This window comes from Ruegeria sp. CH11 (assembly GCF_056537105.1).
Genome location: NZ_JBQFQX010000012.1, coordinates 1 through 57,671, shown reverse-complemented (window position 1 = coordinate 57,671; position 57,671 = coordinate 1). Strand labels below are relative to the sequence as shown.

The window sequence follows — 57,671 nt, the reverse complement described above, 5'->3', positions numbered from 1 at the left end:
AATCCGGGCTTGGGCGGAATGGTGCCTTCGGGGATCTTCCATGCGGTTTCGCAGATCTGGCGATGCTCATCATTGTTGACCACCATGTCAGCAGGCAATCGGTGCGAGAACGTGCCAACTTCGCGCGCGGTGCCACAGGCCGAGGGCTGGCCGGTCAGAGAGAAAGGCGAGTTGCCGGGTTCGGATATCTTACCTACCAGCAAATGCACATTGTACATCAGCGAATTCACCCAGGACCCGCGTGTGTGTTGGTTGAACCCCATGGTCCAAAGGCTCATGACCTTGCGGGTCGGGTCGGCGTATTGCTGAGCGAGCCGCTCAAGCTGTTCTTCTGGGACGCCTGACAATTCCGAGGTGTATTCCAGCGTATAAGGCGCAACCGCTTCGGCGTATTCATCAAAACTGATCGCTTCCAACTCGCCGGAATCCGGGTTCGCCGCCTCTTGCTGCAGCGGATTGGTTTCCCGCAACCCATAGCCGATATCGGTCGCGGTTTTGGTGATGTTGACGTGGTTGCGAACGAAGAACTCATTCACCGCGTTGTTCTGGATGATGTAGTTGGCGATGTAGTTCAGGATCGCCAGATCGGTTTGCGGCGCAAAAACAATGCCGTTGTCCGCCAGTTCGAACGAGCGGTGTTCGAACGTGGACAGCACGTGGACCTCGCAGCCCGGCTTGGTCAGGCGGGTATCCGTCAGGCGAGACCACAGGATCGGGTGCATCTCGGCCATGTTCGAGCCCCACAGCACGAATGTATCGGCGGCTTCCAAATCGTCATAGCAGCCCATCGGCTCATCAATGCCGAAGGTGCGCATGAAACCGACAACGGCTGAGGCCATGCAATGCCTTGCGTTAGGGTCTATGTTGTTGGACCGGAACCCCGCCTTCATCAGTTTCGATGCGGCATAGCCTTCCCAGACCGTCCACTGACCAGACCCGAACATGCCAACGCTGGTCGGCCCTTTGTTGGCCAGCGCCTCTTTCCACTTGGTGGCCATGATATCAAAGGCTTCGTCCCAGCTGACCGGTTCGAACTCGCCATTCTTGTCGTATTCGCCGTTGGTCTTGCGCAGCAACGGCGTGGTCAGGCGGTCCTTGCCGTACATGATCTTGGACAGGAAATAACCTTTGATGCAGTTCAGCCCGCGGTTCACCGACGCGTCAGGGTCGCCCTGTGTTGCGACCACGCGCCCGTTCTTGGTGCCCACAAGAACCGAGCATCCGGTGCCGCAAAACCGGCAAGCGGCCTTGTCCCATCGGATGTCGGGGGTCCCGATCTGCGCGTCGGCCGGTCCGGTCGCAAGCGGCAGGCCAGCCGCCGAAGCCGTCGCGGCGGCGGCGGTTGATTTCAAAAAGGTCCGGCGGGATTCAGAGATGGTCATGATAGGGTCTCCGGCGTTACATCTGGCGAGAAGCGTTGAGGTGCGGACGTGTCTCCGCAGGGTCTTCGAAATGGTGATAGGTCAGCGACAGGGTGATCACACCCGGGATCTGGTGCAGATCCATGATCGTCTCCGAGGCGAGACGGTTGGGCGTGTCTTCGACGACGACGACAAGGCGGCCGTCATCAGTGGCGGCGTGAACTTCGGCTCCGTTCACGTTGTTGATTGCGTCCTGCGTGCTTTGCACCAAGGCGGGCGTGACATGGACAAGACAGCCGCAAATATTCATTGCGCACCCTCCGGGCTGGTGTGTTCATGACGCTCGAAACTGACGGCGTCGACGGGGCAGGCGCTGGCGCAGGCGCCGCAACCAGTACAGGCATCGAGGTCCAGAACCGGTTCGGCCCTTCCGCCGAGTTGCGGGCGAAAGCGCAATGCGCGCGCGTCGCAGGCGTCCTGACACACGCGACAGCTTACGCCGTTCATCGACAGGCACGTCGCGCCGATGCTCGCCCGCCACGGCCAGTTGGCCATCTGCTCAGGGTCCAAGGCGCCGGTCGGGCATGAGGTCGCGCACTCTCCGCAAAAGGTGCAGGGGTTGGTATCCAGACGAACCTCGGGCCAGCCTTGCGAGTCCAGGGCGATGATGTCCTGCGGGCACGCCTCAATACAGGCGTCGCAGTCTACGCACAGGTCGAAAAATCCGTCAGCCACGGCACCGGGTGGCCGGATAGCGGACGGGTCCGGACGCAGCACTTTGCCACGTAAAAAAGCGCGCCGGCTTGCTAGCTTGTTCATTCGCTTGCTACCTCTGGGTCGACGGACGCCGTTCCTGACATCCATGCGCAATCATTAGTCTAGCACGACGAATTCGAATTTGACTCAGATCATTTCGATAAAGCTATAAATTTAATCATATATTGGAATTTAAGGTCTGATCTTTATCAATAAGTGGCCTGCTGCGAGCCCAAGCCATACCGCGCAGCGCGTCCGAAAGGCAGTCACGCCCGTTTTTCACCGATCGACGCCACGCCAAGCACTGCCAACACCTTGGCCTCGATCTGTTCGGCGTTCATTCCGGCAGTTGCGTACATGTCGTCCGGGCTGGATTGATCAATGAACGTATCGGGCAGGACCATCGACCGGTACTTCAAACCCTGATCAAAGACACCTTCATCCGCCAGCAACTGGGCCACGTGACTGCCGAACCCGCCGATTGCACCTTCCTCGATGGTGATCAACGCCTCGTGCCCGGCGGCAAGGTCAAGGATCAACTCTCGGTCCAGAGGTTTGGCAAATCGCGCATCCGCAACCGTTGGCGTGATCCCGCGCGCCGACAGCGCCTCGGCAGCTTTCTGGACCTCGGACAAACGTGTCCCAAAGGACAGCAGAGCAACGCGCGCGCCCTTCTGGATCAGGCGACCCTTGCCGATTTCAAGAACTTCGCCGCGTTCCGGCAAGTCGACGCCGACACCCTCGCCACGCGGATAGCGAAATGCGATCGGCCCATCTTCATGAGCAGCGGCGGTGGCGACCATATGCATCAGTTCCGCCTCATCCGCCGCGGCCATCACCACAATTCCGGGCAGGTTCGACAGATAGGCGATGTCGAACGACCCAGCATGCGTCGCACCATCGGCGCCCACCAGACCCGCGCGGTCGATGGCAAAGCGTACCGGCAGGCGCTGGATAGCCACATCGTGTACGACCTGGTCATACCCGCGCTGCAGAAAGGTTGAATACATCGCGCAGAACGGCTTCATCCCGCCTGCGGCCAGCGCCGCCGAGAAGGTCACGCCGTGTTGCTCGGCAATCGCCACATCGAAACAGCGCGAGGGGTAGCGTTCCGCAAACAGGTTCAGCCCGGTGCCGTCGGGCATGGCGGCCGTCACCGCAACAATCTTGTCATCGCGTCCGGCCTCATCCACCAGCGCCTTGCCAAACACCGAAGTATAAGAGGGCGCATTGGAGGGGGACTTCTTCTGCTCACCCGTCACCACATCAAACTTGGCAGTGGCATGGCCTTTGTCGCGGGCCTGCTCGGCGGGGCCATAGCCCTTGCCCTTTTTGGTCAGCACATGGATCAGGATAGGACCGGTCGCCTTGGCCTTGACCGTGCGCAGGACCGGTAGCAACTGGTCCATATCGTGTCCGTCGATGGGACCGAGATAGGAAAAGCCTAGCTCTTCAAACAGCGTGCCGCCGACGGCCATGCCTTTCAGCATCTCCTTGGCGCGCTTGGCGCCTTCGCGGAACGGTTCGGGCAGCAGCGACACCGCGCCTTTGGCCGCAGCTTTCAGATCGTGGAACGGTTCCTCGGCATAGATGCGCGATAGATAGCTGGACAACGCGCCGACGGGCGGTGCGATGCTCATCTCGTTGTCGTTCAGGATCACGATCAGGCGCTTTTTCAAGTGGCCTGCATTGTTCATCGCCTCAAAGGCCATTCCTGCGGACATCGAGCCATCACCGATCACCGCAATCGCATCGCCCATACCTTCGGGGGTGACGCCGCCCAGATCGCGCGCCACGGCAAAGCCCAAAGCGGCACTGATCGAAGTGCTGGAATGCGCCGCGCCAAACGGGTCGTAGGGGCTTTCGCTGCGTTTGGTGAAACCGCTCAATCCGTCCTTCATCCGCAGGGTGCGGATACGGTCGCGGCGCTCGGTCAAGATCTTGTGCGGATAGCATTGGTGCCCCACATCCCAGATGATCTTGTCGCGCGGTGTGTCGAACACCGCGTGCAACGCGGTCGTCAGTTCCACCACGCCCAGTCCCGCCCCCAGATGGCCGCCGGTGACGGACACGGCCGAGATCGTCTCGGCCCGCAATTCCTGCGCAACCTGGTGCAGCTGCGCGTCCGAGAACTGCTTGAGGTCCGCAGGGCGGTTCACAAGGTCCAACAGAGGCGTTTTCGGGCGGTCAGACATTTGGCGCGTTCCTGGCTTAGCTGTCCCGGGCAATAACGAAGCGGGCAGCCTGCTTCAAGGTTTCAGCCGATGCGCCGTACCCGTCCAGGGCAGCACAGGCCTGGTCCACAAGGTCCGCAGCACGGGTCTTGGCCGCATCCAGACCCAGCAGCGAGACAAAAGTCGCCTTGCCCGCATCCGCGTCTTTTTGCAGGCGCTTGCCAGCCTTGTCGGCGTCACCTTCGACATCCAGAATGTCATCGGTGATTTGAAAAGCAAGACCAAGGGCTTGGGCATATCGGCGCAGGGGCTCAGGATCAGCCTGCGCCAATCGCGCCCCGACGCAGGCCGACCAGGTGATCAGCGCACCGGTTTTTCCGGCTTGCAGACGCGTTATTTCCTCCAGCGTCAGCGGGTCTGTGGCTGTTTCGGCGGCGATATCCAGCGCCTGGCCCAGCACCATCCCCTGCGCGCCGCTTGCTTTGGCCAGTGTTAGAGCCAATTCCGCCCGGATTTCGGCCGCGCCAACTTCGGGCCGGGTACAGAGCTCAAACGCCAGAGTCTGCAGCGCATCCCCTGCCAGCACCGCGGTCCCTTCATCCCATTTAACATGCACCGTCGGACGTCCGCGCCGCAGGTCGTCATCATCCATGCAGGGCAAATCATCATGGACCAACGAATAGGCATGGAGCGCCTCGATCCCGGTCGCTGGCCAGATCGCGCGGTCGGCATCGATGCCGTGAAGCCGCGCCGTTTCCAGCACCAGAAACCCGCGCAGTCGCTTGCCACCTTGCGTAGCATTTGCCATCGCCCGGGTCACATCCAGATCGTCCAGAGCACCCAGAACCAGGTCGAACTGCGCCTGAATGCGGGCCGCATCCTGCGCGAGACTTTTGTCAAACATCTACTGGCCTTCGACGGGCGTCGTTCCGGTTGGCTGACCGTCCGCATCCAGCGTGATGGCGGCGACCTTTTCTTCAGCGCGCTTCAGCTCATCCTCGCAGCGCTTTTTCAACGCGGCCCCGCGTTCATACAAAGCAATAGACTGATCCAGCGCCACGTCGCCGCGCTCCAGCTGGCCGACTACGGCCTCAAGCTCTTTCATCGCCTGTTCGAATGTCATCTGCTCAACTGGGGTATCGGTCATCGGACTGCCTTCATCAGTTCTTCCACATGGGCGCGTGTCGCCTCGGCCAGTGCGTTCAGATCATACCCGCCTTCCAGAGTCGAGACGATACGACCATCACAAACCTCATCCGCGATCCTGCACAGCTGGGCGGTGATCCAGGCGAAATCGCCGGTGGACCAGTTCAGATTGGCCAGCGGATCGTCCTGATGCGCGTCAAAACCGGCCGAGATGATGATCAGTTCCGGGTTGAACGCCCGCAAGCGTGGAAAGGCTTGCGCCTCATAGGCGGCGCGCATTTCGGCGCCGCCCGACCCCGGTGACAGGGGAATGTTCAGAACCGTCTCGAACGCGCCGGTCTCATCAGGTCGCCCCGAGCCCGGCCAAAGCGGCATCTGCTGGCTGGTGATGACCAGCGCGCGGCGCTCATCCCACAACAGGTCCTGCGTGCCGTTGCCGTGATGCACGTCGAAATCCACCACCGCGACCCGGTTCAAACCATGGTGATCCAACGCGTGTTTTGCCGCCAACGCCGCGTTGCCGAACAGGCAGAACCCCATCGCTGTTTCTTTCTCGGCGTGATGCCCGGGTGGGCGAATGGCGCAGAACGCATTCGGGGACTCACCGCCCAGAACCAGATCGACCGCTCGCACCACGGCCCCGGCTGCGCGATAGGCGGCATCGACAGAACCCGGGGACATGAACGTGTCCCCGTCAATCTGAGCAAACCCGTCGGTGGGGCGGGTATCGAGAATATCGCTGATATGGCTTTGCGGATGAACCCGCAGCAGGTCGTCATCCGCCGCCATGGGTGCGGTGACGCGGTTCAGTTCCAGCCCCTCAAGTGCGTGCAGTACATGCTCTAGCCTCGCGACCCGTTCGGGGTGGCCTTGCGGCGTCACATGGCCGAGACAGTCGGCATGGGTCAAAAGGGCAGTCTTCATCGGGATCCCATCTTCATCTGGCAAAAAACATCCTCACCGAAGGCTAAAAATCGCCGCGCAGCGGCGGTCTCAGTCCGGTGCCAGCATATAACCGGCCCCGCGCACAGTCTGCAAATACCGGGGCTGCTTGGGGTCCTGTTCGATCTTGCGACGTAGCCGAGTGATCTGCACGTCCACTGCGCGTTCCTGCGCCTGACCCTTGTCGCGGCCCAGATCCTCGACCAGCTTGGCCCGGCTAATCGGTTCGCCCGGCTGGGTTGAGAATATCTTCATCAACTGGCTTTCCGTGGCGGTCAGCCGCACCGGGTCCTCGCCTTGCCACATCTCGCCCCGCTCGACGTCATAGCGGATCGGGCCCAGATGCAGGATCTTTGCCGCCGCATCCTGCGCCGGGGTCTCGGGCATACGCCGCAGAATGGCATTGATCCGCAGCAGCAATTCCTTGGGCTCGAACGGCTTGGCCAGATAATCATCCGCCCCGGCCTCAAGACCGGCAATCCGATGCTCGGTTTCACCCTTTGCCGTCAGCAGCAGGATCGGAGTGGTGTGCGTTTCGCGCAGCGCGCGTGTCAGGCTGACGCCATCCTCGCCGGGCATCATCACATCCATCACGATCAGATCGAAATCCAGCCCGGACAGAACCCGCCGCGCATGGGCCGCATCGCGGGCCGCAGTGACCAGAAACCCGCTGCGCATCAGGAATTTCTTGAGCAGATCCCGAATGCGCTCGTCATCGTCGACAATCAGAAGATGGGCGTCCATGTCACTCATGAAGTGGTATCCCGCAATTTGGTATAGGCATGACGCATATCAGCATCCATCATCGCTTCAAGCACTTTGCGAAACCCGGCAACGGCCTCGGGCCCTGCATCCTTGAAGGCCGCCCGCATCCGCGCTCGCTGAGCGTCAGACAACCGGGTTTCCAGCGCTTTACCCTGTTCCGTCAAAAATAGGTGTCTTTCACGCTTGTCCAACGTGCCCACGCGGCTTTCAACCAGGCCATCTTCGACCAGAGTGCGCAAAACACGATTCAGAGACTGTTTTGTGACCCCAAGGATCGCCAGCAGGTTGTTGACGGTTGTCCCGGGCGCGCGGTTGATGAAGTGAATTGCCCGGTGATGCGCGCGGCCATAGGCCATCTGGGCCAGAATACGATCGGGATCGGCGGTAAAGCCGCGATAGGCAAAGAACATTGCCTCGATACCTTGCCGTAGCTGCTCATCCGTCAGAAACAGCAGGCTTTCCCCACCAAAGACCGGAGCGGGCCGGATTTCGGACATGTCGCGCCTCATTGCTTGTGCGGGCCAAGCTTATGTCAGCGTTGTTGACATTCCAAGGCCGCAGGAGTATCGATCCCCGGATTTTGCGCAACATTTACGTGAAATTCCAACGGATTTGCGCAACATCTGAAGCTTCATCCCGGTTCAGGAGGGTTCGCATGGCGGGGTACGACGATCGTGACGGTGTCATTTGGATGGACGGCAAACTGGTGCCGTGGCGCGACGCCAACGTCCACATCCTGACGCATGCAATGCACTATGCGTCCTCGGTTTTTGAGGGTGAGCGCGCCTATAACGGCAAGATTTTCAAAAGCCGTGAACATTCCGAGCGTCTGATTGCCTCGGCCGAGGCGCTGGACATTCCGATGCCCTACTCGGTCGATGACATTGAAAAGGCCAAGGAAGAGGCACTGGAAGCCAGCGGATTGCAGGACGCCTATGTGCGCGCTCTGGTTTGGCGCGGGTCCGGCGACGACATGGGTGTTGCATCGGCCAAGAACCCGGTCCGCATGGCCGTCGCGGTCTGGCCCTGGGGTGCCTATTATGGTGATGCCAAGATGCAGGGCGCCAAGCTGGACATCGCCGAGTGGAAACGCCCCAGCCCCGACACCATTCCGGTGCATGCAAAGGCGGCGGGCCTTTACATGATCTGCACCATCTCCAAGCACAAGGCCGAAGCCAAAGGCTGTTCCGATGCGCTGTTCATGGATTGGCGCGGTTACGTGGCCGAAGCCACGGGTGCCAACGTGTTCTTCGTCAAGGATGGCGAGGTCCACACCCCGCTGGCCGATTGCTTCCTGAACGGTATCACCCGCCAGACAGTCATTCAGATGCTGAAAGACAAGGGCATCACCGTGCACGAACGGCGCATCAAGCCCGAGGAAATGGCCGAATTCGAACAGTGCTGGCTGACCGGCACCGCCGCCGAGGTCACTCCGGTTGGTCAGATCGGTGACTACACGTTCGAGGTCGGCGACCTGACGCGCGAAATCGCCGAGGATTACGAGCAACTCGTACGCACCTGACGCATAGATCCCAAACCAGCCCTAAACCCTCGCTCTCGGCGGGGGTTCTCTTTTTGTAGGCTCTTGAAATTCAAGATAAAAACAGTCAGATAGATGCTGCCCATCAGGAACGATTAACCGGCCAACCGAAATACACCAACTTCGGGCGCGCAGTCGCCGGCGCTTGGGATTTGCTGGGTGTGGTTCGGCATTTGCGCCGTGACAGATCCGTCTCGTCAAAAGAAGTTGCGCGTCCGCGATCAAAGATATGCTTGAGTTTCTGCAATTTCGTACGACGACTGAAGCCGTGTGGAATTGCATCGGCTTGATCGAACAATTGATGTTCACTGCACGCTTCTTCAGGCCGAGCTGAGAAACAACGCTTCGGGGCAGACTGAGGGCGTTCCTGCTAAGAAGTCAACCTGCCGTCTTGTTCCAATAAACAGTCCTTCAACCGGTGTCGACGTTAACTTGTTCCTGGGTAGCGTGTCCTGTGGATTGTCGGCATATAGACAATCTTGTCTAAGGAACTAGGCATCCCAGAAGATAGCGCGTGCACGGTTGAACTGCCAGCGCCGTGCGTCCGCATCGGCACCGGGGATTGAGATTGCCTACATGACCCGCAATGGGCAATCCTCATCCAAACCCTGCTCACTAAAGCAGTTCACTGAACTGGCTGCTTATAGCGCGGGCCCGGGAGGTTTTCTTCGGTCAGCAAGCGACTTCTCACGATAAACCTCCAAATCTGCGGCTGTCGTATTGCGACATTCAGAGCAAGAGAAATGGGATTGCAGGCATCAAAAACATAATCTATAGTAAATTAAATTTATAATAGGAAACAATAACGCAATAGGTCACCCTTTGACTAAAGGCGCGTGGGGTCGATCGAAATCCAAACTCTGCAGAACAGGTGGCTCCGCCACAAAACGTACTGTGCAAAGACAAGTACGCGCGTCTGCACACCTAAAAAACCGGAGGAACAACTATATGACCGAAGATATCAAGAAGAACTCACGAAATACGGACAAAGCACCGAAAGACCTGAGTTCGCAAACAGTTGCCTTCTCCCATTACAACAACTTGTCGGCCCAGCTTCCGATTGACCCTGAAACCGGGAAAATCGTATCGGGAGACGTCATAGCGCAAGCGAAGCAATGCTTTGACAACATCAAAGCAATTGTTGAGAGCATCGGACACGTCATGGATGACGTCGTAAAACTCAACATATTTCTCAGGAATATGTCTGATTTAGACGCTGTCGACGAAGTGTATACAACGTTCTTCCATCATGAGCTTCCAACACGGGTGACCGTCGAAGTTGCAGACCTTCCTTTGGGAGATGCGCTGCTTCAGATCGATGCTCTGATCTCAAACGGTGAAGGTACGACCCCGCAAGACCCGGTGGATCTAATCAAAGTATCTCGAAACACTGACAACGCGCCGAAAGGCCTGAGTTCGCAGTCGGTCGCCTTTTCTCACTACAACAATCTGACAGCCCAGCTTCCCCTTGACCCAAAGACCGGAGAAGTCGTCTCCGGTGGTGCAAAAGAGCAAGCAATACAGTGCCTTAACAACATTAAGGCAATTCTCGAGAGCATCGGCCATGTCATGGACGACGTGGTCAAAACAACGATCTATCTCACGAATATTTCGGATATCGACGAAGTCAGCGAAGCATGCGAGGCGTTCTTTCCAGACTATGTTCCTGCGCGAACAATAGTAAACGCGTCCGCACTGCCCAAGGGCGCGTTGGTGCAAATTGATACAGCTGTCTCACATGGCGATGGCACTCCGCCGCAACTTGCCGAAGACAGCCGTCTAATTGCCAAAGAAGCAAGTAATACCGAGAACGCGCCAAGTGTTCCCTACGCTCACACGGTTGCTTTTTCACACTATAACCATATCTCCGGTCAGCTTCCGTTGCATCCAGCATCTGGAGAAGTCGTCGCTGGTGGTATCGCAAAGCAGGCCGAACAATGCCTGAACAATATCAAAGCAATCATCGAAAGTGTCGATCATGTCATGGACGATACTGTCAAACTCAATATCCAGCTGAGGAATATTGCGGACATTGAAGCGGTAAACAGCGTCTACACGACGTTTTTCACAGGGGACCTTCCTGCCAGAACGATTATTGGCGTTTCAGATATCAACATGGGCGCCCTGGTGCAGATCGATGCCGTCGTTTCCAATTGTGAAGGCACGCCTCCGCCGCAAGTGTAGCCAATCGCCGCTCGCAAAGAATGTGCTGGATGGATTTTTGCCAAGTAAAATGTCTCCTTTGATCGACTCGACAACTGAATTTTCTCGCGCTGGCCTGGCAGCGCGAGAATTCGCTGTAGATGCGAAACCTCCATGTTGTGGCCCAGAGAATTAATGTTCAGCCTTCGTAGCAGTTAATCCATCGAGCGCTCTGAAAAATACGCCTATGTTTGCCACGCGAGCGCAATCGAAGAAGTGTCCCATGCAGAAGCCCCGCCGCATGAACGAGAGCTATTTACATGTGTGCCGCAAGTTCGTGTACAGCTATCGAGCTGTCGGCAATATTGGAAGCAGCCTTGATTTCACGCTGCCCAAGCGAAGGTGGTGTCGCAGCGAAAAGGTTCTTTGCCAAAACACCAACGTCAAACGGAATTCCAAGTGGTTTGTGCTCGACAAGTGAGGCGCAACAGTGTCTTACATGATCGCTCTGGTGCCCCACGTTTTCCAGATAAAATTCGAACGGGTTTCCAAGATTAGTGCGGCTTTTATCATATAACCCAAACACGATCAGGAACATGGCATCAAAACGCCCTAACAAACTAATCCTTAACTAGCGGGTTAGCCAGAACGCCGCCATTAACCTGTAAGTAATCTGGGCCGCCGTGAAATTCCACGCGGCCTCTCCATTTGGCGCCAACTCAACAACGTCAAAACCAACAAAGCGCCGACCTTTCAACGCGTTCTCCACCAAATGCAGTGCCTGATAAAATGATAGCCCGCCAGGAACCGGCGTCCCGGTTGCCGGCATCTGGCTAGGATCAAGCCCATCAACGTCAAAGCTCACATAGACCAGTTCGGGGAAGTCTTCGGGCAGCTCAACCGAGAGCACATTGCCGGTCACCAGTTCTTCTGCATCGACGTGAAAGACTTTGTTAATGAGACGACTTTCCGCCTCTTGCGGACAAAGCGCGCGCACGCCGAATTGCGCAAGACGAACACCATCTTCGGACAGCAGATGCATGACCGAGGCATGGGAGTGCTTTTCGCCCTGATAGGCAACACGTAAATCCGCATGGGCGTCGATCTGAATAATGCCGATGGGTTGACGCAAAGCTCGTGAAACTCCGGTAACAGCACCGTAACTCAGAGAATGTTCGCCCCCGAGGACAACGGGAATTTTCCCGGCTTTCACGGTCGCTTCGGTTTGGGTCGAAATACGTTCCATCACCTCGGGCAACGGGCCGGTGCAATCAATCGGAGCATGGGTGTATATCCCCTCTGAGCAAGGCTCAACACCTTTGCAAAGACGCTCAAGTTCGTTTGATGCCTCAAGAATCGCCGCGGGCCCGGCCTTTGTGCCCGAACCATAGGAAACAGTCCTCTCCAGTGGTACTGGAATGACATGAAACCGGGCATCCTCATCGCGCTCGTCTTGAGTAAGTTCACTGTCCAGAAAAACGCTCATGAGAGCCTCTCTTTGAAGTCGCCGTAGCTAAACTGTTTTATTATTTTCAGTTCGTCGGTCTCGCTGTTCCACAAAGCAATCGTGGGCAGTGGAACGCCGTTGAAGGTGTTGGTTTTGACCATCGAGTAATGGCCCTGATCGAGAAAGGCAAAGCGTTGGCCGATCTCAAGCGGCGTACCCCAAGTGAAGTCCCCGATCACATCGCCAGCCAGACAGGACGGGCCGCCAAGCCGATAGGTGTGCCCCGCCTCAGCCTCGTCCATCAGGGCCGGGCGGTAGGGGGCTTCGATTACGTCTGGCATGTGACAGGTTGCCGAGATATCGGTGATGGCAAGGGGCATGCCATTTACCGGCAGGTCGAGGATTTCTCCGACCAGAATTCCCGCGTCCAGTGCCACGGCTTCGCCGGGTTCCAGATAGACTTCAACGCCATGCTTGAGGCGCACCTCCTGAAGGAATGCGATCAGCGCCGCGCGATCATAATCGGCACGGGTGATGTGATGTCCGCCACCAAAATTCACCCATTTCAGATTGGGCAGGTAGGGCGTTAGTTTTGCTTCGACCGAAGCCCAGGTCCGAGCCAAAGGCTCAAAACCCTGTTCACAAAGCGTGTGCATGTGAATGCCGTCCACGCCTGTCAAGGTATCCGCTGTCAGCATGCTGACCGGAGTCCCCAATCGAGAACAAGGCGCGCAAGGGTCGTATTTTGGGATTTCGCCCTCGGAATGTTCCGGGTTGATGCGCAATCCGACCTGAACCTTAGCCGCCTGCGCCTGAGCAAGAAACCGGTCTTTCTGGGCGGGGCTGTTGAAGATTACATGATCCGAGAGGTCGAGGATATCTGCCATCTCCGGCTCTTTGTAGCCTGCGCAGAAGGTTGCGACTTCGCCGCCATATTCCTCGCGACCCAGACGCGCCTCAAACACTCCGCTGGCACAGGTGCCGCCGAGATACTGCCGGACCAATGGCGCCAGAGAGAACATGGAAAACGCCTTGAGCGCGCTCAGCACATGGGCGCCAGAGCGATCGGACACGTCCTTGAGAATTGCAAGGTTCCGCTCCACCGCCTTTTGGTCGACGACGAAACAGGGGCTGGGCACGCGGTTCAGGTCAAAGTCGCGAAATGCCCCGGCATCACCGGCTTGGGTGGTCATCAGCTCGGACATGGCACCCTCCTTGGATTGGAAAGAAACCGGCCCCGGACACGGTCAGGGGCCTCTGGATATTTGACTTGGCCTGGGGCGCACAGGTCTTAGAACTCGACTGGGCCGTCCAACTCATGCACTTGCCACGGCAGACCATGGTCGTTGAGCATATCCATGAAGTTGTCCGGGTCGAGCTGTTCCATGTTCCACACGCCAGGTTCAACCCAGTTCCCCTTGAGGACCTGAGCCGCGCCGATCATCGCCGGAACGCCGGTGGTATAGGACACGGCCTGCGAGCCGACCTCGGCATAACATTCCTCATGGTCGCAAATGTTATAAATGTAATAGGTTTTCTCACCCGAGCCGTCCTTGGCCTGACCAGTGGCAATATCGCCAATGCAGGCTTTGCCCTTGGTCTGTTCGCCCAGATCTCCGGGATCGGGCAGCAGGGTTTTCAGGAACTGGATCGGAATGATCTCTTTGCCATCATGCATCACGGGATCAATCCGGGTCATGCCGACGTTCTCAAGAACCTTGGCATGCATGATGTAGGCGTCGCCAAAGGTCATCCAGAAACGTGCGCGTTCGATCTCGGGGAAGTGGGTAGACAGGCTCTCCAACTCTTCATGGTACATCAGGTACATGTTTTTTGGACCGATACCCGGGAAATCGAATTCGACCTTGTGGGTCATGGCTGGTGTGGTCCGCCAGTCGCCTTGTTCCCAGTGACGTGCCTCCTGCAGCACTTCGCGCAGGTTGATCTCCGGATTGAAATTTGTGGCAAAGGCCTGGTCGTTCGAGCCGCCATTGGCATCAAGCACGTCGATCTGTCGGATCGTGTCGAGCTTGTGCTTTTTCAACCAGGTCGCAAAGACCGAGGTCACACCTGGGTCAAAGCCGGACCCAAGGATCGCCACAAGACCCGCTTCCTTGAATTTGTCCCGATAAGCCCATTGCCAGTGATATTCGAATTTGGCTTCGTCTTCCGGCTCGTAGTTGGCTGTGTCGAGGTAATGACACCCTGCCTCAAGGCAGGCATCCATCAATTTCAGATCCTGGTAAGGTAGCGCCAGGTTCACCAGAATTTCAGCCCCGGTCTCGCGGATCAAAGCCACGGTGGCGTCCACGTCCATCGCATCCAGTTGCGCTGTCTCGATGTCCACGCCAACACGTTCCTTGACGCTTGCGGCTATGGCGTCGCACTTGGATCTGGTCCGGCTGGCCAGCGTGATATCCGTGAAGATATCGGCATTCATAGCCATCTTGTGAACAGCGGCATGGCTAACGCCGCCAGCGCCTACGACAAGTGTCTTTCCCATAGCTTCCTCCTGAGCGTGTTTATTCAAAGTAAGTGTATCCGTTCATCGAGTCACGATAGGCCCCGATCAGAGTTTTGCGTTCGTTGGCCTTGATTTCGCCAGCCGAAATCGCTTCGTCCACCATCTTGCGGAAAGCGGCGATGCAATCGGCCGGATCATACTCGACATAAGAAAGCACCTGAGCGATCGTGTCCCCCTCTTGCTCGTGCAACAGGTCGAAATTGCCGTCCGCCCGAAGGTCGATCGTCACAACATTAGTGTCCCCGAAGAGGTTGTGCAGGTCGCCAAGGGTTTCCTGATAGGCGCCGACGAAGAACACGCCCAGGTAATAAGGCTGGTCTTCTGGCAGCGAATGAACGGGCAACGAAGGTGCGATTTCGCCGTTCAGGATGAACTGGTCCAATTTCCCATCACTATCGCAGGTGATATCCGAAAGAACCGCACGGCGATCAGGGGCCTGGTTCAGCATCTGCAAAGGTACGATGGGATGCAGTTGATCGATCGCCCAGACATCCGGAAGGGACTGAAATACAGAGAAATTGCAGTGATACACGTCCGCTATCTTTTGCAGCTCTCTATCCAGTTCGCTGTTTTGTTCAGCTTCATGCGCGATGTCCTTGATCCGCGCCATGAGATTCAGATAAACGCGTTCGGCCCGCGCCATCTGGCGCAGACCCACGTATCCACGCCGAAACAGGGCGCGCAGTTCGTCCCTGTAGAAACGTGCGTCATTCCAGCACTCCTGCACCCGTGCCGGAACAAGATAGCCAGAAATTGCGGCCAGATCAGCCAGGAGGTGGTGATCGTCGGGACTTGCCGACGGTGCGTCGGGGGCATCGTAAAGGGTGGTTTCCAACACATCGAAAATCAGCATTGACGAAGTTGCGGAAACCGCTCGCCCGCTTTCGGTTACAAGAACCGGATGATCAACACCTGCTTCATCCATGGCATAGGCTACGGTTTCCACCACATTGGCACAGTACTCTTCCATCGAGTAGTTGATCGAGTTTTCAGAAGCCCGCTTTTCGCCGGTGTAGTCCACCCCGAGACCACCGCCCAGGTCCAAATGCGTGAGCGGCACGCCTTCACGGGTAAGTTCGGTAAAATACCGGCAGGCCTCGGTAACGGCCCGGCGCACATCGTTGACGTCAGGCACCTGGCTTCCGAGATGGGAATGTTGCAATTTCAGGCATTGCAGCAGCCCTTCGCTTCGCAAACGGTCCAGAACTCGCGTAAGCTGGTCAGTGTTCATGCCAAATGCCGAGCGATCACCCGAACTGCTTTGCCACTTTCCGCTGATCTGATTGGTTAGTTTCACCCGAACCCCAAGCAGCGGTTCGATCTGCAATTCCCGGGCGACTTCGATGACAATCTCGACCTCTTTCGGACTTTCCAACACAATGACTGTGTTGAACCCCAAACGCCGGGATAGAATTGCAAGCCGGACAAATTCAGCGTCTTTCACCCCATTGCAGATGATGAGCGCGTTTTTTGACAAGCGATGCGCCAGCGCGATCACCAGTTCCGGTTTTGACCCTGCTTCAAGCCCGTAGTCGTGCTGACGGCCATACTCGACAATGCGATCCACCACTTGGGCCTGCTGATTCACCTTGATCGGGAACACTCCGCGATAGGGTGCCTGATACCCGGTCTTGCGAATTGCATCAGCAAAGCTGTTGTTGAGGCGACGGATTTCCGCCTCCAGAAAGCTTTTGACCCGCAGCACCAGTGGGCTTGCGATGCCGCGCTGCTGCAGGTCATGCAATATTTGCGGCAAGCTGATAGCAGCGGCCTCCGGGTGTGCCGGATCACACAAGGCAACATCGCCGTTGGGTAATACGGTGATCAGGCCTTTGCCCCAATGGTCGATGCCGTAAATGGAGTCGGAAGGAGGTTGTTCTTCGGTCATTAGAACAAACCCTTTTCAAAGATGTATTGAAGATAAGTGAGCAAGCGCGGCGTCAGCCCCTAGAAGGACTACGCGGGTTCGATCTGTCCCGAATTACTACGATGAAGCAATTTCATCCAAGTGAACTCCTCGTCAAGCCCTCTTCAAAAAGCTGGGCGGAAACTAAATTTGCGCGATCTGTGAGTCAATCGAAGAATTCCACAGTTTCCATTGCTCCTCATGAGGGGTTGGTGGATTCCACGCTAAATTCCCTGGCTCTTAGAAAGCAATGCTATTGCCGATATTGAAGCCTTAGAAGATGCTGGAAAATCCGAGCAGCCTGATCTGACCGATCCAATTTGATAGTTGGTGCATCATAGCCGTCATCAACTATACCAATGCCGCCTGTGATGAAATCAAGCAAAGACTCGAGTTTGACCCTTGTATCGACGTTTCCACAATTCATAGCCTCGCTTGGTCTCTGATTTTCGGATTTGACGAAGACGTTCGATCATGGCTCGACTCAAAGCTTGTGCGTGACGTCGCAGAACTTGAGGAAAAGCAGAGAAAGGGTCGTGCGGGTATGGTATCTGGCGCGCACCTTGATAGCGGCACTCATATGGCGATCACTGAAACGTCCCGCGTTGAGGTCGATGATTTGGTGGTAATTTTTGTTTCCGGGGATGGCTCCATTGATCGTGTGATTGGACCGTTTGATTTGAATTGGACGAACCCACGCCCGCACAATCAAGCCCCCGCTACGTCGTAAGCAACATGTTGAAAGCCATAGAACGCGGAGGGCGTGCCGATGCCTAGCATACCTAGGTATCGTCGTGGGCAAGTTACACAGCGAGAAATCGACGGGCTGGTGCTGCCAGACGGTAAGATCCAAGAAGACTTTTGGCACCCAGACATGGGCGGTTTCGGCGTCCGGGTTGGTAAGAAGGGCTCGGTGTAGGTCGCCAAGGGGTCCGTCAAAGTTGGGAGCCGAAAGCGCCCCAGACAGATTACTATTGGTCGGACTGATCTTATTGGGCTGGCTGATGCCATGGCCAAGGGTCGGGAAATCCTCGGCATGATGGCTCAAGGCGTCGATCCCAAAGAAGTTGCCGCTGGCGAAGAAGGGCGGCTTACAACATTGCGGGATATGATCACACGGGCCGAGGCTGGTATGCGTATGCAGCGAACTACGTCGATGACCTGCCGTGCTATGAGGGTCTTCGGGTGCATTTTGTGGATGAAGGCGCAGACGATGCACGCCGAACGTTCTTGTGCATGCCAGGAGAGCCAACTTGGGCCTATCTGTATCGTCGCATGAAACCCATTTTTTCGAACTCTGGTGCGCGGGTGGTTGTGCCCGACTGGTTGGGTTATGGAAGATCAGACAAACCTACCAATGACGCGGTCTATACCTTTGATTTTCACCGAAGGATGATGCTTGCCTTCGTAGAGAAGCTGGATCTTCAGAACATCACCTTGGTTGTGCAAGACTGGGGCGGCATTCTGGGACTGACATTGCCAGTGGATCAACGCGACCGGTTTTCCCGATTGATCGTCATGAACGCGGCAAACCCCGTCGGAGACGATCTCGGAGAAGGTTTCAAAGTCTGGAATGGCTATGTGGTAAGCCGGCCCGACTTGGGTTGCGGCGCATTGATGAGACGGGCCTGTCCACACTTAACTGAGGCAGAAGCGCAAGCCTATGAAGCGCCGTTCCCGGACCAACGCTACAAGGCTGGCGTTCGTCGCTTTCCGCAATTGGTGATGATTGAACCAGGGATGGACGGCATCGACACAGCAAAACGAGCCAGAAAGTTCTGGTAATCTGAATGGGCGGGGGAGAGCTTTATAGCCATCGGAGCGAAAGATCCGGTTCTGGGCGTCTCAGTGATGAACCAACTGCGCCAGATTGTCAGAGATTGTCCGGAACCGATGGTTTTGGAGGAGGACGGACATTTTGTGCAAGAGTGGGGCGAACCGATTGCGCAGATGGCACTTACATACTTCGGTGGCTGCAACTGAGCAGAAACCGACTAGTTCTGCCCTGTCAGTTCGCCTTGGGGCTCCTTCGGGCTCTCTCCAGACCTTAGTTGAATGACGTCTCGAAGCCAGCAACGCGGACGAAATTACTATTGGTACTTTGCGTGTGAACGGCCGCATTGTGCGATTTGCACCTGTGGAGCAAAATACCTCGGGCGGAGATCCGAAATTCGCGGCTGTTGCTGACCAATGTCGGAACTAAAGATACCGCAGGCAATCATTGCGCGACAAAGTCATTGAAACCAAACAGTAGATTTCCACTGACTGAAAAGAGCGAGCTTTTGAGCGCGCTGAAGATCGCTGGATAAATCGAAGTATCGCAGACGGAAATTGGTGGTCAAATATGCAAGGCGGCAGAATTCTGCCGCATTGCGCTCGTCAATGATCTCAGTCCACCGCGAGTTCTGTTATTTCACGGCGGAAGGGTAGTGCATCGCCGATGTCTTGGCCGTCCAACTCTCGTGCATAGCGGTGACCTGCATAGGTGGCCCAGGCAATCGGACCTGGAGCGTTGGCGTCACCGATCAGTTTGACTGACTTGATACCGGCATCTACCCATTTGGCCTCACGTGCCTTGAGATCGTTGAAGACGCTGTTGTTTTCCAGCCGCGAGGCGACCATGACAACCGCATCCGCTTCGATCTTCCAGGTGCGGTCTGTGTAGACGCAGTTCGAGACCACATGATCCGGGTGAATTTCCGTGACGCCCTGGTTCAGCACAATCTCGACGCCCGCATCCACCAGCCGCGGATGGATGGCGATCTGTTCCAGCGTGTTGTTCGTCCAGTCGCTGACATAGGCCGACGGGGTGACCAGCGTCACCTGCGCGCCGTTCTTGGCCAGCAGTTCGGCCAGCACGCCTCCCATGTAATAGTGGTCGTCGTCATAGACCACCACGCGGCCGGACGGGATCGTGCCGTCCATCAGCTCGTCAGGGGTATAAACCTTGGCCCCATCGGCAATGGCCATGGGTACCACGTGTTGGCGAGAAACGCCGTCGCGACGCCAGGTTGCGCCGGTGGCGAGACAGACATTTTCAAATCCAAACTCAAGGATGCTCTCGGCGTCCAGTTCGCTTTCGCGGTACATTTCCACGTTTGGGCGCTGGCTCAGTTGATAGTCGCGGTAGTCCACCACGCGCCCCCAGGCTGACAGGCCGGGCAACAGGCGTTCGCGGGCCACACGGCCGCCGATCACGTCACGAGCCTCGGCCACGGCGACGTCATAGCCCCGGCGGCACAGGGCCCATGCGGCCTCAAGCCCCGCTGGCCCCGAGCCCACGATCAGAACGTTGTTGCTGTTGCCCTTTTCGTTCATCTTCTCGGGATGCCAGCCCTTGCGCCATTCCTCCATGAAGGTTGGGTTCTGGGTGCAGCGGCTGATCGACATGGTCATATCGCCGGTAATGCAGATGTTGCAGCCGATACATTCGCGAATGTCTTCGATCCGGCCCTCTTCAATCTTTTTCGGCAGGAATGGATCAGCAATGGACGGGCGCGCGCATCCAATGAAATCCAAAGTGCCTGATTTGACCATCTTGGCCATCACATCGGGCGAAGTGAACCGTCCGACCCCAACGATGGGTTTGTCGGTCAGCTCATGAATGCCGCGCACCAGCTCTTCCTGCGCGGCCTCTTCCTTGAAACGTGAGGGACCTGAACAGTCTTCCCATGTGCCCTGTGCCAGATCCCAGAGATCTGGCAAGTCTTTGTTCATCTCTATGTAGTCACGCACCTCGGCGTTAGAGAACCCCAGCTCGCCTATGGTCTCGTCGAGCGATACCCGCAACGTAATCGCCATCGTGTCACCTACGGCATCGCGCATATCGGCGATGACTTCCTGACTGAATCGGGCGCGGTTTTCCAGCGATCCACCGTATTCGTCGCTGCGCTGGTTGGTGGCACGGCTGAGGAAATGCTGGAAAATGCCGAACCCGTGCGCGCCATACAGACAGATCAGGTCAAAGCCCGCATCCTTCGACCGTTTCGCGGCATTCACGAACCAGCGGCGCAGGTCCTTGATGTCCTGCTTGTCCAGTGCGCGCGCCTGCACCGGGTCATTGGTGAAGGTGCGGATCGGCAGGGCCGAGGGTGCCAGCGGCACCTCTTTGGTATAAAGGTTCGGCCCGTTAATGCCGGAATAGGCCAGCTGAATCCCCGCCAGAGCACCGTGGGTTTTCATCCGCTCGGACATCTTGCGTAGTTGCGGGATATCCTTGTCTTCCCACAGGCGCAGCTCGATGAAGGGGGTGATTTCCGAGGTGTGGTGCATTTCGCACTGTTCGGTAAAGATCACGCCCCAGCCGCCTTCGGCCTTGATCCCGCGCATCGCCGCAGCCGCCGAGGGGTCGCGGTATCCGCCGCCATTGCAATGGGGCACCTGATAAAACCGGTTCTTCGCGGTCAGAGGGCCGATCTGCATCGGTTCGAACAAAATGTCGTATCGTGGGTCGCGCATGGCTGGCTCCTTCTGGCTCGCTGATAGGAATAGCGGGGGCCTTTGGCCCCCTGAACGGCTGTGTTTAAAGGCCTGCGGCGACCTCGGTGATGGCATCGCGTAGGATGTCTTCGATGCGGTCGATCATGGGTTCGTCCATGATTAGGGTCGGGGATAGGATCAGCACATTGCCCAAGGGCCGTGCGATCAGGCCGCGCTTCTGACAGGCACGGGCCACTTTCAGCCCAACCTGCGCATCATCGGGATAGCTTTCCTTGGTGTCGCGGTCTTTGACAAACTCGATCCCCATCATGAAATGGCTGCCGCGCACTTCGCCCACCAATTCAATGTCGGTCAGGCCGCGTAGGTTGTTTTCAAACCGCTTGCCAGTTGTGCGGACACGCTGGGGGATGCCCTCACGCTCCATGATGGCGATGTTGGTCAGACCCGCAGCCGCCGCTGCCGGGTGGCCCGAATAGGTCATGCCATGCAGAAACATACCGTCCGGCCCCGAGATCACATCGTGAATATCGTCCGAGACAATCGTGGCAGACAGCGGCTGATAGCCCGAGGTCAGACCCTTGGCAGTCGTTATGATGTCGGGCACCATGCCGAACACATCCTCGGACGCAAAGAAATGCCCGAGACGGCCAAAGGCAGTGACGACCTCATCCGCAACGTACTTGATATCGTTGGACTTGCAGACCTCCCACGCTCGGCGGTGATAGTCTGCGGGTGCGGTCACAACACCGCCCGCGCCTTGGACCGGTTCGGCGATGAAGGCGCAGATGTTCTCAGCGCCAATGCGCTCGATGCTTTGTTTCAGATCGTCAATCAGGGTGTCGAGGAACTCGGCCTCGGTCATATCACCGCCTTCGCGCCAGTAATGGGGCGAGCGCAGGTGATGCACCAGATCATTGGCCGTGTGCCAACCCTCGGAATAACCGGGCGTGGTCATCGCCATCGCCAGATGGGTCGAACCGTGATAGGCCCCGTGCCGCGACAGCACCATCTTCTTTTCCGGCTTGCCCCTGCGGATATTATAATGGTGCAGCGTCCGAATGGCGCTGTCATTGGCGACCGAACCGGAATTGCCGAAATAGACCGAATTCAGATGCCCGGGCGCAAGCTGCGCGACCTTCTCGGCCAGCGCTGCAGCAGCGGGGTGGGTAAAGTTGTAGAAGGTCGAGTAATAGTCCAGCGTTTTTAGCTGATCGGTGATCGCGTCGATCATCTCGGTGTTGCCGTGGCCGATATTGACGCACCATAGGCCCCCGATCCCATCGATCAGTTCGGTGCCGTCGCTGTCATAGACATAAGCCCCTTTGGCCCGAGTGATCACGGTGCGCGCGCCTTGCTGCTTCAGTGCGTTCAGGTCGGCGAAGGACTGAATCAGGTGATCGTCCTGCGCAAGAATTTCAAGCGTATCTTTGGCCATGATCAACCCCCTTGGTCCCCGATGCAAATGCGTGGTGGTGGTAAGACCCGTCGCGATTTGATCGCAGAATATACCACCCATTTTCACAAAAAAGGTTACTTTGCCCTATTTAAGGGGTATATACCCCCAGAGGGGTACTCGCACATGTCGCTACTTCCAGCCGCAGATGCTTTGTCGGATGCCATTCTGGCCACCGGGTCCGAGCGTTTCAGCAATGCGCTGCGCCAATGGCTGAATGTGACATGTTCGTTCGACAATTTCGCGATCATCGCCTTTTTTCAAACCAGCAGCCCGCAGGTTCTGGCGACCCATGCCCGTGATAAACGCGTGTTTGAACGTATCGACAGCCACTATGTCAAAGGGGCCTATCTGCTGGACCCTTTTTTTCGCCTGCACCAGAAAGGCGCGGCGGATGGGCTGTATCGTCTGACGGACGTGGCCCCCGACCAGTTTCAGCGCAACGAGTATTTCAAATCCTATTACGCCAACACGACGCTGACGGATGAGCTTGCTTTCTTTGCCGGCCTTTCGCCGGGCTCATCGATCACGGTCTGTATCGGCAGGGATGCCACTACGGCGTCGCGATTCTCGAACCGGGATCACACTGCAGCCAAACAGGCCGCCCCGGTGGTCAATGCGCTGGTCAGAAAGAACTGGTCCGGCCTCAGACCGCCGCACGGGGACGAACCGGGCGATATCGTCGATCAGCTACGCCACCGCTTGTCTGCTGAACAGGGCATCAACCTCAGCCCCAGACAGGCCGAAGTGGCGCTGTTGATCCTGCAGGGCCATTCGTCGATTTCCATTGGTCTGACGCTTGGCATCAGCCCACAGACCGTCAAGGTCCTGCGCAAGCAGTTATACCGGAAATGCCGCATCTCATCACAAGGCGAACTGTATTACCTGATTGCCCCTTACCTTTCGGAACGTGGGCAAGTGGCGCGGAAAACAACGTAGTACCCGGCGGGTTAGCCAAAGCCTAATTAAGAGATAGCCAGACAATAATTTCGCCACTGCCGAACTTGTGAAACCTTATTGGGGAAACGTGCGATACTTGCTGGCGCGGCACAAAACGCGCGGCTTTGGTCAATTCAACCGGGCCGCTCGGACAGACATGGCGACCTGTCGCCTGCCCGTCCCGACACCAGCAGACAACGCACGATTGCAACGACCTTTCGGGGTCAGTTCTGAATGCGAAATATAGGGAACCGACACATGTCCATCGAAAAAACGGATACGCTGGTTGTTGGCGCAGGACAGGCAGGCATCGCACTCAGCGAGCATCTGGGCAACAACAATGTCCCCCACATCATCCTGGAAAAGAACCGCACCGCCGAGGCGTGGCGCACCGGTCGCTGGGACGCGCTGGTTGCCAACGGCCCGTGCTGGCATGACCGGTTTCCCAGCCTCCAGTTCAGCGGGGATGACCCGGATGCGTTTGTGCCCAAGGACCGTGTCGCCGAATATCTGGTTGAATACGCCGAAATGGTCAAAGCGCCGATCCGCGAAGGTGTTGAGGTGCTCAGTGCGGAACGTCTGCCGGGTGAAGGTGGGTTCAGGGTTGAAACCTCGGCCGGAGAGATTCACGCCAAGCGTATCGTGGCCGCCACAGGCGCGTTCCAGCATCCGGTGATCCCGCCGATCGTGCCGGAAACGGCTGATGTGAAACAGCTGCATTCCTTCTATTACAAGAACCCCGAACAACTGCCTGAAGGGGCCGTGATGGTTGTGGGCGCGGGCTCGTCCGGCGCACAGATCGCGGATGAGCTGAACCGCGCGGGCCGCAAGGTGTTCCTGTCGGTCGGTCCCCATGACCGCCCGCCGCGCCGCTATCGTACCCGTGACAATGTCTGGTGGCTGGGCGTTCTGGGCCTGTGGGACATGGCCGCGCAAAAGCCGGGCACCGAACACGTTACCATCTCGGTCAGCGGGGCGCATGGCGGCCATACGATGGATTTCCGCCGTCTGGGCAATGAGGGCGTGACACTGACTGGCTTGACCAAAAGCTTTGAGAACGGCGTGCTAAGTTTCGCCGACGACCTGCAGGCCAACTTGGCTGCAGGCGACGCCAATTACCTCGAGATGCTGGATATGGCCGACGCCTATATCGAACGCACCGGCATCGATCTGCCGGAAGACCCCAAGGCGCGTGAACCCTTTGCAGACCCCGACAGCCTGACCAACCCGCTGACCTCGGTTGATTTTGCCAAAGAAGGCATCACCACGATCATCTGGGCCACGGGTTTCCGTCAGGATTTCAGCTGGATCAAAGCCGATGCCTTTGACGCCAAGGGCGCACCGATCCATCAGCGCGGAGTGTCTGTCGAACCCGACATCTATTTCCTTGGCCTGCCCTGGCAATCGCGCCGCGGCTCGACCTTTATCTGGGGCGTCTGGCACGATGCGAAATACATCGCCGACCAGATCTCGATCCAACGCGCCTATGCCGATTATGAGGGCGAGGCGGCCATCATCGCCCCCGCCGCCGCAGAATAAGACGACAGGAATCCAAAATGGCGCACACACGCATTCGCAAGTTCAACACCAAAGAAACCTACCCCGAGCAGAACCTGGACAACGACCTGTGTCAGGCCGTGGTCACGCAGGGTGGCAAGACCGTCTATCTGCGCGGCCAGTGCCCTCAGAATCTGGACGATGCGGTCAATATCGACAGCCACGATCCGGTTGAGCAGACGCACAAGGTGATGCAGAACATCAAGCAGCTGATCGAAGAGGCCGGCGGCTCGATGGAGCATCTGGTCAAGGTTGTGGTCTACATCACCGATGTCCGCCACCGCGAGGCCGTCTATCGCACAATGGGCGAGTATATCAAAGGGGTTCACCCCTGCTCGACCGGGTTGGTGGTTCAGGCGCTGGCGCGTCCTGACTGGTTGGTTGAAATCGACGGCACCGCTGTCATTCCCGACTGATCTTGCCGATCAATTGAGGAAACCGGGCTGCGCTCATATGCTCTCACCCCGCGCGGCCCGGTCTTTATCGTTCAGGAGGTCCAAATGACTTTTTCTCTGGTCGCCCGCTGTGCTGATACCGGCATGTTCGGTCTCGCGATTTCGTCGTCCTCGCCCGCTGTTGCTGCGCGCTGTTCCTTTGCGCGCGCGGGCGTCGGGGCCGTGGCCTCGCAAAACGTGACCGACCCCGGCCTTGGGCCATTGACGCTGGATCTGATGGAACAGGGTAAAACTGCACACGAAGCTATCGAGGCGATGACCGCGCAGGCAAAATTCATCGAATACAGGCAGGTTCTGGCAGTGGATTCTGCCGGGCGCACAGCAATCCATTCCGGCCCCAACAGTCTGGGTATCTGGACACAGGCGCAGGCCGAAAACGTCGCCTCGGGCGGCAATCTGCTGGCCAATGACGGCATCCCGCAGGCCATCGTGGATGGGTTTCTGTCGGCCTCGGGCCATATCGGCGACCGGTTGATCGCCGCCATGCGCGCCGGTCTGGCCGCCGGTGGCGAAGCAGGCCCAGTGCATTCCGCAGGCATGAAGGTTGTCGACAAGGTCAGCTGGCCCGTCGCTGACCTGCGCTGCGACTGGACCGAGGATTGCCCGATCGAGGCCATCGCAACCGCATGGGACGTCTACAAGCCGCAGCTTAACGCCTATATCCAGCGCGCGCTGGACCCGCGCGAGGCACCGTCCTACGGCGTGCCCGGCGACGAATAATCAGGGAGATACAGGATGTTGGACTATTCACATGACGACTGGAAAAGCCGGGCCGCCGGTCTGTCCTTTCGCGGGCAGGCGTTCATTGACGGCAAGTTCGTTGACGCCGCATCGGGCAAAACCTTCGACAGCATCAACCCCGCCACCGGATCGGTGCTGACCCCCGTCGCCGAATGCGATGCCGAGGATGTAAACCGCGCCGTTACCGCCGCCCGCACTGCGTTCGCGGATGGCCGCTGGTCGCGCATGGCTCCGGGCGACCGCAAGGCGGTGATGCTGAAGCTGGCCGACCTGATCCGCGACAATCTCGAAGAGATGGCGCTGCTGGACAGTCTGGACATGGGCAAGCTGATCACCGACGCCGTCACCATCGACGCGCCGGGATCGGCGCATTTCTTCCAATGGTATGCCGAGGCTATTGACAAAGTTTATGACGAGGTCGCCCCGACTGGCCCCGGTGATCTGGCGCTGGTCAGCCGCGTGCCTCTGGGCGTTGTTGGTGCTGTGACACCGTGGAACTTCCCGCTGGATATGGCCACATGGAAGGCCGCCGCTGCGCTGGCGGCGGGCAACTCGGTGGTGCTGAAACCGGCCGAACAATCACCCCTGTCGGCGCTGCGTCTGGCGGAACTGGCGGCCGAAGCCGGTATCCCCGATGGAGTCTTCAACGTGGTGCCGGGCTTTGGTGCGACCGCGGGTCAGGCGCTGGGGCTGCACATGGATGTGGATTGTCTGGCCTTCACCGGCTCGACCACCACGGGCAAGCTGTTCATGCAATATTCGGGCCAGTCGAACCTGAAACAGGTCTGGCCGGAAACCGGCGGCAAAAGCCCCAACCTGGTCTTTGCCGATTGCGAGGATCTGGACGCCGCCGCCGACATGGCCGCGTTCGGCATCTTCTTTAATCAGGGTGAGGTCTGCTCGGCCAATTCGCGGCTTTACGTGGAACGTTCGATTAAGGATGCGTTTGTAGAAAAGCTGATTGCCCGCGCGCAGGCCATGCAACCCGGCGACCCGCTGGACCCGGCGTCCAAGATGGGCGCCATCGTGGACGAAAAGCAGACGCAGGGCATTATGCGCTTTGTCGAGGACGGTAAAAAGACCGCAATTCTGGTGACCGGCGGCGACCGAGTTACAGTCGAAGGCAAGGGCTGCTTCATCCAGCCGACCATCTTTGACGACGTCGCCCACGACAATCCTCTGGCGCGGGATGAAATCTTTGGCCCCGTCCTTTCGGTCATTCCGTTTGATACCGAAGAACAGGCTGTGACCATGGCCAATGACTCGGTCTATGGCTTGGCGGCGTCGGTCTGGACCGACAACCTGTCCCGTGCTTGCCGGGTGTCGGACAGGCTGATGGCCGGAACCGTTTCGGTGAACACGGTGGACGCGCTGTCGGCGATGACACCCTTTGGCGGCATGAAACAGTCGGGCTTTGGACGCGATTTGTCTTTGCACTCGTTTGAAAAATATACTGCCCTGAAAACAACGTGGATCAAGTACAAGGCTTGATGCGCGAAATCGTGGGGATGCGCTTTTGCCTTTCAGATACACGCTGCGACAGCTTGAATATTTTGTGGCCGTCGGAAAGGCAGGCAGCATCGCCGCCGCCAGTGACAAACTGAACGTATCGTCGCCGTCAATTTCGGCGGCGATCGCCCAGCTTGAGGTCGAGTTCGGCGTTACCCTGTTTGTGCGCGAACACGCGCGCGGCCTATCGCTGACCAAGGCCGGGCAAAAAGTCATGGAGCGCACCGAATTTGTCCTGCGCGAGGCCGAGTTGCTGGCCACATTGGCCGGAGAGATCACCGGCAAGGTTCAGGGCATATTGTCGGTTGGGTGTCTGGTCACCTTCGCGCAGATCATCCTGCCGGGTCTGCGGCGGGAATTCGAAACCTGCTACCCCGACGTGCGCATCGAACAGCGCGAGCTGAATCAGGCCGATATCTTCAGCCAGTTGCGCCGGGCTGAATTGGACATCGCCCTGACTTATGATCTGGACATTCCCGCCGATCTGGAATTCCAGCCCCTGCACGATCTGCCGCCCTATGCCGTTCTGGGCGAAGGGCACCCTTTGGCCGACCGCGCCGAACTGTCAATCGCGGACCTGCAGGACAGCCCCATGGTTCTGCTGGACCTGCCTTTTAGCGGCGAATATTTCCTGTCCTTCTTCCGCGACGCCAATATCAAACCCAATATTGCAGAGCGTACGGCGGATATGTCGGTCATGCGGTCCCTTGTCGCCAACGGATTCGGGTTCTCGATCGCCAATATCCGACCGCTGAATGTGCTGTCGCCCGACGGCAAGAAACTGATCTTTGTCCCCCTCGCCGGAGAGCTGCGTCCGATGCGGTTGGGCCTGCTGCGCGCGCGTTCCGAGAATGAAACCAACACGTCAAAAGCTTTCATCGAACACTGCGCCAGGGCAGTTCAGTCCGGGACACTGCCGGGGCTGTGCGCACGCGAACAGGATTGACCCGACTAGCTTAGAGAACGCCTAACCGCTGCTTCGCCATTCCCGGATTTATGTTTTTGGCCGGTGGTATAGGGTTGAAAGGAACGCGCCCCTACAGCGAAAGCAGGTTCAGCACGATGACCTCGACACTGGATATTCTCGACCGGCTTGTTGGCTTTGATACGGTCAGCAAGAACTCGAACCTTGATCTGGCCGCTTATGTCGAAGAATTCCTTGAGGCGCGTGGGTTTGCCGTGCATCGCATCACCGATCCCGGCGGCGACAAGACCGGGCTTTATGCCCAGAAAGGCCCCGAAGGCGATGGCGTGTTATTGTCGGCCCATACCGATGTCGTGCCGGTCGAGGGCCAAAGCTGGACCAAAGACCCATTTCGCCTGACCCGCGAAGGCAATCGCGTCTATGGGCGCGGCACCACGGATATGAAGGGCTATGTGGCCTCGGTCATGGCGCTGGCGGATCGCACCACCGGGGCAGATCTGCGCGAGCCGCTCAAGATCGCGTTGTCTTATGACGAAGAGGTAGGCTGTGTCGGTATTCAGCACATGCTGGACCGTCTGGCCCCGATGCTGGGCCAGCCCCGCGCCTGTTTCGTGGGCGAGCCAACCGAGATGCAAGTCGCCGTGGGGCACAAGGGCAAGGCCGCGCTGCGTGCGGTTTGTCACGGCCAGAGCGGCCATTCGGCCCTGGCCCCGAAATTCGTCAACGCGCTGCATCTGGCCACGGATTTCGTCGGGGAACTGCGCGCCCTGCAGGACACATACGCCAACAGTGGTCACAGCGACCCGGCCTATTCGGTGCCCTATACCACCTTTCATGTGGGCATGATGTCGGGCGGCAGAGCGCTGAACATCGTGCCGGATCGTGCGGAGCTGACCTTTGAATACCGCCATCTGGCGGCGGACCGGGGTAAGGATATCCTGCGCCAGATACAGGACGCGGCCCACAGGGTCGGCGCGGCCTATCGGGACCTCAGCCCCGAGGCGCGTATCGAGGTTGAACAATATAACGCCTATCCCGGACTGGACGTCGCCAAGACCGAAGGCATTATCGCCTATGCCCAGAAACTGGCGCAAAGCAACGCCACCACCAAGGTCGCCTTTGGCACCGAGGCCGGGTTTTTCAGCGAACTGGGTATTCCCACCGTCGTCTGTGGCCCCGGATCGATGGAACGGCAAGGCCACAAACCGGATGAATATCTTGAGATCGATCAGCTCAGCGCCTGCGACACGATGATGGATCGTATTCTGGAAGATATCAGCCGGTAATTGATCTTGCCTCTATCAAACGCAAAAAGCCCCCGAACAGAACCGGGGGCTTTCGTGTTGAATATTTGATCCGCGTTACTTCTTCAAGTTGGTCCAGATTTGGTCATAGACCGCCTGAGTTTCCTGGTCACAGACCTCGATAAAGACGCCCGGGCCTGCATTGGCATGAGGGTTCTTTTCGGGTTGTTCCGCAAGGGCCGGATCAAGGAAGTCGCCCACGCCATTCACGCCGGCGTTGTATTGGGCAAAGTTGGTCACCGCCGCGATGTTTTCAGGCTCCAACAGGAAGTCCATGAAGATTAGCGCGTTGTCGCGGTTCGGTGCGTCTTTCAGCAGAACGACGTTGTCCATCCACGCGATGTAGCCTTGTGTCGGATAGGCGTATTCCACGTTGGCGCCTTCTTCGCGCGCCTTGGCCGAGAACCCGTCATAAATCTGGCCGACGGCTGCGTCACCGGAAACCAGAACCTCTTTCGCGGTGTCCGAATTGAACGAGGCCCAGTGTTGTTTGGCCTCTTGCAGCATGGCGTTCAGCGCCTTCAGTTGTTCACGGTCGGTCGAACACTGCGGGATGCCCATATGCAGTGCCGCCATGGCCATCACTTCGCCCTGACTGTCCAACATGTTGATCCGGCCCTGCAGTTCCGCTGGCGGGTTGAACAGGATATCCGTGGTCTGAATGTCACCGTCATAGGCATCACGGCTGACTGCAAAGCTGGTTGAGCCCCACTGATACGGGATCGAGGATTGGCGACCGGGATCAAAGCTGGGGTCAGCCCATTCCGGCGCGATGTTGCCTTTGTTCTTCAGCTCACCGTCAGCGATGGTGTCGAGCATCCCCTCACCAGCCATGATCGATACCATGTAGTCACCCGGCACGGACACGTCATAGGTGCCGATACCACCAGCCTTTAGCGAGGCCAGCATCGATTCGTTGCTGTCGTAGGTGTCCATGGTGACGTTGATGCCGGTTTCTTCGGTGAACTTATCCAGCAGTTCCTGCGGGATGTATTCGAACCAGTGGTACAGGACCAACTCACCCTCGGCGGCGGCAGCATTTGCGCCGATGGCCAGGGCCAGCGCGGCGACGCCGCTTTTCATCATATGTTTCATGTGTCTCTCCATCTGTTGGTTATTTGGTGTTGTCTGACTTGCTTACGAAATAGCTGATCGTGACCATGATGATGGATACGCTCAGCAACATGGTCGAAATCGCCATGATATTGGGTTTGATCCCCTGCTTGACCGAGCCGAAGATCGCTGTTGGTAGGGTTTCAACCCCTGCACCTTTGACAAAGTTGGTGATGATGAAGTCATCCAGGCTGACGATGAAGGCCAGCAGAAAACCCGAGATGATACCGGGCATCATCAGTGGCAGCAGAATCTTGGTAAACGCTTGTCGCTTGGTGGCATAGAGGTCCAGTGCAGCCTGCTCATAGCTGTCTTCGATCCCCTGCATCCGGGCCGAGATTGGCAGGTAGGCAAAGGGAATACAGAACGCGATATGGGCCAGAAGGATGGTCAGAAGCCCGCGCTCAAACCCGATCGAGTTGAAGAATATCAGGGTCGCAACCGCCAGAACGATCTCTGGCACCATCAATGGTAGGCTGATGAGGCCGAAAGACACGGTCCGAAAACGGAATTTGCCGCCGCGCACCATTCCCGTTGCTGCCAGTGTCGCAATCGTGGTCGCCGTGGTGGCAGCAATGATTGCGATGATAAAGCTGTTCTTGGCCGCCGTCTTGAACTTGGCACTTTCCGGGCCGGTAAACACATCCGCGTACCAGCGCAGCGACACGCCCTCCCAGTTGGTCAGTGATTGCGAAGCATTGAAGCTGTAGATCGTGACCACAACCAGCGGCGCATAAAGGATGACCAGACACAGCAGGGTGATCCCCTTGAAGCCGGTATAGGTCTTGATGTCGAATTGCTTGCTTGCCATCACTCAGCCCCCCGCCTTACCCGCTTTGGCCTGCTGCCGGGCTGAGAACATCAGGATGATCAAGACCATTGTCAGCAGGATCATCGAAGCGGCTGCTCCGAACGGCCAGTTGCCCGCATTGCCCTTGAACTGTTCTTCGATCAACGAGCCGATCATGAAGTTCTTGGCGCCGCCCAGCAGGTCAGGCGCGAGGAACGAACCCATCGAGGGGACAAAGACCAGAATACAACCCGCAAACACGCCCGGCTTGATCGCCGGAAGGAGAACCCGTCGCAGTGTTGTCCATTTCGAAGCATAGAGATCTGCCGCCGCCTCAGAGAGTGCGAAATTATAGCGTTCGACCGCCGCATAGATGGGCAGCACCATAAAGGGCAGGTAAGAATAGAACAGGCCCAGCTGCACTGCAAAGTTGGTGTTGACGATATGCAGGGGGCTGTCGATCAGGCCAATGCTCATCAGGAAATCGTTGAGTGGTCCCTGGTCGCGCAGCAGGAACTTCATCGAAACGGTGCGGATCAGCAGGTTCACCCAATATGGGATGGTGATCAGGAACACCCAGACTGGGCGCATATTCTCGGACCGGGTCGCGATGAAATAGGCCGTTGGAAAACCAATCACGAGGCTGAGCAACGTTGCCGCGCCAGCCTGCCAGATCGAGCGCCAGAATATTATAATATAGGTCCATTCGATCTTGGGTGGCTCATCCCCGAACAAGCCGCGATCAAAGAAGAACTGATCATAGGCCGCGAGGCTGAACTCCCAGATTACGCCGCCGCGGAACTCTTTCGTCAGGAAAGAGTAGATCAGCATCATGATGACCGGTGCCAGAACCAGAATGGCCAGAGTCACCCATGCGGGCAGCAACAGCCAGGTGCGGGCCTCTTCATACGTGTCTGTGGTTGCGCTGCCGCCGCTTGCTGCACCCGCCGCCATCAGTCCACCAGGAGGCGACCAGCCCCCAGCTCCATGTTGACATACATCTCACTTCCCGGCTCGAATATCCGCTTGTTGCCGCGATCCGAGTTGGAAGTGCGCACGATGAAATCGGGGCCATCCTGCAAATCGACGATGGTGGTGATGTCGGTGCCGACAAAGATGTTTTCCTTGATCCGGCCTTTCAGGCTTTCGGATTCCGCGGGTGTGTCGGACATGTACAGACGCTCGGGCCTGATCGACATATGCACCTTTGAGCCTATGCCAACTCCCTCGACCGCGTTACAGGTCAGTTCATGCCCGCCGCCCAGATGGCAGGTCGCGCGCCCATCTTCGATGCCATCGACGGACACTTCCAGCAGGTTGGTCTCACCGATGAAATCCGCGACAAACATGTTGTGGGGGCGTTCGTAAATGTCCGTGGGCGCGCCCAGTTGCTGCATCTCGCCGGCTGACATGACGGCGATACGGTCAGACATGGTCAGGGCTTCTTCCTGATCATGCGTGACGAAAATGAAGGTAATCCCGGTTTCGCGCTGCAGGTGTTTCAGTTCAAGCTGCATCGCCTTGCGCAGTTTCAGGTCCAGCGCCGACAGGGGTTCATCCAGCAACAGAACTTTGGGCTGCGGGGCCAGGGCACGGGCCAGCGCAACACGCTGTTGCTGACCGCCCGACAACTGGCTGGGTTTGCGGGCCGAGAACTGGCCAAGTTGGACCAGCTCCAGCATCTCACCGGCTTTCGCACGCGCCTCGGATTTCGAGCTGCCGCGCATTTCCAGCCCGAACGCCACATTGTCCAAAATGGTCATATGCGGGAACAGCGCATAGTTCTGGAAAACCGTGTTCACCGGGCGCTTGTTGGGGGGCAGGTTCTCGATCTCATCACCGTAAAGGTAGATGGCCCCTTCGGTCACGGCCTCGAACCCGGCGATCATCCGCAGCAGAGTGGTCTTGCCGCAGCCGGACGGACCTAACAACGTAAAGAACTCGTTGTCCATGATCGACAGCGAGATCTTCTTGAGCGCGGTAAAATCGCCATAACGTTTCACCGCGTCCCGCACGTCAATCGCGATATTTTCTGTGTCAGACAATTGCGCCTCCCCTGAGCATCGCGAATTTGCACTCAGGTATATACGGGCCGCGCTGTCCGCCTAAGAATTGACTTCCTCACTAAACATTAGGATTAGCCTAATCATTTTTCTTTTTTGTTATAAATCATTGTATTACACTGGAACTGCAGTCATTTTGATCGAACAGAAAAGATTGGGTCGCACATTGGATGCGCAACCTTCTTTTCCAATAGTTATCCTTATGGAGAAAGTATCAACCAAGGCCTACAGCAGAGAAAAAAGTTGGTTTACGCAACATCAGAACTTTTGTTCGCTGCTTTCTAAATTGCATGGGATTATGCGGAGAAACCCATCCAGTCCGACTGCATCCTCAACTATGGTGAGATCAGTGTGAAAAAAGTCGTTAGGACCCTTGTTTTTGTCGAAGGCATCACGGTCATGTTTGTCGTCAGCGTGTTTCTTATTCTTGTATCAGAACGTTCCAATCACCCAAGCGTAATGTTTTTTGACCAACCTGAATCAGCAACCTTCAGAGTTTTTTGGGCGGTCAGCTCCGTTCACTAAACTGGTGTATGCCATGCAAAATCGTATCCAATTGGTTTGCCAGCACCGGAGACAGATAGCGAGTGCTTCTTGATTTATAGGCCCAAGTTAGGCATCAGTCACACGAGCTGATACACTGTTGCATGATACCTATAACGGGTAGCCCACCGTATCGCGCTGACCACGAAAGCCCGTTGGATTGGCAGCCCGCAGCGCCTCGAAGGCTGGTCAAAACACCACCATAAGTCCACGCTGGAAACGGCCGAATGCCAACTCTCAGCACTTAGTTTCTGTATATGCCTGGCGCAGCAATCGGTTGGTATGGGCTCTCCTGACGCATTCGCTGCAATCTGCACCAAGGGCCGGTCTTGTGCGGATCTACATTCTCTGTACGCTGCATGAACTGGCGCAAGGCGGACATGGCTATAGGAACCGTTCCGTTCGTGCCGAGACAGGTCTCAAAATTATTTCTCACGGCATCAAAAGATGGCTGTGGCGACGGTTTCGGCGTCACGCCTAGCCTGACAGCCTCAGCAAAGACTCATTGTCCAGCCGTACATATGGGCTACCGGACACCATCGTCCCCAACTCCTCCAATGAACATTCAGTCAGGTCACGTGGCCCAGTGTTTGTGACTGGTTCGGGACATTTGGGCGGAACCCAACCGAGCCGGTCTAGTGCGTCCCGCGCGGCCTGCAAGAATAGCTGAGGGCTGGCTGTCGGACTCAGTAGCACTTTCTGCGCGACACCTAACGCGGCGGGAGCCAGTGCCTTCAACCGGTCATTCATGGCATCTCGGACCACCTCAGTGACTTGCGAGCCATGCAGCCACCTATAGCCCAAGCTGTGCGCCGAAGGTTTGGGGACTCCAGCGTGCGGTGCTGCCTGAGCGGTGTTGCCGCGCTCTGCATAGGCCTCGGCGAATCTCGCCCGTTTAGCCCAGTCGGCTGCCGCCATGCAGCTATTTCGTTACTAACAGTTCAGGCTAAGGCTAGTCTGTGGCGTACAAAGTAAACAAGCGTGGCGACCCTCGCCACGTTCAATTGATGGAGTGGTTCCAGGCGTTACAAGCCTGGGCCACCCTCAAGCCTGGGCCACGCGCGCTGTATCTCGAACTGAAACGCCGCTTCAACGGCGGCAACAATGGCGAGATATTCCTCAGTCATCGCGACGCTTCAGAGGTTCTAAACGTTAGCAAGAAAACGGTTGCGAGTTACTTTGATGTCCTAATTGAACGCGGGTTTATTGTTGTCGCACGTGGGCACTGCCTGGGACCCGCTGGCATTGGGCAATCCGCCACCTGTCGTCTGACCGAAGAAAAGACTTCTGAGATTTCGGCAACAAAGGAATTCATGCGCTGGAAACCGGCCTCGAAAAAGAAAAAGCCCCGGGCAAAAAATTACCCCGCTTTGGGCCCAAATGGGGCGTTTGCCGCGGGAAAAAACTCCGCCATATATACATCTAGCCATATACCCCTGAACGAAGTGGACGCTTTTGAACGTGTCGCACTGGGCATTGGGCTTTGCGGGCAAGCGATCCGAAACAACTCGATTGCAGCACCAGAATTGCAGCGGGTCGAGAATATCAATCAAGCAAATGAGGAACGAGCATGACGGATGAATCCGAACGAAAAAACGTGGCCAATACGTAACCGGACGAGAGCGGTAAGTTTGCCCAAGGCAACCCCGGAAAGCCCCGAGGAACCCGGCACAGGGTCGCAAGGGCAGTCGAGGAGCTGCTTTAGGGCCAATCTGAGCAAATCACCCAGAAGGCCGTCGAACTGGCGCTTGAGGGCAACAGCACAGCTCTACGCCTTTGCCTGGACCGGATTGCGCCTACACGAAAGGACGCCCGGTGAATTCCGACCTACCACCGATCAAGTCTGCTGCAGACGCGTCAGAGGCCGCTCAGGCGGTGCTGCAGGCCGTTTCCCAGGGCGAGGTGACCCCCTTGGAAGGGGCAACTGACATGGGTTTGATTGAGTAGTACAGGCGGGTGCTGGAAACAACCGAATTGGAACGCAGAATTGCAGCATTGGAGGCAGCCAAATGAACATGAAGAAGCGAGCCAGCAATTTGGGAACCCGCTCTTCGGACCCAAAGGTTCTATATAAATGGGTGCAGCCCGGATTGACCTAAGCGCAAATGGAAGCGCATGTACAGCAGGTCAGGCGCGAAAGTGGGCTACCGGATGACAAAAAATTCATACCGGTTCGCTGGATGGAGTAATCGTTGCGGTTCAAACGCGGAATCACGCTTCGCGAACGGGGCAATAATTTCTGTCACCGAACTATTTCCTTTGCTCCGTTCGTCAGACGCCCTATCAATGAAGTCTGAGTATTAAGTTCTGTTTTCGAAGTGCAAAGCACTACCCAGGTATGCGCTGCTTGATTTTGTGAGTTGATTTGTGACTGAGTTTAACGCGGCTGGAGAACCCAATAGGTCTTCCCAAATAAATATTGCGGTTCTGCGACCAAGGTTCTTGACCGACGAAAGTGGTGAGTTAGCAGCAGCGGAACTTCCCAAACTTGGGTTGTCGCGTGTCTACCGTATTCCAGGTGAGGCTGGGCATGCATTTCGACGACGTGTTCATCTAGAGTTAGTACGGGCACATTTCGATAGGGTTGGTCCATTCTACGAGTTGCTCGACACACCAACTCTAGAAGCCTGTAAAGACGCGATTGAAGCAGTTCTAGCTAAGAACAATCCCAATTTCTCTGGAAAAAAACACGATAGCGGCGAGTTCTATTTTCGGCAAGACTGACATTGTCGGTCAAACCGAGGTACGACGCGCCAAACTCGTACCCCCTCGTCGAAATCGTAATCCCATCAAGGCGCGCCGCGTCTAACTGATATATGTGTTAAGTGTTCCAAATACGACCACTGCATGAAATCAGCGACAGCGCCCCAACATTCAAAAAACGCAATTCGTATTGCGTCAAGTTCGTGTGTAGGTCGTGGGGCGGCACGCCGTACTAGGTAACCCCCTCAAATCCAGTCAAAATAACTAGAACGTGCTAAAATCAAGACATGCCGCCCACGTGGCCAATATCGCATTGCGGCAAAATTGTGTCCACGACTCAATGCGAAACTTACAGTTTGCAGAGGGGAAACAAACCGTTTCGCTCAAAATTGCCGCTTTACGGGAATCCCCCAATATCGCCTGACTCGTGAAATACGTAGTGTAGAAGCAGAAATACCACTCACCCCCTCGAGACTAGGAGCGGGGTTGGCTTCTACCCCCTCAGCCAGCCCTTGCTCTCGTTCCAGCTAAGCGGCTTGTCCAATCGTTTCTTCTATCAACTGCTGCTTTCAAACTTCTGCAATCAAACTTGCGTTCGTTGCAGTCGCCTAACCACTTACGTAGATCCCGCTTTTAGGACGGTAGAATATCTTTTGGTCGTGTAGCCTTCCAAGAAGGTCTTGAATGCGCCGAAGAGAAACCTCCAGATTCGCTCGCCGGTCATCCTCTACCTCTTGCGCGGTATGAGATAGTGCGGTGAGGGCGCTGCGAAGCGAGCTTTCGATAAGCTCTATATCTTCTACCGAAAGTTCGAACATATCGTTGTATTGGGGCATCGGGGGGTCTCCTTGCCGAGTACATAATTCAAATGTGCCTTAGATTGCGCAATAGCTCCATGTATTTCCTATGCGAGATTAGGAAACGCATTGAGGCGACTCCCGTCCTCGTCATTTTCGATAACTGGCAGCGCCTGGATCACTGCTCACCTATCCTCCTTCTTCGTTGGGTGCGCGTTCTTGGTGACACTTTTTCATTTCTTCGCCGCCGAAAGAGGGTTTTGTGGCTTGAGCTTTTCGGCCCAAATGTCGGCGTGTTCCTGATAGATGTCCGCTCGGCTGCCGTAGAACGCCATAAGTTGGCTTCCCGCCCACAGCGCGATGTGTCTCTCTGCATCGTTTTCTCCGAGACTGTACGCGTGGGAAACGACTGTTTGGGTTGTAGCGGGAACGTGCTTCATCAGTGCCTCACCTGGATACTTGTTCAGTACATCAAACACCCTAGCAATCAAAGAACAGTGAAGTTTGACACTCGCGCGGCAAGTTTTTGGAGGAAAGTTAAAGAAAGCCCGTCGTACAGATAGGCAGTTCTGTCGGTGTCGCTGCGAGTCTCATCCGAACCGCGTTGGTACGATGGGCTCAAGGATATCCTTCCGTGAGCGGCAACCCGCAGCGACTGGGCCGAACTATGAGTTTCGCTTTGAGACGTAAAGAGGCAGGAGCTCATGGCCTGGGGTCACGCAATTCTGCTAGCTAAAGAAATGGGGCGCACCCACCACAAGCGCGCCCCACCAAACGAATTACAAAAAACCAGCGTTCTCAAATACACCAACGCTTACTCGTTAACTGCACCTACTCTAGACTATTCTGCTGGGGTCGTCGGTGATGCGGGTTACACACGCCAGTATTTTCTGAAGGTCAGGCCTCGGGCCTCGGAACGCCAATGTCTCCAATGCGCATCGATGGCAGCAAGGCCGGCTTTTCTGCCATTCGTGGACGGAAGGCACGCGTCCGCAGTCTGAGTTTCGCAGACCTTCGTCGGATTGGACCCAAGGTTGGCAGTGCCCGGACTGCGACCATTGTAAGTTTTTTCACGTTACTGGAGGAGGGCTTTGCACGATAGAGAGTCCTTCCATTCCAACGAATGGATCGCGCCAACTAAACCCAGGGCTAAGCACCTAGCGCGATTGCTTTATACTGTTCATCAACCTTGACCAAACCGAGCGCACATCATTTGCTTCAGTTTCTTTCCTAACGTCAGCGTTTTCCTTTCGTTCAGACCTCTTGCGCTTTTTAGCGAGAAACTTGCGGGCCTGCTCGAGCAACTCGTCCCGCCGCACCTCGTCGAAATCGCATATCTGTTCAACGAACCTCACCTCCTCCAACTCGGAACCAGCCGATGTCCCGACAACGTCATAGTCAATATCACTGAATCGCAAACCATATTTACTGTCGAGTTCGAAAAGTTCGCCGCTTCTTTTCATGATGATTTCAGCTATTTCTGGTTTTAGGGCGGGCTTAGTCGGGTTCTCCAGTTCCCCATCGGCGCGAGACACGGCATGAAAGATCATGCGTTTTGCCCTAAGTTCGACTTCGTTCGTTGGAGGACTTTTTGGCGCGAGCAACTGAAGCGCAGACATGGCCTCCGCTGAAACGGACACATTGCTCGTGATGTTGGAAATCGCGTCTGACGGTACTCCAAGATCCGCCCATTCTGCGAAATCGCGTACGACATCGCCATCCAACAAGGTTGATCGCTCGAACGGCCTCACCTCGACCGGCTTTCCGTAGATTGCCTTATAGCAATCCAGTACTTTCATGTTCCCACCTGGTTGCGGCGACGGAATTTGCGACCGCGACTTCAACACCTGTTGAACACTCGATAAGTAGCGAGAGACAGGGCTACGGATATAGGCCATCACGCGGATGTCATCGGACAATGTAGGAACAAAGTTTTGTGCTCTGCTAACCTCCACTTCGGAGTGCATCCAGAAAAGCATCTCACTGCTGAGTACCAACTGCGCAGGCGCAGTGTCCTCGACCTGCCTGCATAGATATTTCCATTCTTCGCGTGCCCGGGCCCTCGCGACTTTAGGGTCGAACCCCATGCGCCACACTGCCGAACCCCCACGATTAACATTTTCATGGTACAAAAGAGAAAGCCAATGATGACGCCCGCGAATAAATAGAGTCTCAGGATACAGACAGCTGTATTGCGCTAGTTCGTTGCGCGACGCCGCGAGGCTTTCCTGAATTGCGGTCGATCCGGCCTTACCCTGCCCAATGTGTATTATCACTTTAGGTTTTGTCATTGAGTATCATCCTTTGGAATGCACCCAGTGGGTGGCGCGGTTATATTGCTAGTGCATTACAGTTGACCAGAGTCAACCCGCCCCTCAACTCAGATGTTCTTAAGACCTCTTAGGAACGAATTTCACGACACGTGAATAGGCGGCTCGACAACCGTTTCACCTGGCAGTTTTGGAAGGCTGACGCCACATACATCCAGCGGATGTAAGAAAAGTGCGGTCAGTCAGCGGAAACTCTAGATGGTTTTTTGAACAGGGGCTTCGTCCGCGCTGATCAGTTAATCCGGTCCCGGCAGCGCGACGGTTCGCTTCGCAAAATCTGGAAACTGCAACCAACTTCCGCTTTCGGTCGAACTAAAACGTCCGATGGCGTTTCTCGGGTGTCCGAATTGTCCGTAGTCAAACCCGTCGTAAGCTATGCGGCATTCGTCATTTTGGGCTCATAGCGGAATATCAAAGTATGTGGTTGTTGTAGATTTTGGGGAGTGAAGTACGAAGCTATCCCCTCGACTTCGTCGCTAAAACCACCTCAACCCCATCGGCAGTATCGCCTTCGTGATTTGTTAGTTGCAGGCTGCTTGCCCAGCGTACATTCCAACACCTGCACCGGCCGCTGTTGCAAGGGTCTTGCCTGTTCCGCCACCGAATCGGTTCCCAACCACTCCGCCAAGGGCAGCGCCACCCAGGATACCTGCAGCACAGCGAGCGTCATGCTGTACCTGCGCCTGAGTTGGCGTCGTCGGTGTCCCGCACGCAGCCAGGAGAAGTGAGATTCCAAGCGCACAGGCTATCATTGCTTTGCTCATCTCAATCGCCTCTCAAATTCCCGAATTTGTTATCTGAGTAGGTGGCTCTTGGCGGTCTATTGTACAAGGCATCAACGTCTGATTGGTTTGAGGTTAACCAAATCTTAATGAAGGAACTCTGTGCCACCCACTATTTCTTTGTCAAAGCCACGCCTGAGCCTCCCCAACTGAACTGGTCCACCGTTATGTTTAGGAAACGGAGGACCAAGAATGGCAAACAAAAGACCGAAGCCTGAAGAGATTGTCTCGAAGTTACGGCAGGTTGAAGTTCTGATGGGTCAAGGCATGTCCCGTCTTGATGCGATCAGACAGATCGGCGTTGTTGAACAAACCTATTACCGCTGGAGAAAGAAGTACGGTGGAATGGGTGTAGATCAGTTGAAAGAATTGAAGCGGCTTCAGAAAGAGAACGAGCGGCTGAGACGCGCGGTGTCTGATCTGACTCTGGACAAGCTGATCCTGACGGAAGCCGCAAAGGGAAACTTTTGAGCCCCGCTCGTCGTCGTGCCTGCATCAGCCATGTACGCAACCAGCTGAACGTTTCCGAGAGACGCGCCTGCCGCGTGCTTGGGCAACACCGGTCCACGCAACGGCACGTCCCACGAGGTCGCGCAGACGAAGACCGGCTGGTGGCCGATATGATCGAGCTGACCCGTCAATACGGCCGATATGGCTATCGAAGGATCGCTGCACTGCTGAGAGAGGCTGGCTGGTCTGTCAGCGATGGACGGATTGAACGGCTTTGGCGGCGAGAGGGGCTGAAAGTGCCAGTGAAACAACCGAAGAAAGGACGGCTCTGGCTGAACGATGGGTCGTGTGTTCGGCTGAGACCGGAGTATCGCAACCACGTGTGGTCCTATGACTTCGTTCATTGTCGAACCGATGATGGCAAAGCCTTCCGGACGCTGAACATCCTTGATGAGTACAGTCGGGAATGTTTGGCTATCAGGGTCGAACGGAAGCTGAACTCGGTCGACGTGATCGATGCCCTGACGGATCTGTTCATACTTCGAGGAGCACCCCGTTTCATACGTTCAGACAATGGGCCGGAATTTGTCGCCCAGGCTGTCCGAGACTGGATCGTCGCCGCTGGCGCCAAGACAGCTTACATCGAACCTGGCAGCCCATGGGAGAACGGTTATTGTGAAAGCTTCAATGGCCGGTTCAGGGACGAGCTGCTCAACGGTGAAATCTTCTACAACCTGCGCGAAGCTCAAATTCTGATCGAGCAATGGAGGAGACATTACAACACAAAACGCCCCCACAGTGCTCTGGGCTATCGCCCGCCAGCACCTGAAACCATCATCCCGATGGATCACAGGCCGATCATGCACTAACAATCAACTTGGACCAGTCAGATGAGGCTGCTCAGCGAACCGCAGATTCCGGTCGTTCATTGGCGTTTTAGATTTCACTAGCGTAGCAAGCTGCAAAATGCGGAAAGCCGACGTTGCAAGTATTATCGGCTGAAGAAAAGTGAGTGCGACGAAGCTACTGTCGCACAGACCATCAATCTTCTTCCTCTGATCTGATGACAACAGTGTGAAATCAATACCAAAGTTGAAGAATCTTCGATTTCGTGCAAGAATACTCGCTATATTTGGGATTCGATAATGAAGGTATTTTTGACTTCTAACTCTGTGGATGAAGAAATCCTATCAATTGAAAAGTATAAACTTTTCAAAGATTTGCTTGGGATTCAAGGCGTTGAAGTTTCTCACTTTCCCTCCACGCCTGCTCCAGGGGAAAAGGGCGCGGTTGAAATACTTGGATTCATTCTTAAGGCAATCACACCAGGAGCTGTGAGCCAAGTAATTGAAGTGTTCGCCGAAAGAGCGACGCGAATGCCCGAAATTCGTATTAAGATCGAAGAGTTCGAACTCGAAACCAATGGTATAAGCGTTTCGGAGTTTAAGAAGCTTCTCGAAAATATTGAGAAAAGAAAAAACCGACTAATTATTTGACCGCCTGGCATTCGGAGAAAGCGGATGAGACACATTGTTTTGATAGGAAATTCCGAATTTCCGTCCGATGTGGAAAACCTCCCACAATTGGACTGCCCGAAACGCGATGTCGACAAAATGGCCTTTCTCATGGCCGACGAGAACTGTGGCGCTTTTGAAAGTGTCACTGCGGTCGTTGATCAAAATCATACGGATATCAAGAAAGCGATTTTCAAGACACTCAACAAAGCCGAACCCAATGACATGGTGATGATCTACTATTCCGGACACGGGGTAAAGGATCGAGAAGGAAATGCATATATCTGCGGCCGCGATACTGTGAGAAGCGAAGTGGAGGTAACGGGTATTTCTGCCAGACAGATTCAGTCCTTTGTTGAAAAATCACGTTGCAACAAAATCGCCCTTCTATTTGATTGCTGCTACAGCGGAAAATTTGGAGAAAACCTAGGGAAGGCAAAAGGCGCGGAGCAATTATTCGATGTGTCCGAACTTGACGATTTGGACGCCCAAGCAAAGGGGTTGGTATTCATTTCGTCCTGTAATTCCACTCAAACGTCTCATGAGGACGAAGTTGCGGGGCACGGTGTCTTTACTAAGTATGTCATCCGAGGCGTTGAGAGCGGCGAAGCCGATCTAGATGGAAATGGATACATCACCTTTGATGAATTGTATCAGTACATAAATCGCGAAATGGCAAACGACAACATCCGGCAGACACCTACTCTTGTAAGAGGAAATCAACAAAACCTGCTTCACATCGCCTTAAACGGAACAAAAATAAAGCAACAGGACGCGCAGGCAATGGATGCATACATCCAAGATTTATTTGGAAAGAATCTCATAAGCCTAAGTGTCAGAAATGATTGCATAAAGGAGATAATAAACTTCCAGCAAGGCGAAGAGTGGCGAGAAGACAAGATTGAGCTGCTAAGAGGAATTTCGCGAGCTGATATCGATCTCGGGACATTCGCCATTGAGTGGCAAAAATTATCAAGAACGGACTTCCGACATCGGACCGGACCTGTAGGAAATGGCCAGGTAGCATTCGAAAATGGAGTTGCGCCCAATAGAATGGGCGCCTATCGCCGCGCAGACGTTCAGGAGTACGAAGGGAACTATCTTGTTGTTCGCCCTTACTATGGCGATCCTGGTCGCATCCGTTGCTATGTTATCGAGGTTCGCTGGAATGATCAGATTCCAGGACTTGGATGGAGAGAAGGACAGGGAAAAACCGACTTTATCAACAATGGTGCGATTTACATGCCTAAGCGGGCATCCCATCTTAGCTTTCTGGCAATCAATTCGGGATCTGTAAGGCACATTCTTGTCGAAGAGTGGAACATGAAGAATGCAATGTACGGCGTCATTTCAACCCTCTGGAACGATCAAGGTGCACATTTGAAACCTACCTCGGTTCCGATCTTGCTTCATAAGCGTGATCCGATTGATCCGGAACTTCTGGGTGATCTGTCCGAGGAAAACCCGAAACACGCTGATCTTCTGAGGTTGTTCGAAAGCTGTTGTCCAAGGGTGTTCGGCGAAACCTGAGTGTATTGCTCCAGCGCCCGCTCTGCTACCAAGTGCCTTAGATTTGAGCAATTGGGAAACGGTATTTTCAAGCAGAGGTAACGGCATTTACGATACTGATCATTAAAGATAAAAATCTAAATTATATTGCATCTAGTTAGACCCGACATTCGAGGTTTTCTCCCGGATGTCGATACGGCCAGCGGCTTTCTAGTTCGTTTGATGCACAGTGTGAGCCAAATGCCGTCGACCAAGGCGCGATTCATTGCATTTGCAGCAGGTCGCGAACCACACTTTGCCGCCATTCTGACCGGCTAATATTGCCGGTGCAGCGAAGGTCTGCTTGGTGGCCGACCTGCTCAAGTCCCGCTTGAATTTGTCTGGGGCATTTCACACCCGTGTCTAAAAGCTTCCGCTGCGCGATACCATTGTGATCCAATAGGCACACTTCAATCTTTGTCACAGTGCTTCCGTATTGCTTCCAGCAAGCCGCACGCCGCGAAGCGTGCGCCACACGATTCCGTGTAAATGTTTGTTATTATTGAAAAAAGTGGTGAGCCGTGCAGGATTCGAACCTGCGACCCACTGATTAAAAGTCAGTTGCTCTACCAACTGAGCTAACGGCCCACTCTTTTGTTGGATCTTTTGGATCCGTGGCGCTCTGTAAGGCATTTTCCCGGCTGGGTTCAAGGCCTAATTTCGCACCTCGTTTCGCCGACAAGTACCCTTGGTCCGGCGCCCCGATAGGCGGCCTAATTAGGCAGGGGACGCGGGGGGGTCAAGTCCTTTTTTCAGGAATCTTCAGGGCGGGGTGGATTCAGGTCTTGCGCAGCGTTATATGCCCGCCATGCAACGCTCGAACGATACCAATTTGCCCTTCATGAAAATGCACGGGCTGGGAAATGACTTCGTCATCGTGGACGCCCGCGCTCAAACCGCGGCGATCACTCCGGCTTTGGCAAAGGGAATCGGGCACCGCCAGTTTGGCGTTGGCTTTGACCAGCTGGCCGTCATCGAAAACGGTGACGCGGACGCGCATCTGGTATTCTACAACGCTGACGGATCAACCTCGGCGGCCTGCGGCAACGCCACGCGGTGTATCGCCCGTTTCCTGATGGAGGAAACCGGCAAACCCGAGCTTACGCTTACAACCGAACGCGGCACCCTGCTGGCCAGGGACGCCGGAGATGGCCTTACCTCGGTCAATATGGGGCAACCTCAGATGGCCTGGGATCAGGTGCCTCTGGCCGAGCAGATGGATACTCTGGAACTGCCGATCGAAGGCGGCCCGACGGCCACCGGTATGGGCAATCCACATTGCACATTCTTTGTGGAAAATGCCGAGGCGATTCCGCTGAGCGAGTTTGGCGCACGCTATGAACACCACCCGCTCTACCCCGAACGCACCAACGTGCAGGTGGCGCAGGTCATTGGGTCTGATCACATCCGCATGCGCGTGTGGGAGCGAGGCGTTGGGATAACATTGGCCTCGGGCTCGTCCTCCTGTGCGACCGCCGTGGCCGCGGCGCGGCGCGGGCTGACCGGTCGCAAGGTACAGATCGAGCTGGACGGCGGTACCATCTGGATTGACTGGCGCGAGGACGGCGTCTGGATGACCGGTCCGACCTGCCATGTGTTCTCGGGCACGCTAACGCCGGAATTCCTGAGGTCGCTGGGATGAGCGCCCCCAAATTCACCACATTGGGCTGCCGCCTGAACGCCTATGAGACCGAGGCGATGAAAGAGCTGTCGCAACAGGCCGGGCTCAGCAATGCCGTTGTCGTGAATACCTGCGCGGTGACGGCTGAGGCTGTTCGCAAAGCCCGGCAGGAGATCCGCAAGCTGCGCCGGGAAAACCCGGATGCGCGCCTGATCGTGACCGGTTGTGCGGCGCAGACCGAGCCTGAGACCTTCATTCAAATGGTTGAGGTCGACGCGGTCATTGGCAACACCGAAAAGATGCAGCCCGATACCTGGAAAGGCATGGCCGCGGATTTCATCGGCCAGACCGAAGCGGTGCAGGTTGATGACATCATGTCGGTCACCGAAACCGCTGGCCATCTGATCGACGGTTTCGGCACCCGTTCGCGCGCCTATGTGCAGGTCCAGAACGGTTGTGACCACCGCTGCACCTTCTGCATCATCCCCTACGGCCGTGGCAACTCGCGCAGCGTCCCTGCGGGCGTCGTGGTCGATCAGATCAAGCGGCTGGTGGACCGTGGGTACAACGAGGTGGTCCTGACCGGTGTCGATCTGACTTCGTGGGGCGCGGACCTGCCTGCGCAGCCCAAACTGGGCGATCTGGTGATGCGTATCCTGAAGCTGGTGCCGGACCTGCCGCGCCTGCGGATCAGCTCGATCGACTCGATAGAAGTAGATGAAAACCTCATGCAAGCGATTGCGACGGAACCGCGTCTGATGCCGCATCTGCATCTTTCGTTGCAGCATGGCGACGACCTGATCCTGAAACGAATGAAACGCCGCCACCTGCGCGACGACGCGATACGCTTTGCCGAAGAGGCGCGAAGGCTGCGCCCCGAAATGACCTTTGGGGCCGACATCATCGCAGGCTTCCCGACCGAGACCGAGGCGCATTTCGAGAACTCGCTGAAACTAGTGCGTGATTGCGACCTGACCTGGCTGCACGTCTTCCCCTATTCGAAACGAGAGGGCACGCCCGCGGCGCGGATACCGCAGCAGATCAACGGAAACGTTATCAAGGACCGCGCGGCGCGCCTGCGTGCTGCCGGTGAAACTCAGGTCGTCAAGCATCTGCGTGCCCAGATCGGAAAGACCCATCAGGTTTTGATGGAGAACCCGCATATGGGCCGCACTGAACAATTCACCGAGGTCAGTTTCTCCGAACCTCGAACCGAGGGCGAAATCGTACCGGCGTTGATCAGCGGCAGCACCAATACACAGCTTCAGGCGTAGGGCTCAACGCACGGCGATCATAGATAGACAACGCCGAACTCGCGCTCGATCAAATCGAAATCCCGTTCGCCTGTTTCATTTTGCCGCGAGGTTTCCGCCATGAATTCTTCGGCGCGGTCGCCCGGGAAGATATAGCTGATCATTCGCACGGTCTGGGTGCTGTTGTTCTTCATGTAATGCGAAACGCCTCGCGGACAGTGGATCGTATCCCCTGCGCTGGCAGTGATCCATTCATCCCCAATCTTGGCATCGACTGTGCCCTCGATGATGTGGAACGTCTGGTCTTCCCATTTGTGATAGTGGTCGGGAACCGCGCCGCCAGGGGCCATGACACCATCAGAGATCACGTATTCACCGTTGGTTGCTTTTTTGCCGACGACGACGCCAACATATTCGCTTGGGGCCATCATGTACTTTTTGCTGCCGTCCCAGTGACGAACAACAACTTGTTTGTTCGAGGTTTCGATCCGGTCACCCATCGCCCACTCCTTCAGCAGTTTCTCTTCGCTATTTGGAGATTGGATTTCATGTGTCTAGTCCTGAGAAAAAAGAAACCCCCGCAACCAAAATGGTGCGGGGGCTCTGAATTCGGTTCTGAATTTGGATCAGACGCTCTTCTTGCCCTTGACCGGCGCCCACAGACGCTTGTTGACCAGATACAGGATCACGGAAAGGACTGTCAGGAACAGAACGCCGACAAAGCCTGCATTCTTGCGGTCCATCATCTTGGGCTCGGCGGCCCACATCAGGAAGGCTGAAACGTCCTTGGACATTTCTTCGACCGTCGCGGCGTGGCCGTCGGCATATTCGACCTGATCATCTGACAACGGCGGGGCCATGGAAATCCAGCCACCGGGGAAAGCCTTGTTCTCATAGAGAACCGCGCCTGCCTCTTCCTTTTCCTCACCGGTGTAACCGTCGAGCAGGGACGCAATGTACTCTGCGCCGCCCATGCCTTTGACCAGCTGGTTGATACCCAGACCGTAAGGGCCGTGGAAACCGGCGCGCGCCTTGGCCATCAGGCTCAGGTCCGGCGCGCCGACACCGTCATTGACGGGGAAGTGGTCGGTCGGGATTGCGGGGCGGAAATCGTCCAGCTCGGGATCGAACACTTCGAAATTGTCGGCCGCATAGGTGATGACCTGTTCTTCCGAATAGCCCAGCGCTTCGAGATCACGCAGAGGCACATAACGCAGGCCGTGGCACGCGGCGCAAACCTCGGTGTAAACCTGAAGGCCGCGCTGAAGCTGGCTTTGGTCATAGGTGCCGAACGGCCCCTCGAAGGAAAAGTCGAAGTCTTCGATGTGCTGCTCACCGCCACCTGCCGCAAAGGTCGAGGCGGGCGCAAAAGCCAAGGCAAACGCGGCACCGATTGCAAGTTTCTTGAACATGGATCTCTGTCCCTCTTACTCGGCGGGCGTGGCGTCGGCGTTGGCCTTGCCATAATGCGCGTTGAAGTCTTCTTCGATGGTTTCCGGCGGAACCTGCGGTTTCTCGATGACACCCAGGATCGGCAGGATCACGAAGAAATAAGCGAACCAGTAAGCCGACGCGATCAGCGAGAACGTCGCATAGGGTTCTTCTGCCGGCATCGCACCCAGCCACATCAGGGCAAAGAAGTCGACGATCAGCAGGTAGAACCACCATTTGAACATCGGGCGGTATTTGCCCGAACGCACGGTCGAGGTGTCCAGCCAAGGGGCCAGCGCCATCGCCAGGATCGCACCGAACATCGCAATCACACCAAAGAACTTGGCGTCGATGATGCCGCCGGTGATGAAGCTGGCGAACTGCACGACCCAGACCTCGCCGGTGAAAGCGCGCAGGATCGCGTAGAACGGCAGGAAGTACCATTCGGGCACGATGTGCGCAGGTGTAACCAGCGGGTTGGCTTCGATGTAGTTGTCCGGGTGGCCCAGATAGTTCGGCATGAAGCCGACGATGGCCCAGAACACGACCAGGATCACTGCCAGCGCAAACAGGTCCTTGATCACGAAGTATGGCCAGAAGGGCAGCGTGTCTTTCTCGGCCTCGGCTTTCGAACCGCGACGAACCTCGACACCCGTGGGGTTGTTGTTGCCAGTGGTGTGGAAGGCCCAGATATGCACGATCACCAGCGCCGCAATGATGAACGGCAGCAGGTAATGCAGCGAGAAAAAGCGGTTCAGCGTGGCATTGTCCACCGCAGGTCCGCCCAGCAGCCAGGTCTGGATCGCCTCACCCACAAACGGGATCGCGCCAAATAGGCCGGTGATCACTGTCGCACCCCAGAAGGACATCTGACCCCAGGGCAGAACATAGCCCATGAACGCCGTGCCCATCATCATCAGGTAGATCAGCATGCCAATGATCCACGTGATTTCACGCGGGGCCTTGTACGAACCGTAGAACAGGCCGCGGAACATGTGAATGTAGACCGCAACAAAGAACAGCGACGCGCCGTTCATGTGCAGGTAGCGAATGAAATAGCCACCATTCACGTTACGCATGATGTGTTCGACGCTGGCAAAGGCCAGATCGACATGCGGGGTGTAGTGCATCACCAGAACGATGCCGGTGACGATCTGCAACGCAAGGCAGAAGGCCAGCACGATGCCCCAAATCCACCACCAGTTCAGGTTCTTGGGGGTGGGGATCATGATGGTGTCATAAATCAGGCCGACGATCGGCAGACGGCTGTTCAGCCACTTCTCGCCATCGGTCTTGGGCTCATAGTGGTCGTGGGGAATTCCTGACATTCTGGGTCTCCCTTAGCCGAGTCGGATTGTGCTGTTGTCCACCCACTCAGCGGGCGGGACGGGCAGGTTTTCAGGCGCGGGGCCTTTTCGGATACGGCCAGCAAGGTCGTAGTGAGAACCGTGGCAAGGGCAGAACCAGCCGCCAAAGTCGCCGGCATCCCCCAAAGGCACGCAGCCCAGGTGAGTACATACACCCATCTGAACGATCCATGCGCCCGGCGCTTCGCCTTCGGGCGACGGCATGACGCGGTTGGCGTCGGTGGCCGGAGCGTCGGCGTTCAGGTTGAAGTTTCGCGCCAGCGGATCGGGCAGCGCATCGACACCTTCGGCGTCCTGTTCCTGCGCTTCAGAGATCTCGGCACCGGTCCGGTGACGGATAAAGACGGGTTTGCCCAACCATTTCACGGTCAACTGCGTGCCTGGTTCGACCCCGCTCACGTCCACACGAATCGAGGACAGCGCCTGCACATCCGCCGAGGGGTTCATTTGGTTGACGAGGGGCCATACTGCTGCACCTGTCGCAACAACACCTGCGCCGCCAGCGACGTAGTACAGGAAGTCTCTGCGGGTGCCTTCGTGGTCTTCAGCGTGGGACACGAGGTTCTCTCCGATTGTCTGGCGCCCGCGGACGGGCATATAGCTCGCGCACCGCACGAATGCGATGTCTTAACCGCGCTATCTATCGGGGAGAATACGGTTCGTCCAGCGGTCAAAGGCGCGCAATACGCCGCATCTGGGTATTCAGGTCACAACGCGGCCTTAAAAATTCAAGATGGCGTGGTCCCCGTGCCGCGTTTTTTGGGTGTTCGCCTCCTCCTCTGCCCTCGTGATTCGTGCGGACCCAAGGACCTGCGCGACAGGTCGCCGTGCCGAGCAAAGCAATTGGCATACGCCAATGTTTAGCCATGCCGCCAACACGGGAAGGTCGAGATTTCGCAGATCTTGGCAAGGGCGCGCAGTTCTTAAAATATTATTTTTAAATAGATATTTCATTCCTGCCATGAGCGACACGTTCCATGTTGCACTCGCCGCGGGAATGATTCAGATCGCGGATTGCGCGAACTCCAACACGGAGAAACCCCATGCTCAAAGCAACCCTTTTGGCCTATCTGCTGGTAACTGTCCTATCCCCTCACGCCTTTGCTGCGGGCGATCCGGCCAAAGGCAAGGCCCTGTATAACCGCTGTTCATCCTGTCACGCGATCATCAAAGATGGCGAGGTTCTTGAAAAGGGCGGCATCACCGGCCCGAATCTCTATGGCGTCGTGGGCCGTGTCGCCGGATCCGAGAACGACTACCGTTATGGCAGTGAACGCCTGCCGATGGGAATGTTCACAGATGACATGATCCGCGCCGGAGAGCAGGGGCTGGTCTGGAACCAGAAAAACATCGCCGCTTATTCTCTGGACCCGATCGGTTTCATCCAGGATTTCCTGAAGGATGACACAGCCCGCCCGAATATGAGCGTCAAACTCAAGAAAGGGGCCGACGACATCGCCGCCTATCTTGCGACATTCAGAGAGTGATTGGGCTGGGGGGCACCGCAGGTGCGCTGCCCTCATGCGCCAAAGCAGGTCAGCTGGGCGGGCGCGTTTCGACCATGCTGGGGCGTTCGCTGAATTCGGCATACCAGGCGGCCAGTGCGTCATTGCCGCTTCGCCACCCCCGCGCGTCGTGGCGCAGGTCCAGATAGCCAAGCGCACAACCCACAGCGATCTGCCCCATATCCAGCGAACCGGACAGATTCGCCATCCAGCGCTCGGTCAGCGAGGCACAGGCGCGGTCGATCTTGTCCCACTGCGCATCGAGCCAAGCGTCCCATCGCATGCCTTCGGGGCGCAATCGGTCTTCGTAGGTCATCAGCAGGGCGGCATCCAGAATGCCATCTGCCAGCGCCTCAAGCGTCAGAACATCCCAGCGTGCAGACCCATCAGGGTAGAGCCCCGCCTGCGCGCGCGCGTCCAGAAAGGCGCAAATCACCCGGCTGTCGAACAAAGTCGGGCCATCGGGTCGTTCCAACGCGGGCACTTTCGTCAACGGGGCCTTGCCGATCAATTCACCTGCCGGAGAGATCGGCGTGCCCGATGCGGGTAGCACTTCGACATCATTCAACTGCCCGGTTTCATGCAAAAGCACCATGACTTTGCGCACATAGGGTGAGGTCGGGCTGTGATAGAGCTTCATGTCCTGTCTCCTTGTTGATGGCACCTTAGCCTTCGCGGCGCAAATCTGAACCCTTCAATTGTCAGTTTGCCCGGCGGTACGCATCAAACCCTGCAAAATGTCCAGTTCAACGCCAAAACCATCGGCCGCCACGTGTTCGGCCGCGCTCAGTCGAACGGCATCGGGTTTGTTCTGGCTCAGTTTCCAAGTGCCCTGAATATCTTCGATCCGCATCTGACACGGCACGATCATGCGCATCATCTTCTTCAATGCCTCGTCCGACATCTTCTCGGCCATCCAGGGAGGCTTCGGCAGCAAACGCGCTTCGTAGAACGCCGACTGACGGTCCAGCAGACCGCGCAACATGTCGGGTGTCAATTGTTCGAGCGTACCTGTCAGATGCACCGCGACATAGTTCCATGTCGGAACCTGATCTTCGATCCCGTACCAGTCCGGCGAGATATAGCCGTAGGGTCCTGAAACCGCGATACGGGCCGTTTGCGGTTGCTTCAATGCGCGCAGAATCGGGTTCGACCGAACCAGATGCAGCTCAGCAATCTGGCCGTCTTCACTCAGCAAAAAGGGAACATGGCTCAGCAACGGCGCGTCTGCTGTCGATAGCGCCAGCACACCAAACGCCCGGTCCCGGGCAAATTCGATATGCCGGGCGCGGTCCTCGGCGCGAAAGGCGGGATTTGGGTGCATATGGAACCTCCTGCCAAATCTCTTGCAGAAGCGACCCGTTCCATGCAAGGTCCACAGCGTTCTCAGGGCGGGGCGAAATTCCCCACCGGCGGTATGCGGGTATCAACCCGTAAGCCCGCGAGCGGCCCAACAGTATCCACGATCCGAAAAGTGGGAACCGGTTTTCGGACAAATTGTGGAACCACGAATGGGTGACAAGCAGATCTGGTGAGAGGCCAGAGCCGACGGTTATAGTCCGGATGAAAGAGAACGTGCAGCGTGTCGCGTAGCGGCGCGTCTGCTCGTGATCGCCTTGGGTGACGTGTCATGCCAGGCTGGCAGCGAAAAGTGGGAACCGGTTTTCGCGACCGCCAGCAGGCCACCAAACTGAAAGGAGATCATGATGACACACACCCGCTATGCTTTCATAAAAGCCAACTGGCATTCCGATATTGTTGATCGCGCGCTTGACGGGTTTCAGCAACTCATCCCCGCCGACCAAATCGACGTGTTCGATGTCCCCGGCGCGTTCGAGATGCCGCTGCTGGCGCGGGATTTGGCGCAAACCGGCAGATACGCTGCCATAGCCTGCGCCGCTTTCGTGGTGGATGGTGGCATTTACCGGCACGATTTCGTCGCCCAAGCCGTGGTTGATGGCCTGATGCGCGCCGGGCTGGATACGGGCGTTCCGGTCCTGTCGGTCTCGCTGACTCCGCATCAGTACCAGGAGACGGATCATCACAACGCCATCTATCGCGAACATTTCGTGGAAAAAGGGCGCGAGGCCGCGCAGGCCGCGTTGAAAATCTCCCAGACCCGGGCGCTGTTGGCTTCTGCTGCGTGATGACCGAAGAGGCGGGGCCTCATTGGCCCCGACCGCAAATCCGCTTGAGGCCAAGGGCCTTGCCCGCTAATCACGACGCTCAAAGGAGCATGCCCCATGTCGATGAACAGCTTTGGACACCTCTTCCGCGTTACCACCTGGGGTGAAAGCCACGGGCCCGCTTTGGGTGCGACCGTTGATGGTTGCCCCCCGGGCGTGACGATTGACGCGGCGATGATCCAGCATTGGCTGGACAAGCGGAAACCGGGGCAGAACAAATTCACCACCCAACGGCGCGAGCCCGATCAGGTGAAAATCCTGTCTGGTGTCTTCGAAGGCCAGACCACCGGAACCCCGGTCCAGCTGATGATCGAGAACACCGATCAACGGTCCAAGGACTATGGCGACATCATGGACAAGTTCCGCCCGGGTCACGCCGATATCACCTATTGGCAGAAATACGGCATTCGCGACTATCGCGGCGGCGGGCGCAGTTCGGCCCGCGAAACCGCATCGCGCGTGGCGGCGGGCGGGCTGGCGCGTGAGGCGATCAAGCAGATCGCGCCGAATGTGCAGATTACCGGGTACATGACGCAGATCGGACCCCACAAGATCGACCGGGCCAATTTCGATTGGTCTCAGATTGAACAGAACCCGTTCTGGACACCCGATGCGCAAGCCGCCGAAGACTGGGCCACCTATCTGGACGACCTGCGCAAGTCCGGCAATTCGGTTGGTGCGGTGGTCGAAGTGGTGGCTCGCGGAGTTCCCGCAGGGCTGGGTGCGCCGATTTACGCCAAGTTAGACACTGATCTGGCTGCCGCGATGATGTCGATCAACGCCGTCAAAGGTGTCGAGATCGGCGAGGGCATGGCCGCAGCCGAATTGACCGGCGAGGCAAACGCAGATGAGATCTTCATGGGCCAGAATGGTCCGCAATACAGCTCGAACCACGCGGGCGGCATTCTGGGCGGTATTTCGACCGGGCAGGACGTCGTCGTGCGGTTCGCGGTGAAACCGACCTCATCGATTCTGACCACACGCAAGACCATCACAAAATCCGGTGATGAGACCGAGATCATCACCAAAGGCCGCCACGACCCCTGCGTCGGCATCCGCGCCGTACCGGTGGGCGAAGCCATGATGGCCTGCGTGATCCTCGATCACCTGCTGCTGCATCGCGGTCAGATCGGAGAAAACCGTGGACGGATCGGCTGATCTGCGCGCACATCTGCGGGCCATCGTCGCCCGGCGGATGAAAACGGATCCCGCGCACGATCTGGCACATCTCGACCGGGTTTGGATGAACGCGCAGTCGATTGCGGATGAGACTTCGGATATGCGTGTGTTGCTGGCCGCCAGTTACCTGCATGATCTTGTCAATCTACCCAAGAACGACCCTAACCGCCATCTTGCGTCGCAACGCTCGGCCGTTGAATCAGAGTCTATTCTGGATGAACTGGGATATTCCCAGGCCGAAATCAAAGCGACACAACATGCCATTACCGCGCATAGCTTTTCGGCCGGGATCGCGCCCGAAACCGCCGAGGCGCGGATATTGCGGGATGCCGACCGCCTGGACGCGCTTGGGGCCGTGGGCATCGCCCGGACCTTCTCGGTTGCGGGGTCGTTGGGGCGGGCTTTGTACGATTCTGCGGACCCGTTTGCCGAACATCGGCCACTCGACGATCTGGCGTTTTCGATTGACCATTGGAAAGTCAAACTGCTGAACCTGCCAGGCGACATGCTGACCTCAAAAGGCGCGGAACTTGCGCAAAAGCGCGCAACCCGGATGATCAGGTTTCTGGAGGCGTTCGGCGACGAGATTGGCTGGCCGCTGCCTGATCACTGGAAATCGTCCTGATTGGTACAATCCAGTCGTTGATCTTTCGAAACCAAAAGCGCAGGGTCGCCGCCAATGGCACGATCGTTAACATCGCATCGACCTATGCTCGCCGTGGGTCTGAAATTGACTGCGCTGATGCTGTTCACCTCGATGTCGGCATTGGTCAAGGCGCTGTCCGAAGATTTCCCGCCCGGCGAACTGGTTTTCTTTCGCTCGCTGTTTGCCATACCAATCATCATCGTCTGGCTTCTCTCACGCGGCGAGTTGGCGCAGGGTTTTGTCGTCAAAAAACCGATGGGGCATTTCTGGCGCGGGGTCCTTGGGACGGGGGCAATGGGCCTGACCTTTACCGGCCTGAGCCTTCTTCCATTGCCCGAGGTCACCGCCATTGGCTACGCCACCCCGATATTCACGCTGATTCTGGCCGCAGTTATGCTGGGCGAGCGTATCCGCATGATCCGAATTGGCGCGGTCGCGATAGGCTTGCTGGGGGTGTTGATCATGATCTGGCCCCGGCTGGGCAGCACCGAAATCGAGGTTGCCGCCACGATCGGTGCCGCCTGCGTATTGGGTGCAACCATCGCCCGCGCTTTTGTGCAGATCCACATTCGGCAACTCGTAAAGGTCGATCACCCTGCGGCGATCGTTTTCTATTTCTCGATGACGGCCACTCTGTTGTCCGCCTTGACAGCATTTTGGGGTTGGACCATGCCAACACTGAATCAGGCTCTAATACTGATCACAATGGGCTTGATCGGTGGCGTCGCGCAGATTCTTGTAACGTCGTCCTATCGGTTCGGGCAGGCTTCGATGCTGGCGCCCTATGACTACACGACCATGCTGTTTGCCATCGTCATCGGCTATGTCTGGTTTGACGAGTTGCCCACGCTTGCGATCCTGCTGGGTGCGGCGCTGGTGATCGCGGGCAATGTGGTCGTCATCTGGCGCGAACACCAACTGGGCCTGGAACGTGGCAAGGCACGTTCGGTCACGGACCCCAAAGCCTGACTTTACCTTTCGAAAACTTCGCCTAGGTTGGGCCGGGCAATCAAAGAGGTGCCCAGATGAGCGACGCGCAGGTTCACAAGGAAAAGATGCAGAAGGTGCAGGCCCAGCACCGCAAAAAGGTCTCCGAGGCGGTCGATCCCGGTCGCGGTCTGATTCTGATCAATACCGGCAAGGGAAAGGGCAAATCCTCGGCGGCGTTCGGGGTTGTCATCCGGGCGCTGGGATGGGGTCAGAAGGTCGCCGTGGTCCAGTTCATCAAGGGCAAGTGGAAAACCGGAGAGCGGCGCTTTTTTGAAGAGCGTGATCTCGTGACCTGGCACACGATGGGCGAAGGTTTTACCTGGGATACGCAGGACCGAGAGCGTGACATCGCCGCTGCAAACGCGGCTTTCGACAAGGCGCGTGCACTGATGTCCAGCGGCGACTACGATCTGGTGGTGCTGGACGAGATCAACATTGCGCTGCGCTACGAATACTTGTCGGTTGATCAGGTGATCGACGGCTTGAACGCGCGTTCGGACAAGACCAGCGTTTTCCTGACAGGCCGCGACGCGCCCCCGGCCTTGCGCGACTATGCTGACCTGGTGACCGAAATGACCGAAGAAAAACACCCCTTCCAGGCCGGTATCAAAGCCCAGCGTGGTGTGGATTTCTAACCGGAGGGGCGAATCGCGTCGAGGATCACGATCAACAGCCGATGACGCGCTGGCCGTTAAGTAGCAACTGTGCCAGAATCAGAAAGCAGCTATCGCTGCTTTCTGGCCGTTCTGAATAGCAGTAGGAAGACGAAGATTGATCCGATTGAGGTTGTTACGATGCCGACGGGCAGTTCTTGTGGAGCGAGGAGCAGTCGGC

Annotated in this window: 54 protein-coding genes, 1 tRNA gene and 1 riboswitch (1 of these 56 running past the window's edge); of the genes, 23 read left to right on the top strand and 32 right to left on the bottom strand. The window is 56.7% G+C overall.

What is annotated here, in order from left to right; translation table 11 throughout:
* The 9 genes from napA to ACR0LX_RS16800 form a co-directional block, all read right to left on the bottom strand.
* On the bottom strand, positions 1-1,382 hold the 5' portion of the coding sequence (gene napA, locus ACR0LX_RS16840) for a nitrate reductase catalytic subunit NapA (RefSeq protein WP_480784709.1). 1,111 nt of this gene lie to the left of the window's left edge; the window shows 1,382 of its 2,493 coding nt (coding positions 1-1,382); it begins with the start codon at positions 1,380-1,382; its stop codon lies beyond the left edge, outside the window.
* A 16-nt stretch (positions 1,383-1,398) separates the two neighbouring features.
* Positions 1,399-1,671, bottom strand: coding sequence for a chaperone NapD (locus ACR0LX_RS16835; RefSeq protein ID WP_480784708.1), 273 nt, complete (start codon positions 1,669-1,671; stop codon positions 1,399-1,401).
* Complete coding sequence (napF, locus tag ACR0LX_RS16830; protein WP_480784707.1) at positions 1,668-2,180, bottom strand: ferredoxin-type protein NapF; 513 nt, start codon at positions 2,178-2,180, stop codon at positions 1,668-1,670. Before napF ends, ACR0LX_RS16835 begins: the two co-directional genes overlap by 4 nt.
* A 203-nt stretch (positions 2,181-2,383) precedes the next feature.
* On the bottom strand, positions 2,384-4,312 hold the full coding sequence (gene dxs / locus ACR0LX_RS16825) for a 1-deoxy-D-xylulose-5-phosphate synthase (protein ID WP_480784706.1): 1,929 nt from the start codon (positions 4,310-4,312) through the stop codon (positions 2,384-2,386).
* Positions 4,313-4,328: 16 nt separating this feature from the next.
* The gene (locus ACR0LX_RS16820) at positions 4,329-5,195 is read right to left on the bottom strand and encodes a polyprenyl synthetase family protein (RefSeq protein ID WP_480784705.1); all 867 of its coding nucleotides are present in this window, start codon (positions 5,193-5,195) and stop codon (positions 4,329-4,331) included.
* Positions 5,196-5,438, bottom strand: coding sequence for an exodeoxyribonuclease VII small subunit (locus ACR0LX_RS16815; protein WP_010443127.1), 243 nt, complete (start codon positions 5,436-5,438; stop codon positions 5,196-5,198).
* Positions 5,435-6,361, bottom strand: a complete 927-nt coding sequence (locus ACR0LX_RS16810; RefSeq protein WP_480784704.1) for a histone deacetylase family protein — start codon at positions 6,359-6,361, stop codon at positions 5,435-5,437. The genes ACR0LX_RS16815 and ACR0LX_RS16810 overlap by 4 nt, the downstream gene beginning before the upstream one ends.
* A gap of 69 nt (positions 6,362-6,430) precedes the next feature.
* Complete coding sequence (locus ACR0LX_RS16805) at positions 6,431-7,132, bottom strand: response regulator (RefSeq protein WP_480784703.1); 702 nt, start codon at positions 7,130-7,132, stop codon at positions 6,431-6,433.
* Positions 7,129-7,641 (bottom strand): MarR family winged helix-turn-helix transcriptional regulator, encoded by a 513-nt coding sequence (locus tag ACR0LX_RS16800; protein ID WP_480579539.1) that lies wholly within the window; start codon positions 7,639-7,641, stop codon positions 7,129-7,131. Before ACR0LX_RS16800 ends, ACR0LX_RS16805 begins: the two co-directional genes overlap by 4 nt.
* 158 nt (positions 7,642-7,799) lie before the next feature.
* Between ACR0LX_RS16800 and ACR0LX_RS16795 the strand changes: the two genes are divergently transcribed.
* Both ACR0LX_RS16795 and ACR0LX_RS16790 read left to right on the top strand, forming a co-directional pair.
* Positions 7,800-8,666, top strand: a complete 867-nt coding sequence (locus ACR0LX_RS16795) for a branched-chain amino acid aminotransferase (RefSeq protein WP_480784702.1) — start codon at positions 7,800-7,802, stop codon at positions 8,664-8,666.
* Positions 8,667-9,632: 966 nt separating this feature from the next.
* A complete protein-coding gene (locus ACR0LX_RS16790; protein WP_480784701.1) occupies positions 9,633-10,868 on the top strand; it encodes a RidA family protein in 1,236 nt (411 codons plus the stop codon).
* A gap of 274 nt (positions 10,869-11,142) precedes the next feature.
* Here ACR0LX_RS16790 and ACR0LX_RS16785 read toward each other — a convergent pair whose 3' ends face one another.
* The 5 genes from ACR0LX_RS16785 to speA form a co-directional block, all read right to left on the bottom strand.
* Complete coding sequence (locus tag ACR0LX_RS16785) at positions 11,143-11,424, bottom strand: hypothetical protein (protein WP_480784700.1); 282 nt, start codon at positions 11,422-11,424, stop codon at positions 11,143-11,145.
* 33 nt (positions 11,425-11,457) lie between these two features.
* Positions 11,458-12,312, bottom strand: coding sequence for an agmatinase (gene speB / locus ACR0LX_RS16780; RefSeq protein ID WP_480784699.1), 855 nt, complete (start codon positions 12,310-12,312; stop codon positions 11,458-11,460).
* A complete protein-coding gene (locus ACR0LX_RS16775) occupies positions 12,309-13,478 on the bottom strand; it encodes a carboxynorspermidine decarboxylase (RefSeq protein WP_480784698.1) in 1,170 nt (389 codons plus the stop codon). Before ACR0LX_RS16775 ends, speB begins: the two co-directional genes overlap by 4 nt.
* Before the next feature lie 86 nt (positions 13,479-13,564).
* Complete coding sequence (locus ACR0LX_RS16770) at positions 13,565-14,776, bottom strand: saccharopine dehydrogenase family protein (protein WP_480784697.1); 1,212 nt, start codon at positions 14,774-14,776, stop codon at positions 13,565-13,567.
* Positions 14,777-14,795: 19 nt separating this feature from the next.
* Positions 14,796-16,685 (bottom strand): biosynthetic arginine decarboxylase, encoded by a 1,890-nt coding sequence (gene speA, locus ACR0LX_RS16765; RefSeq protein WP_480784696.1) that lies wholly within the window; start codon positions 16,683-16,685, stop codon positions 14,796-14,798.
* A 1,254-nt stretch (positions 16,686-17,939) separates the two neighbouring features.
* Here speA and ACR0LX_RS16760 point away from each other — a divergent pair.
* Positions 17,940-18,488, top strand: a complete 549-nt coding sequence (locus ACR0LX_RS16760) for an alpha/beta fold hydrolase (protein WP_480784695.1) — start codon at positions 17,940-17,942, stop codon at positions 18,486-18,488.
* 603 nt (positions 18,489-19,091) lie between these two features.
* On the opposite strand, the gene ACR0LX_RS16755 is transcribed toward ACR0LX_RS16760, so the two are convergent.
* Both ACR0LX_RS16755 and ACR0LX_RS16750 read right to left on the bottom strand, forming a co-directional pair.
* Positions 19,092-21,161, bottom strand: coding sequence for an oxidoreductase (locus ACR0LX_RS16755; protein ID WP_480784694.1), 2,070 nt, complete (start codon positions 21,159-21,161; stop codon positions 19,092-19,094).
* Positions 21,162-21,225: 64 nt separating this feature from the next.
* Positions 21,226-22,578, bottom strand: coding sequence for an aminotransferase class III-fold pyridoxal phosphate-dependent enzyme (locus ACR0LX_RS16750; protein ID WP_480784693.1), 1,353 nt, complete (start codon positions 22,576-22,578; stop codon positions 21,226-21,228).
* 144 nt (positions 22,579-22,722) lie between these two features.
* Here ACR0LX_RS16750 and ACR0LX_RS16745 point away from each other — a divergent pair, with 144 nt between their 5' ends.
* The 7 genes from ACR0LX_RS16745 (at position 22,723) to argE (ending at position 30,008) form a co-directional block, all read left to right on the top strand.
* Positions 22,723-23,535, top strand: coding sequence for a helix-turn-helix transcriptional regulator (locus ACR0LX_RS16745; protein ID WP_480784692.1), 813 nt, complete (start codon positions 22,723-22,725; stop codon positions 23,533-23,535).
* A gap of 258 nt (positions 23,536-23,793) precedes the next feature.
* Complete coding sequence (locus ACR0LX_RS16740) at positions 23,794-25,074, top strand: flavin-containing monooxygenase (RefSeq protein ID WP_480784691.1); 1,281 nt, start codon at positions 23,794-23,796, stop codon at positions 25,072-25,074.
* Positions 25,075-25,091: 17 nt separating this feature from the next.
* A complete protein-coding gene (locus ACR0LX_RS16735) occupies positions 25,092-25,508 on the top strand; it encodes a RidA family protein (RefSeq protein WP_480574190.1) in 417 nt (138 codons plus the stop codon).
* A gap of 84 nt (positions 25,509-25,592) precedes the next feature.
* Positions 25,593-26,267: a DUF1028 domain-containing protein gene (locus ACR0LX_RS16730; protein WP_480784690.1), complete on the top strand. Its 675-nt coding sequence runs from the start codon at positions 25,593-25,595 to the stop codon at positions 26,265-26,267.
* Between the two features lie 15 nt (positions 26,268-26,282).
* Positions 26,283-27,779, top strand: coding sequence for an aldehyde dehydrogenase (locus tag ACR0LX_RS16725; protein ID WP_480784689.1), 1,497 nt, complete (start codon positions 26,283-26,285; stop codon positions 27,777-27,779).
* Between the two features lie 25 nt (positions 27,780-27,804).
* Complete coding sequence (locus ACR0LX_RS16720; protein WP_480784688.1) at positions 27,805-28,743, top strand: LysR substrate-binding domain-containing protein; 939 nt, start codon at positions 27,805-27,807, stop codon at positions 28,741-28,743.
* A gap of 116 nt (positions 28,744-28,859) precedes the next feature.
* Positions 28,860-30,008 carry an acetylornithine deacetylase gene (gene argE, locus ACR0LX_RS16715; protein WP_480784687.1) on the top strand — a complete coding sequence of 383 codons (1,149 nt, stop codon included), beginning with the start codon at positions 28,860-28,862 and terminating at the stop codon, positions 30,006-30,008.
* 75 nt (positions 30,009-30,083) lie between these two features.
* Here the strand turns inward: argE and ACR0LX_RS16710 are convergent, their stop codons facing one another.
* The 5 genes from ACR0LX_RS16710 to ACR0LX_RS16690 form a co-directional block, all read right to left on the bottom strand.
* Positions 30,084-31,121, bottom strand: coding sequence for an extracellular solute-binding protein (locus ACR0LX_RS16710; protein WP_480784686.1), 1,038 nt, complete (start codon positions 31,119-31,121; stop codon positions 30,084-30,086).
* Between the two features lie 19 nt (positions 31,122-31,140).
* Positions 31,141-31,950 (bottom strand): ABC transporter permease, encoded by an 810-nt coding sequence (locus ACR0LX_RS16705; RefSeq protein WP_480574208.1) that lies wholly within the window; start codon positions 31,948-31,950, stop codon positions 31,141-31,143.
* A 3-nt stretch (positions 31,951-31,953) separates the two neighbouring features.
* Positions 31,954-32,883 (bottom strand): ABC transporter permease, encoded by a 930-nt coding sequence (locus tag ACR0LX_RS16700; RefSeq protein ID WP_480784685.1) that lies wholly within the window; start codon positions 32,881-32,883, stop codon positions 31,954-31,956.
* Positions 32,883-33,974: an ABC transporter ATP-binding protein gene (locus tag ACR0LX_RS16695; protein WP_480784684.1), complete on the bottom strand. Its 1,092-nt coding sequence runs from the start codon at positions 33,972-33,974 to the stop codon at positions 32,883-32,885. The genes ACR0LX_RS16700 and ACR0LX_RS16695 overlap by 1 nt, the downstream gene beginning before the upstream one ends.
* Positions 33,975-35,012: 1,038 nt before the next feature.
* Positions 35,013-35,453: a terminase small subunit gene (locus ACR0LX_RS16690; protein ID WP_480784683.1), complete on the bottom strand. Its 441-nt coding sequence runs from the start codon at positions 35,451-35,453 to the stop codon at positions 35,013-35,015.
* Positions 35,454-35,494: 41 nt separating this feature from the next.
* Between ACR0LX_RS16690 and ACR0LX_RS16685 the strand changes: the two genes are divergently transcribed.
* A complete protein-coding gene (locus ACR0LX_RS16685) occupies positions 35,495-36,109 on the top strand; it encodes a hypothetical protein (RefSeq protein WP_480784682.1) in 615 nt (204 codons plus the stop codon).
* Positions 36,110-36,350: 241 nt separating this feature from the next.
* Positions 36,351-36,482, top strand: a complete 132-nt coding sequence (locus ACR0LX_RS16680; protein WP_480784681.1) for a hypothetical protein — start codon at positions 36,351-36,353, stop codon at positions 36,480-36,482.
* 1,364 nt (positions 36,483-37,846) lie between these two features.
* Here ACR0LX_RS16680 and ACR0LX_RS16675 read toward each other — a convergent pair.
* The 4 genes from ACR0LX_RS16675 to ACR0LX_RS16660 all read right to left on the bottom strand — a co-directional run bounded on the left by ACR0LX_RS16675 (position 37,847) and on the right by ACR0LX_RS16660 (position 41,117).
* Positions 37,847-38,074 (bottom strand): hypothetical protein, encoded by a 228-nt coding sequence (locus ACR0LX_RS16675; protein WP_480784680.1) that lies wholly within the window; start codon positions 38,072-38,074, stop codon positions 37,847-37,849.
* A gap of 194 nt (positions 38,075-38,268) precedes the next feature.
* Entirely contained in the window at positions 38,269-38,475 is a 207-nt protein-coding gene (locus ACR0LX_RS16670) for a hypothetical protein (RefSeq protein ID WP_480784679.1), read from the bottom strand.
* Between the two features lie 717 nt (positions 38,476-39,192).
* A complete protein-coding gene (locus ACR0LX_RS16665) occupies positions 39,193-40,326 on the bottom strand; it encodes a hypothetical protein (protein ID WP_480784678.1) in 1,134 nt (377 codons plus the stop codon).
* A gap of 560 nt (positions 40,327-40,886) precedes the next feature.
* Positions 40,887-41,117 (bottom strand): glycine zipper 2TM domain-containing protein, encoded by a 231-nt coding sequence (locus ACR0LX_RS16660; RefSeq protein WP_480784765.1) that lies wholly within the window; start codon positions 41,115-41,117, stop codon positions 40,887-40,889.
* Between the two features lie 222 nt (positions 41,118-41,339).
* Here ACR0LX_RS16660 and ACR0LX_RS16655 point away from each other — a divergent pair.
* The 3 genes from ACR0LX_RS16655 to ACR0LX_RS16645 all read left to right on the top strand — a co-directional run bounded on the left by ACR0LX_RS16655 (position 41,340) and on the right by ACR0LX_RS16645 (position 44,641).
* A protein-coding gene (locus tag ACR0LX_RS16655; RefSeq protein ID WP_480784677.1) for an IS3 family transposase occupies positions 41,340-42,466 on the top strand; the annotation gives its coding sequence in 2 pieces (ribosomal slippage) (positions 41,340-41,604 and positions 41,604-42,466; 1,128 coding nt in all).
* Between the two features lie 276 nt (positions 42,467-42,742).
* Entirely contained in the window at positions 42,743-43,093 is a 351-nt protein-coding gene (locus ACR0LX_RS16650; RefSeq protein WP_480784676.1) for a hypothetical protein, read from the top strand.
* Between the two features lie 24 nt (positions 43,094-43,117).
* The gene (locus ACR0LX_RS16645; protein ID WP_480784675.1) at positions 43,118-44,641 is read left to right on the top strand and encodes a caspase family protein; all 1,524 of its coding nucleotides are present in this window, start codon (positions 43,118-43,120) and stop codon (positions 44,639-44,641) included.
* A gap of 530 nt (positions 44,642-45,171) precedes the next feature.
* On the opposite strand, the gene ACR0LX_RS16640 is transcribed toward ACR0LX_RS16645, so the two are convergent.
* A tRNA-Lys gene (locus ACR0LX_RS16640) sits at positions 45,172-45,247 on the bottom strand.
* Between the two features lie 211 nt (positions 45,248-45,458).
* Between ACR0LX_RS16640 and dapF the strand changes: the two genes are divergently transcribed.
* Together dapF and mtaB are read left to right on the top strand one after the other, a co-directional pair.
* Positions 45,459-46,301 carry a diaminopimelate epimerase gene (gene dapF / locus ACR0LX_RS16635; protein WP_480784674.1) on the top strand — a complete coding sequence of 281 codons (843 nt, stop codon included), beginning with the start codon at positions 45,459-45,461 and terminating at the stop codon, positions 46,299-46,301.
* Positions 46,298-47,554: a tRNA (N(6)-L-threonylcarbamoyladenosine(37)-C(2))-methylthiotransferase MtaB gene (gene mtaB / locus ACR0LX_RS16630; protein WP_480784673.1), complete on the top strand. Its 1,257-nt coding sequence runs from the start codon at positions 46,298-46,300 to the stop codon at positions 47,552-47,554. The genes dapF and mtaB overlap by 4 nt, the downstream gene beginning before the upstream one ends.
* A 17-nt stretch (positions 47,555-47,571) precedes the next feature.
* Here the strand turns inward: mtaB and ACR0LX_RS16625 are convergent, their stop codons facing one another.
* From ACR0LX_RS16625 to petA, 4 genes are all read right to left on the bottom strand, one after another.
* Positions 47,572-48,033 carry a cupin domain-containing protein gene (locus ACR0LX_RS16625; RefSeq protein WP_480784672.1) on the bottom strand — a complete coding sequence of 154 codons (462 nt, stop codon included), beginning with the start codon at positions 48,031-48,033 and terminating at the stop codon, positions 47,572-47,574.
* Positions 48,034-48,159: 126 nt separating this feature from the next.
* Positions 48,160-48,945, bottom strand: a complete 786-nt coding sequence (locus ACR0LX_RS16620) for a cytochrome c1 (protein WP_480579423.1) — start codon at positions 48,943-48,945, stop codon at positions 48,160-48,162.
* 15 nt (positions 48,946-48,960) lie between these two features.
* Positions 48,961-50,292, bottom strand: coding sequence for a cytochrome b (gene petB / locus ACR0LX_RS16615; RefSeq protein ID WP_480579421.1), 1,332 nt, complete (start codon positions 50,290-50,292; stop codon positions 48,961-48,963).
* A gap of 12 nt (positions 50,293-50,304) precedes the next feature.
* Entirely contained in the window at positions 50,305-50,889 is a 585-nt protein-coding gene (petA, locus tag ACR0LX_RS16610) for a ubiquinol-cytochrome c reductase iron-sulfur subunit (protein WP_480579419.1), read from the bottom strand.
* Between the two features lie 485 nt (positions 50,890-51,374).
* Between petA and ACR0LX_RS16605 the strand changes: the two genes are divergently transcribed.
* A complete protein-coding gene (locus tag ACR0LX_RS16605; protein ID WP_480784671.1) occupies positions 51,375-51,818 on the top strand; it encodes a c-type cytochrome in 444 nt (147 codons plus the stop codon).
* A gap of 49 nt (positions 51,819-51,867) precedes the next feature.
* Here the strand turns inward: ACR0LX_RS16605 and ACR0LX_RS16600 are convergent, their stop codons facing one another.
* Both ACR0LX_RS16600 and ACR0LX_RS16595 read right to left on the bottom strand, forming a co-directional pair.
* Positions 51,868-52,476 carry a glutathione S-transferase gene (locus tag ACR0LX_RS16600; RefSeq protein WP_480579415.1) on the bottom strand — a complete coding sequence of 203 codons (609 nt, stop codon included), beginning with the start codon at positions 52,474-52,476 and terminating at the stop codon, positions 51,868-51,870.
* 54 nt (positions 52,477-52,530) lie between these two features.
* A complete protein-coding gene (locus ACR0LX_RS16595) occupies positions 52,531-53,160 on the bottom strand; it encodes an FMN-binding negative transcriptional regulator (RefSeq protein ID WP_480784670.1) in 630 nt (209 codons plus the stop codon).
* A gap of 54 nt (positions 53,161-53,214) precedes the next feature.
* A riboswitch (FMN riboswitch) is annotated at positions 53,215-53,415 on the top strand.
* A 127-nt stretch (positions 53,416-53,542) separates the two neighbouring features.
* Here ACR0LX_RS16595 and ACR0LX_RS16590 point away from each other — a divergent pair.
* From ACR0LX_RS16590 to cobO, 5 genes are all read left to right on the top strand, one after another.
* Positions 53,543-53,983: a 6,7-dimethyl-8-ribityllumazine synthase gene (locus ACR0LX_RS16590; protein WP_480579411.1), complete on the top strand. Its 441-nt coding sequence runs from the start codon at positions 53,543-53,545 to the stop codon at positions 53,981-53,983.
* 96 nt (positions 53,984-54,079) lie between these two features.
* Positions 54,080-55,180, top strand: coding sequence for a chorismate synthase (gene aroC, locus ACR0LX_RS16585; RefSeq protein ID WP_480784669.1), 1,101 nt, complete (start codon positions 54,080-54,082; stop codon positions 55,178-55,180).
* A complete protein-coding gene (locus tag ACR0LX_RS16580) occupies positions 55,164-55,826 on the top strand; it encodes an HD domain-containing protein (protein ID WP_480784668.1) in 663 nt (220 codons plus the stop codon). The genes aroC and ACR0LX_RS16580 overlap by 17 nt, the downstream gene beginning before the upstream one ends.
* A gap of 54 nt (positions 55,827-55,880) precedes the next feature.
* Positions 55,881-56,816: a DMT family transporter gene (locus tag ACR0LX_RS16575; protein ID WP_480579405.1), complete on the top strand. Its 936-nt coding sequence runs from the start codon at positions 55,881-55,883 to the stop codon at positions 56,814-56,816.
* A 56-nt stretch (positions 56,817-56,872) separates the two neighbouring features.
* Entirely contained in the window at positions 56,873-57,472 is a 600-nt protein-coding gene (gene cobO / locus ACR0LX_RS16570; protein WP_480784667.1) for a cob(I)yrinic acid a,c-diamide adenosyltransferase, read from the top strand.
* The last annotated feature ends 199 nt before the right edge of the window (positions 57,473-57,671 follow it).

Coding starts and splice junctions, on each gene's coding strand:
- ACR0LX_RS16835 (WP_480784708.1), bottom strand. CDS start 1,671: ATGAATATTTGCGGCTGTCTTGTCCATGTCACGCCCGCCTTGGTGCAA.
- napF (WP_480784707.1), bottom strand. CDS start 2,180: ATGAACAAGCTAGCAAGCCGGCGCGCTTTTTTACGTGGCAAAGTGCTG.
- dxs (WP_480784706.1), bottom strand. CDS start 4,312: ATGTCTGACCGCCCGAAAACGCCTCTGTTGGACCTTGTGAACCGCCCT.
- ACR0LX_RS16820 (WP_480784705.1), bottom strand. CDS start 5,195: ATGTTTGACAAAAGTCTCGCGCAGGATGCGGCCCGCATTCAGGCGCAG.
- ACR0LX_RS16815 (WP_010443127.1), bottom strand. CDS start 5,438: ATGACCGATACCCCAGTTGAGCAGATGACATTCGAACAGGCGATGAAA.
- ACR0LX_RS16810 (WP_480784704.1), bottom strand. CDS start 6,361: ATGAAGACTGCCCTTTTGACCCATGCCGACTGTCTCGGCCATGTGACG.
- ACR0LX_RS16805 (WP_480784703.1), bottom strand. CDS start 7,132: ATGAGTGACATGGACGCCCATCTTCTGATTGTCGACGATGACGAGCGC.
- ACR0LX_RS16800 (WP_480579539.1), bottom strand. CDS start 7,641: ATGTCCGAAATCCGGCCCGCTCCGGTCTTTGGTGGGGAAAGCCTGCTG.
- ACR0LX_RS16795 (WP_480784702.1), top strand. CDS start 7,800: ATGGCGGGGTACGACGATCGTGACGGTGTCATTTGGATGGACGGCAAA.
- ACR0LX_RS16790 (WP_480784701.1), top strand. CDS start 9,633: ATGACCGAAGATATCAAGAAGAACTCACGAAATACGGACAAAGCACCG.
- ACR0LX_RS16785 (WP_480784700.1), bottom strand. CDS start 11,424: ATGTTCCTGATCGTGTTTGGGTTATATGATAAAAGCCGCACTAATCTT.
- speB (WP_480784699.1), bottom strand. CDS start 12,312: ATGAGCGTTTTTCTGGACAGTGAACTTACTCAAGACGAGCGCGATGAG.
- ACR0LX_RS16775 (WP_480784698.1), bottom strand. CDS start 13,478: ATGTCCGAGCTGATGACCACCCAAGCCGGTGATGCCGGGGCATTTCGC.
- ACR0LX_RS16770 (WP_480784697.1), bottom strand. CDS start 14,776: ATGGGAAAGACACTTGTCGTAGGCGCTGGCGGCGTTAGCCATGCCGCT.
- speA (WP_480784696.1), bottom strand. CDS start 16,685: ATGACCGAAGAACAACCTCCTTCCGACTCCATTTACGGCATCGACCAT.
- ACR0LX_RS16760 (WP_480784695.1), top strand. CDS start 17,940: ATGCCAGGAGAGCCAACTTGGGCCTATCTGTATCGTCGCATGAAACCC.
- ACR0LX_RS16755 (WP_480784694.1), bottom strand. CDS start 21,161: ATGCGCGACCCACGATACGACATTTTGTTCGAACCGATGCAGATCGGC.
- ACR0LX_RS16750 (WP_480784693.1), bottom strand. CDS start 22,578: ATGGCCAAAGATACGCTTGAAATTCTTGCGCAGGACGATCACCTGATT.
- ACR0LX_RS16745 (WP_480784692.1), top strand. CDS start 22,723: ATGTCGCTACTTCCAGCCGCAGATGCTTTGTCGGATGCCATTCTGGCC.
- ACR0LX_RS16740 (WP_480784691.1), top strand. CDS start 23,794: ATGTCCATCGAAAAAACGGATACGCTGGTTGTTGGCGCAGGACAGGCA.
- ACR0LX_RS16735 (WP_480574190.1), top strand. CDS start 25,092: ATGGCGCACACACGCATTCGCAAGTTCAACACCAAAGAAACCTACCCC.
- ACR0LX_RS16730 (WP_480784690.1), top strand. CDS start 25,593: ATGACTTTTTCTCTGGTCGCCCGCTGTGCTGATACCGGCATGTTCGGT.
- ACR0LX_RS16725 (WP_480784689.1), top strand. CDS start 26,283: ATGTTGGACTATTCACATGACGACTGGAAAAGCCGGGCCGCCGGTCTG.
- argE (WP_480784687.1), top strand. CDS start 28,860: ATGACCTCGACACTGGATATTCTCGACCGGCTTGTTGGCTTTGATACG.
- ACR0LX_RS16710 (WP_480784686.1), bottom strand. CDS start 31,121: ATGAAACATATGATGAAAAGCGGCGTCGCCGCGCTGGCCCTGGCCATC.
- ACR0LX_RS16705 (WP_480574208.1), bottom strand. CDS start 31,950: ATGGCAAGCAAGCAATTCGACATCAAGACCTATACCGGCTTCAAGGGG.
- ACR0LX_RS16700 (WP_480784685.1), bottom strand. CDS start 32,883: ATGGCGGCGGGTGCAGCAAGCGGCGGCAGCGCAACCACAGACACGTAT.
- ACR0LX_RS16690 (WP_480784683.1), bottom strand. CDS start 35,453: ATGGCGGCAGCCGACTGGGCTAAACGGGCGAGATTCGCCGAGGCCTAT.
- ACR0LX_RS16675 (WP_480784680.1), bottom strand. CDS start 38,074: ATGCCCCAATACAACGATATGTTCGAACTTTCGGTAGAAGATATAGAG.
- ACR0LX_RS16670 (WP_480784679.1), bottom strand. CDS start 38,475: ATGAAGCACGTTCCCGCTACAACCCAAACAGTCGTTTCCCACGCGTAC.
- ACR0LX_RS16665 (WP_480784678.1), bottom strand. CDS start 40,326: ATGACAAAACCTAAAGTGATAATACACATTGGGCAGGGTAAGGCCGGA.
- ACR0LX_RS16660 (WP_480784765.1), bottom strand. CDS start 41,117: ATGATAGCCTGTGCGCTTGGAATCTCACTTCTCCTGGCTGCGTGCGGG.
- ACR0LX_RS16650 (WP_480784676.1), top strand. CDS start 42,743: ATGAAGGTATTTTTGACTTCTAACTCTGTGGATGAAGAAATCCTATCA.
- ACR0LX_RS16645 (WP_480784675.1), top strand. CDS start 43,118: ATGAGACACATTGTTTTGATAGGAAATTCCGAATTTCCGTCCGATGTG.
- dapF (WP_480784674.1), top strand. CDS start 45,459: ATGCCCGCCATGCAACGCTCGAACGATACCAATTTGCCCTTCATGAAA.
- mtaB (WP_480784673.1), top strand. CDS start 46,298: ATGAGCGCCCCCAAATTCACCACATTGGGCTGCCGCCTGAACGCCTAT.
- ACR0LX_RS16625 (WP_480784672.1), bottom strand. CDS start 48,033: ATGGGTGACCGGATCGAAACCTCGAACAAACAAGTTGTTGTTCGTCAC.
- ACR0LX_RS16620 (WP_480579423.1), bottom strand. CDS start 48,945: ATGTTCAAGAAACTTGCAATCGGTGCCGCGTTTGCCTTGGCTTTTGCG.
- petB (WP_480579421.1), bottom strand. CDS start 50,292: ATGTCAGGAATTCCCCACGACCACTATGAGCCCAAGACCGATGGCGAG.
- ACR0LX_RS16605 (WP_480784671.1), top strand. CDS start 51,375: ATGCTCAAAGCAACCCTTTTGGCCTATCTGCTGGTAACTGTCCTATCC.
- ACR0LX_RS16600 (WP_480579415.1), bottom strand. CDS start 52,476: ATGAAGCTCTATCACAGCCCGACCTCACCCTATGTGCGCAAAGTCATG.
- ACR0LX_RS16595 (WP_480784670.1), bottom strand. CDS start 53,160: ATGCACCCAAATCCCGCCTTTCGCGCCGAGGACCGCGCCCGGCATATC.
- ACR0LX_RS16590 (WP_480579411.1), top strand. CDS start 53,543: ATGACACACACCCGCTATGCTTTCATAAAAGCCAACTGGCATTCCGAT.
- aroC (WP_480784669.1), top strand. CDS start 54,080: ATGTCGATGAACAGCTTTGGACACCTCTTCCGCGTTACCACCTGGGGT.
- ACR0LX_RS16575 (WP_480579405.1), top strand. CDS start 55,881: ATGGCACGATCGTTAACATCGCATCGACCTATGCTCGCCGTGGGTCTG.
- cobO (WP_480784667.1), top strand. CDS start 56,873: ATGAGCGACGCGCAGGTTCACAAGGAAAAGATGCAGAAGGTGCAGGCC.